The sequence below is a fragment of the Vibrio sp. S457-15 genome (genome assembly GCF_000960545.1).
Classification (GTDB): Bacteria; Pseudomonadota; Gammaproteobacteria; order Enterobacterales; family Vibrionaceae; genus Vibrio; species Vibrio parahaemolyticus.
Genome location: NZ_JYOQ01000114.1, coordinates 1 through 57,671, shown reverse-complemented (window position 1 = coordinate 57,671; position 57,671 = coordinate 1). Strand labels below are relative to the sequence as shown.

General features: G+C 46.6%; 57 protein-coding genes (1 of these 57 running past the window's edge). 7 read left to right on the top strand and 50 right to left on the bottom strand.

Annotation, left to right across the window (positions count from 1 at the left end; translation table 11 throughout):
- Positions 1–27, bottom strand: the 5' portion of a protein-coding gene (prmB, locus tag UF05_RS09240; RefSeq protein ID WP_031778542.1) for a 50S ribosomal protein L3 N(5)-glutamine methyltransferase. It extends 906 nt beyond the left edge of the window; only the first 27 of its 933 coding nucleotides appear in the window; its start codon is at positions 25–27; the stop codon falls past the left edge of the window.
- A gap of 62 nt (positions 28–89) precedes the next feature.
- Between prmB and smrB the strand changes: the two genes are divergently transcribed.
- A complete protein-coding gene (smrB, locus tag UF05_RS09235; protein WP_005457721.1) occupies positions 90–620 on the top strand; it encodes an endonuclease SmrB in 531 nt (176 codons plus the stop codon).
- A 135-nt stretch (positions 621–755) separates the two neighbouring features.
- Here smrB and sixA read toward each other — a convergent pair whose 3' ends face one another.
- The gene (gene sixA, locus UF05_RS09230) at positions 756–1,220 is read right to left on the bottom strand and encodes a phosphohistidine phosphatase SixA (RefSeq protein ID WP_005457775.1); all 465 of its coding nucleotides are present in this window, start codon (positions 1,218–1,220) and stop codon (positions 756–758) included.
- Between the two features lie 375 nt (positions 1,221–1,595).
- On the opposite strand from sixA, the gene UF05_RS09225 reads away from it, so the two are divergent.
- Positions 1,596–4,373: an insulinase family protein gene (locus UF05_RS09225; protein WP_045545695.1), complete on the top strand. Its 2,778-nt coding sequence runs from the start codon at positions 1,596–1,598 to the stop codon at positions 4,371–4,373.
- Positions 4,374–4,538: 165 nt separating this feature from the next.
- Positions 4,539–4,793 (top strand): hypothetical protein, encoded by a 255-nt coding sequence (locus UF05_RS09220; protein ID WP_005457697.1) that lies wholly within the window; start codon positions 4,539–4,541, stop codon positions 4,791–4,793.
- A gap of 64 nt (positions 4,794–4,857) precedes the next feature.
- On the opposite strand, the gene fadJ is transcribed toward UF05_RS09220, so the two are convergent.
- Together fadJ and fadI are read right to left on the bottom strand one after the other, a co-directional pair.
- On the bottom strand, positions 4,858–6,969 hold the full coding sequence (gene fadJ / locus UF05_RS09215; protein ID WP_025631560.1) for a fatty acid oxidation complex subunit alpha FadJ: 2,112 nt from the start codon (positions 6,967–6,969) through the stop codon (positions 4,858–4,860).
- Positions 6,969–8,276, bottom strand: coding sequence for an acetyl-CoA C-acyltransferase FadI (fadI, locus tag UF05_RS09210; protein ID WP_025631559.1), 1,308 nt, complete (start codon positions 8,274–8,276; stop codon positions 6,969–6,971). Before fadI ends, fadJ begins: the two co-directional genes overlap by 1 nt.
- Positions 8,277–8,992: 716 nt before the next feature.
- Here fadI and UF05_RS09205 point away from each other — a divergent pair.
- From UF05_RS09205 to UF05_RS09190, 4 genes are all read left to right on the top strand, one after another.
- The gene (locus UF05_RS09205) at positions 8,993–9,568 is read left to right on the top strand and encodes a sigma-70 family RNA polymerase sigma factor (protein WP_005479482.1); all 576 of its coding nucleotides are present in this window, start codon (positions 8,993–8,995) and stop codon (positions 9,566–9,568) included.
- Entirely contained in the window at positions 9,561–10,289 is a 729-nt protein-coding gene (locus UF05_RS09200; protein ID WP_005494391.1) for a DUF3379 domain-containing protein, read from the top strand. Before UF05_RS09205 ends, UF05_RS09200 begins: the two co-directional genes overlap by 8 nt.
- A 296-nt stretch (positions 10,290–10,585) precedes the next feature.
- Positions 10,586–11,836, top strand: coding sequence for an outer membrane protein transport protein (locus UF05_RS09195; RefSeq protein ID WP_045545694.1), 1,251 nt, complete (start codon positions 10,586–10,588; stop codon positions 11,834–11,836).
- 309 nt (positions 11,837–12,145) lie between these two features.
- Positions 12,146–13,465, top strand: a complete 1,320-nt coding sequence (locus UF05_RS09190) for an outer membrane protein transport protein (RefSeq protein WP_045545693.1) — start codon at positions 12,146–12,148, stop codon at positions 13,463–13,465.
- 87 nt (positions 13,466–13,552) lie between these two features.
- Here UF05_RS09190 and UF05_RS09185 read toward each other — a convergent pair whose 3' ends face one another.
- The 46 genes from UF05_RS09185 to UF05_RS24460 all read right to left on the bottom strand — a co-directional run.
- Entirely contained in the window at positions 13,553–14,329 is a 777-nt protein-coding gene (locus UF05_RS09185) for an MlaA family lipoprotein (protein ID WP_082063999.1), read from the bottom strand.
- A 249-nt stretch (positions 14,330–14,578) separates the two neighbouring features.
- On the bottom strand, positions 14,579–15,796 hold the full coding sequence (gene ccmI / locus UF05_RS09180) for a c-type cytochrome biogenesis protein CcmI (RefSeq protein ID WP_045545691.1): 1,218 nt from the start codon (positions 15,794–15,796) through the stop codon (positions 14,579–14,581).
- The gene (locus UF05_RS09175) at positions 15,796–16,281 is read right to left on the bottom strand and encodes a cytochrome c-type biogenesis protein (protein ID WP_005457737.1); all 486 of its coding nucleotides are present in this window, start codon (positions 16,279–16,281) and stop codon (positions 15,796–15,798) included. Before UF05_RS09175 ends, ccmI begins: the two co-directional genes overlap by 1 nt.
- Complete coding sequence (locus UF05_RS09170; protein ID WP_005457723.1) at positions 16,278–16,832, bottom strand: DsbE family thiol:disulfide interchange protein; 555 nt, start codon at positions 16,830–16,832, stop codon at positions 16,278–16,280. The genes UF05_RS09175 and UF05_RS09170 overlap by 4 nt, the downstream gene beginning before the upstream one ends.
- 1 nt (position 16,833) lies before the next feature.
- Positions 16,834–18,810 carry a heme lyase CcmF/NrfE family subunit gene (locus UF05_RS09165; protein WP_005484508.1) on the bottom strand — a complete coding sequence of 659 codons (1,977 nt, stop codon included), beginning with the start codon at positions 18,808–18,810 and terminating at the stop codon, positions 16,834–16,836.
- The gene (gene ccmE / locus UF05_RS09160) at positions 18,807–19,292 is read right to left on the bottom strand and encodes a cytochrome c maturation protein CcmE (protein WP_005457727.1); all 486 of its coding nucleotides are present in this window, start codon (positions 19,290–19,292) and stop codon (positions 18,807–18,809) included. Before ccmE ends, UF05_RS09165 begins: the two co-directional genes overlap by 4 nt.
- A complete protein-coding gene (gene ccmD / locus UF05_RS09155; RefSeq protein WP_005457743.1) occupies positions 19,289–19,495 on the bottom strand; it encodes a heme exporter protein CcmD in 207 nt (68 codons plus the stop codon). Before ccmD ends, ccmE begins: the two co-directional genes overlap by 4 nt.
- 11 nt (positions 19,496–19,506) lie before the next feature.
- Entirely contained in the window at positions 19,507–20,250 is a 744-nt protein-coding gene (locus tag UF05_RS09150) for a heme ABC transporter permease (protein ID WP_005494383.1), read from the bottom strand.
- Positions 20,251–20,359: 109 nt separating this feature from the next.
- Positions 20,360–21,028, bottom strand: a complete 669-nt coding sequence (gene ccmB / locus UF05_RS09145) for a heme exporter protein CcmB (RefSeq protein WP_005457672.1) — start codon at positions 21,026–21,028, stop codon at positions 20,360–20,362.
- 1 nt (position 21,029) lies between these two features.
- Positions 21,030–21,647 (bottom strand): cytochrome c biogenesis heme-transporting ATPase CcmA, encoded by a 618-nt coding sequence (gene ccmA / locus UF05_RS09140; protein WP_005457758.1) that lies wholly within the window; start codon positions 21,645–21,647, stop codon positions 21,030–21,032.
- A 199-nt stretch (positions 21,648–21,846) separates the two neighbouring features.
- Entirely contained in the window at positions 21,847–22,338 is a 492-nt protein-coding gene (locus tag UF05_RS09135; protein ID WP_045545783.1) for a DUF2802 domain-containing protein, read from the bottom strand.
- A gap of 14 nt (positions 22,339–22,352) precedes the next feature.
- A complete protein-coding gene (locus tag UF05_RS09130) occupies positions 22,353–22,847 on the bottom strand; it encodes a chemotaxis protein CheW (protein ID WP_005438733.1) in 495 nt (164 codons plus the stop codon).
- 35 nt (positions 22,848–22,882) lie between these two features.
- Complete coding sequence (locus UF05_RS09125; protein WP_048852451.1) at positions 22,883–23,953, bottom strand: chemotaxis protein CheW; 1,071 nt, start codon at positions 23,951–23,953, stop codon at positions 22,883–22,885.
- Positions 23,943–24,722, bottom strand: coding sequence for a ParA family protein (locus UF05_RS09120; RefSeq protein WP_045545689.1), 780 nt, complete (start codon positions 24,720–24,722; stop codon positions 23,943–23,945). The genes UF05_RS09125 and UF05_RS09120 overlap by 11 nt, the downstream gene beginning before the upstream one ends.
- A gap of 8 nt (positions 24,723–24,730) precedes the next feature.
- Positions 24,731–25,840, bottom strand: coding sequence for a protein-glutamate methylesterase/protein-glutamine glutaminase (locus UF05_RS09115; protein ID WP_023623284.1), 1,110 nt, complete (start codon positions 25,838–25,840; stop codon positions 24,731–24,733).
- A 24-nt stretch (positions 25,841–25,864) separates the two neighbouring features.
- Positions 25,865–28,099 carry a chemotaxis protein CheA gene (locus tag UF05_RS09110; RefSeq protein ID WP_045545688.1) on the bottom strand — a complete coding sequence of 745 codons (2,235 nt, stop codon included), beginning with the start codon at positions 28,097–28,099 and terminating at the stop codon, positions 25,865–25,867.
- 9 nt (positions 28,100–28,108) lie between these two features.
- Positions 28,109–28,849, bottom strand: coding sequence for a protein phosphatase CheZ (locus UF05_RS09105; RefSeq protein WP_005457755.1), 741 nt, complete (start codon positions 28,847–28,849; stop codon positions 28,109–28,111).
- 130 nt (positions 28,850–28,979) lie between these two features.
- A complete protein-coding gene (gene cheY, locus UF05_RS09100) occupies positions 28,980–29,348 on the bottom strand; it encodes a chemotaxis response regulator CheY (protein WP_021451399.1) in 369 nt (122 codons plus the stop codon).
- Positions 29,349–29,393: 45 nt separating this feature from the next.
- Positions 29,394–30,128: an RNA polymerase sigma factor FliA gene (locus tag UF05_RS09095; protein ID WP_005457739.1), complete on the bottom strand. Its 735-nt coding sequence runs from the start codon at positions 30,126–30,128 to the stop codon at positions 29,394–29,396.
- Positions 30,121–31,008: a MinD/ParA family protein gene (locus tag UF05_RS09090; protein WP_005457698.1), complete on the bottom strand. Its 888-nt coding sequence runs from the start codon at positions 31,006–31,008 to the stop codon at positions 30,121–30,123. Before UF05_RS09090 ends, UF05_RS09095 begins: the two co-directional genes overlap by 8 nt.
- A 14-nt stretch (positions 31,009–31,022) precedes the next feature.
- Positions 31,023–32,534 carry a flagellar biosynthesis protein FlhF gene (gene flhF, locus UF05_RS09085; RefSeq protein ID WP_005457694.1) on the bottom strand — a complete coding sequence of 504 codons (1,512 nt, stop codon included), beginning with the start codon at positions 32,532–32,534 and terminating at the stop codon, positions 31,023–31,025.
- Positions 32,535–32,562: 28 nt separating this feature from the next.
- Positions 32,563–34,662 (bottom strand): flagellar biosynthesis protein FlhA, encoded by a 2,100-nt coding sequence (flhA, locus tag UF05_RS09080; RefSeq protein WP_005457662.1) that lies wholly within the window; start codon positions 34,660–34,662, stop codon positions 32,563–32,565.
- A 229-nt stretch (positions 34,663–34,891) separates the two neighbouring features.
- On the bottom strand, positions 34,892–36,022 hold the full coding sequence (gene flhB / locus UF05_RS09075) for a flagellar biosynthesis protein FlhB (RefSeq protein ID WP_005457645.1): 1,131 nt from the start codon (positions 36,020–36,022) through the stop codon (positions 34,892–34,894).
- Between the two features lie 9 nt (positions 36,023–36,031).
- A complete protein-coding gene (gene fliR / locus UF05_RS09070) occupies positions 36,032–36,814 on the bottom strand; it encodes a flagellar biosynthetic protein FliR (RefSeq protein WP_005481059.1) in 783 nt (260 codons plus the stop codon).
- 8 nt (positions 36,815–36,822) lie between these two features.
- Positions 36,823–37,092, bottom strand: a complete 270-nt coding sequence (gene fliQ / locus UF05_RS09065) for a flagellar biosynthesis protein FliQ (RefSeq protein ID WP_005457784.1) — start codon at positions 37,090–37,092, stop codon at positions 36,823–36,825.
- Positions 37,093–37,118: 26 nt separating this feature from the next.
- A complete protein-coding gene (fliP, locus tag UF05_RS09060; RefSeq protein WP_025587919.1) occupies positions 37,119–37,988 on the bottom strand; it encodes a flagellar type III secretion system pore protein FliP in 870 nt (289 codons plus the stop codon).
- A complete protein-coding gene (gene fliO, locus UF05_RS09055) occupies positions 37,975–38,388 on the bottom strand; it encodes a flagellar biosynthetic protein FliO (RefSeq protein WP_005457659.1) in 414 nt (137 codons plus the stop codon). The genes fliP and fliO overlap by 14 nt, the downstream gene beginning before the upstream one ends.
- 1 nt (position 38,389) lies before the next feature.
- Positions 38,390–38,800, bottom strand: coding sequence for a flagellar motor switch protein FliN (gene fliN, locus UF05_RS09050; RefSeq protein ID WP_005457660.1), 411 nt, complete (start codon positions 38,798–38,800; stop codon positions 38,390–38,392).
- A 51-nt stretch (positions 38,801–38,851) separates the two neighbouring features.
- A complete protein-coding gene (gene fliM, locus UF05_RS09045) occupies positions 38,852–39,898 on the bottom strand; it encodes a flagellar motor switch protein FliM (protein ID WP_005457756.1) in 1,047 nt (348 codons plus the stop codon).
- Between the two features lie 7 nt (positions 39,899–39,905).
- Positions 39,906–40,409 carry a flagellar basal body-associated protein FliL gene (fliL, locus tag UF05_RS09040; RefSeq protein WP_045545687.1) on the bottom strand — a complete coding sequence of 168 codons (504 nt, stop codon included), beginning with the start codon at positions 40,407–40,409 and terminating at the stop codon, positions 39,906–39,908.
- A gap of 49 nt (positions 40,410–40,458) precedes the next feature.
- On the bottom strand, positions 40,459–42,390 hold the full coding sequence (locus tag UF05_RS09035) for a flagellar hook-length control protein FliK (RefSeq protein ID WP_045545686.1): 1,932 nt from the start codon (positions 42,388–42,390) through the stop codon (positions 40,459–40,461).
- Between the two features lie 174 nt (positions 42,391–42,564).
- Entirely contained in the window at positions 42,565–43,008 is a 444-nt protein-coding gene (fliJ, locus tag UF05_RS09030; protein WP_005457733.1) for a flagellar export protein FliJ, read from the bottom strand.
- Between the two features lie 6 nt (positions 43,009–43,014).
- Positions 43,015–44,334 carry a flagellar protein export ATPase FliI gene (fliI, locus tag UF05_RS09025; protein WP_005457757.1) on the bottom strand — a complete coding sequence of 440 codons (1,320 nt, stop codon included), beginning with the start codon at positions 44,332–44,334 and terminating at the stop codon, positions 43,015–43,017.
- A 3-nt stretch (positions 44,335–44,337) separates the two neighbouring features.
- The gene (gene fliH / locus UF05_RS09020) at positions 44,338–45,138 is read right to left on the bottom strand and encodes a flagellar assembly protein FliH (RefSeq protein ID WP_045545685.1); all 801 of its coding nucleotides are present in this window, start codon (positions 45,136–45,138) and stop codon (positions 44,338–44,340) included.
- Positions 45,139–45,208: 70 nt separating this feature from the next.
- Positions 45,209–46,264 (bottom strand): flagellar motor switch protein FliG, encoded by a 1,056-nt coding sequence (gene fliG, locus UF05_RS09015; RefSeq protein WP_005457745.1) that lies wholly within the window; start codon positions 46,262–46,264, stop codon positions 45,209–45,211.
- A complete protein-coding gene (gene fliF, locus UF05_RS09010; protein ID WP_082063998.1) occupies positions 46,257–47,999 on the bottom strand; it encodes a flagellar basal-body MS-ring/collar protein FliF in 1,743 nt (580 codons plus the stop codon). Before fliF ends, fliG begins: the two co-directional genes overlap by 8 nt.
- 14 nt (positions 48,000–48,013) lie before the next feature.
- Positions 48,014–48,325 (bottom strand): flagellar hook-basal body complex protein FliE, encoded by a 312-nt coding sequence (gene fliE, locus UF05_RS09005; RefSeq protein ID WP_005457685.1) that lies wholly within the window; start codon positions 48,323–48,325, stop codon positions 48,014–48,016.
- A gap of 126 nt (positions 48,326–48,451) precedes the next feature.
- Positions 48,452–49,861: a sigma-54-dependent transcriptional regulator gene (locus UF05_RS09000; RefSeq protein ID WP_005457658.1), complete on the bottom strand. Its 1,410-nt coding sequence runs from the start codon at positions 49,859–49,861 to the stop codon at positions 48,452–48,454.
- A gap of 36 nt (positions 49,862–49,897) precedes the next feature.
- A complete protein-coding gene (locus tag UF05_RS08995; RefSeq protein WP_005457625.1) occupies positions 49,898–50,929 on the bottom strand; it encodes a sensor histidine kinase in 1,032 nt (343 codons plus the stop codon).
- Between the two features lie 176 nt (positions 50,930–51,105).
- On the bottom strand, positions 51,106–52,572 hold the full coding sequence (locus UF05_RS08990; RefSeq protein WP_005481102.1) for a sigma-54 dependent transcriptional regulator: 1,467 nt from the start codon (positions 52,570–52,572) through the stop codon (positions 51,106–51,108).
- Positions 52,573–52,860: 288 nt separating this feature from the next.
- Positions 52,861–53,271 (bottom strand): flagellar export chaperone FliS, encoded by a 411-nt coding sequence (fliS, locus tag UF05_RS08985; RefSeq protein ID WP_005433081.1) that lies wholly within the window; start codon positions 53,269–53,271, stop codon positions 52,861–52,863.
- Positions 53,272–53,283: 12 nt separating this feature from the next.
- Entirely contained in the window at positions 53,284–53,589 is a 306-nt protein-coding gene (locus UF05_RS08980) for a flagellar protein FliT (protein ID WP_005457717.1), read from the bottom strand.
- A gap of 3 nt (positions 53,590–53,592) precedes the next feature.
- The gene (gene fliD / locus UF05_RS08975) at positions 53,593–55,593 is read right to left on the bottom strand and encodes a flagellar filament capping protein FliD (protein ID WP_029833712.1); all 2,001 of its coding nucleotides are present in this window, start codon (positions 55,591–55,593) and stop codon (positions 53,593–53,595) included.
- Positions 55,594–55,613: 20 nt separating this feature from the next.
- Entirely contained in the window at positions 55,614–56,048 is a 435-nt protein-coding gene (flaG, locus tag UF05_RS08970; protein ID WP_005457768.1) for a flagellar protein FlaG, read from the bottom strand.
- A gap of 80 nt (positions 56,049–56,128) precedes the next feature.
- Entirely contained in the window at positions 56,129–57,259 is a 1,131-nt protein-coding gene (locus UF05_RS08965) for a flagellin (protein ID WP_005457770.1), read from the bottom strand.
- A 286-nt stretch (positions 57,260–57,545) separates the two neighbouring features.
- A partial coding sequence (locus UF05_RS24460) for a flagellin (RefSeq protein WP_253254355.1) occupies positions 57,546–57,671 on the bottom strand: 126 nt, incomplete at its 5' end.

Here is a 57,671-nt window from a genome sequence, read left to right as displayed (position 1 = left end):
CGCCTCTTCTACAAAAATCTTATCCAAAATTGCCTCCGAAAAGCGCTACAATACTGCCAATAAAGTTTATTAATGAAATTGTTTACCTAATGAGCAAAAAAGACACCGAACATGATGACGATTTCGCCTTGTTTAAGGAAGCAGTACAGGGCGTAAAAAAGTTGCGACAGGATACCATAATCCAGCAACCAAAAAAAAATACTAAGCAAAAAGAAATCAAACGCTCAAACCGAGAAGCGAGTGATTCTGAGTTTTACTTTTCCGATGAGTTTGTGCCTCGATTAAACGAAGAAGGCCCAACTCGCTATGCTCGTGATGATGTTTCTACTTATGAAGTGAAACGTCTGCGTCGCGGTGTCTACGTCCCTGACGTTTTCCTCGATATGCACGGCATGACACAACAAGAAGCTAAACGCGAACTTGGTGCCATGATCGCCTATTGCGTAAAAAACGAAATTCACTGTGCGTGCGTTCAACACGGTATTGGTAAACACATTCTGAAGCAAAAAGCCCCACTTTGGCTGGCTCAGCACCCTGATGTGATGGCCTTCCACCAAGCACCGTTAGAATTTGGCGGTGACGGCGCGCTGCTGGTTTTACTCTCTATTCCAGAGAAGTAACACATACACTCTAAGAATAAGAAAGGCAGGATATTCCTGCCTTTTGTTTATCTATATCTAATTTTTAAATGCTCATTTTAGATGTCTGTCTATTTAAGAGATCGATTTATCTTTAGATAACGATGACTTAGACGCTTAAGGCGTAATATGCCAAAGCACCTCACCACGCTGTGTTTGTGGTTCGTATTCGATGCACACTAAACCAGAGGTTGGGAACATTGGAGGCGTCATCTCTTTCACAAACTCAGACGTCAAATAACCAACTAACGGTAAATGAGAAACAAACAATAGAGACTCTAGTTTCTCGACTTCAATGAGCGCGTTCGCAAAATCAAACACGCAATCCGATTGACCGTATGGTGTGATGTCGTCACTGGTCTCGATGCTTTTTGTCGAGAAAAACGTACTGATTTCTTGCCAGGTTTGCTGAGCACGGATGTAGGGGCTCACCAACACTTTGTCAAATTGAGCAAAACCTTGCTCAGCACAAGCTCGTGCAACAGCCTCTGACTCAGTTCTGCCTCTTTGGGTCAGTTCTCTTGCTGCGTCTGAATCTGCGAAATGCTCAGCTTCGCCATGACGCATGATGAATATTTTCATGTTATTTCCTAGGGATAGCTAACGCTACCAAAAGGTTGACTGCTATCTTTATAGATAACCGGGGCTAATTTTAATAATGACGAAACAAAAATACTGATATAATTATCTGTTCATTATACCAATTCGCTTGCTAAAGATAGCGACTTTCTTAACAATCTATTAAAAAGAATATACTCAGTTCATCACATTCTACGATGAAGTCATGAACTCAGTGCATTCCTTCAAACAGCTCTACCCCATACGCAAAAGCGATGGGCCCAATGCAGTACTCTTACGAATAACAAAAATGCGGCAAGCAGTATTTGTCGAACGCAACATTTGCGCTACCCCCTTTGGGGTTCATAATTAATGTAATGCGAAATCTGGAGACGCATCGTGCACCTAAGTCCAAACGATTCAAACCAATACCGCTACCTTACTTTGAGTAATGGCTTGCGCGTATTGCTGATTCATTCTGATACAGCTCAACAGTCGGCAGCCGCCCTAGCTGTGAACGTTGGACACTTCGACGACCCAGTTGATCGTCAAGGTCTGGCTCACTATCTAGAACACATGCTTTTTTTGGGTACGGAAAAATACCCTAAAGTGGGCGAGTTTCAAAGTTATATTAGCCAACATGGTGGAACGAATAACGCGTGGACAGGAACGGAGCACACCTGCTTCTTTTTCGATGTCACTCCAAGTGCATTTGAAAACGCACTGGATCGCTTTAGCCAATTCTTTACCGCGCCACTGTTTAACGAAGAAGCATTAGATAAAGAGCGCCAAGCGGTCGACTCTGAGTACAAGCTGAAATTGAATGACGACTCGCGTCGCTTGTATCAAGTCAACAAAGAAGTCATCAATCCAGAACATCCATTTTCAAAATTTTCTGTCGGCAATTTAGATACGCTTGGCGACCGAGATGGTCAGTCTATTCGTGATGAAATTGTCGAGTTTCATCATTCTCAATATTCAGCCGATCTTATGACGCTGACGTTGTTTGGGCCTCAATCTCTTGATGAGCAGCAAGCTTGGGTAGAAGCCATGTTCGCTGACATCCCTAATCATCAATTAAGTGGTAAATCGATTAACGTACCGATTGGGACTGAAGACAGCACCGGAATTTTGGTTCAAATTGAGCCCATCAAAGAGTTTCGCAAACTCATTCTCACCTTCCCTATGCCGGGAATGGATAAACACTACGGCGTGAAGCCTCTCTCTTATTTCGCTCATTTGTTAGGTTACGAAGGCGAAGGGAGCTTGATGCTTCAACTGAAAAGCAAAGGCTGGATCACTTCCCTGTCAGCCGGCGGCGGGGCAAGTGGCAGCAACTATCGTGATTTTACGGTCAGTTGTACACTCACACCAGAAGGGTTAGATCACGTAGATGACATCATTCAAGCTGTGTTCCAATATCTAACCATGATCAAACAAGACGGAATGAATGAGTGGCGCTACCTAGAGAAGCAAGCAGTATTGGAGTCTGCGTTCCGCTTTCAAGAACCTTCACGCCCTCTCGATTTAGTTAGTCATTTAGTAATCAATATGCAGCATTATCAGCCGCACGATATTATCTATGGCGACTACAAAATGTCGGGCTATGATGAAGATCTGCAACGTTCTCTGCTGCAATATTTATCTGTCGACAATGTCCGCGTTACGCTGATCGCCAAAGGACTTGAGTACAATCGCACTGCGGAGTGGTATTTCACCCCCTACTCCGTCACTCCATTCAGTAGCGAGCAAAAACGCTTCTTCCAACAAATTGATCCGCGTTGGCAATTTGTTCTGCCAGAGAAGAACCCGTACATTTGTTACGACCTCGACCCAATGCCCTTTGAAAACGGGGGCTCACTACCGGAGTTGATTGAAGATCTCGAAGGTTTTCGCCTGTGGCATTTGCAAGATGATGAGTTCCGAGTGCCGAAAGGCGTAGTGTACGTTGCGATCGACAGTTCTCACGCGGTCGCGTCGCCTAAGAATATTGTGAAAACACGTCTTTGTGTCGAAATGTTTTTGGACTCATTAGCTAAAGAAACCTACCAAGCTGAAATCGCGGGAATGGGCTACAACATGTATGCGCACCAAGGTGGTGTAACTTTGACGTTGTCGGGCTTCAGCCAAAAACTGCCGCAACTGCTTGAGATGATTTTACGCCGTTTCGCCGCGAGAGACTTCAACCCGACTCGGTTCGAAACCATCAAACAACAGTTATTACGTAACTGGCGAAATTCATCTCAAGATCGCCCAATTTCTCAACTTTTTAACGCATTAACAGGTTTGTTGCAGCCCAACAATCCTCCTTTCGCGACACTTGCAGAAGCGCTGGAAGAGATTGAAGTCGATGAGCTGTCGACATTCGTCGAGTCGATTTTGGCGGAACTCCACGTAGAAATGTTCGTTTATGGCGACTGGCAACGTCAACAAGCGCATGATATGGCAACAACCTTGAAAGATGCCTTGCGCGTAAAAGAACAGCGCTACGAAGAAGCACTGCGTCCGTTAATTATGCTCGGTCAAAATGGCAGTTTTCAGCGCGAAGTACATTGTAATCAACAAGACTCTGCTGTGGTAATTTACCACCAGTGTGAAGACATCGAACCGCGCAGCATCGCACTTTATTCTTTGGCCAATCACCTCATGTCGGCAACCTTCTTTCATGAGATTCGCACCAAGCAGCAACTCGGCTACATGGTCGGCACTGGTAACATGCCACTGAACCGTCATCCGGGGATTGTGCTTTATGTGCAATCACCAAACGCAGCTCCTGCGGAATTGGTCACCTCTATCGATGAATTTTTAAATGCATTTTACATGGTGCTTTTGGAGCTCAACGACTACCAATGGCACAGCAGTAAGCGTGGCCTTTGGAACCAAATCGCAACCCCAGACACGACTTTACGTGGACGAGCGCAACGCTTGTGGGTAGCCATAGGCAACAAAGATACCGAGTTTAATCAACGCGAAAAAGTACTAGCCGAGCTCAAAAAGCTAACAAGAGCAGACATGATTCGCTTTGTCGTTAACGAACTGAAACCGAGAACAGCAAACCGGTTAGTCATGCACTCGCAAGGCCAAGCACATGTCGACGCACCTCGAATTCACTTAGGGCAAGAAATTGGTTCTATCGAAGAATTTCAGTTACGACCAAAAGATTGCGGTCTGGGCTAAGACCATCACCGTAATGGATAAAATGGGCGGAAGTCGAGCTGTAAAATATGTGAGAAACCCATCAATTTACTAATACGACTTGGATAGTCTTAACAGAAAATTGAAATTACGCGATTGCCGCTTATGCTCTAATTACCGCACAAAAAACATGTAGATGAGGCACTCATGAAGAAACTATTACTACTTGCTGCAGTATTATTACCATTCGCATCCGCTCATGCAGAAATCACAGTAAAAGGTGACGATTTTGAGTTGAGCAAAGATTGTGTTCGCCTAAGCGGTGACAATATTTCCGTCAAATCCGACGATTGCTCTTCTAAAAACTGGGATGATAAAGACAAAAAAGGAAACGCTAGCGTGCATGGCGATGACAACCCAGGTAAAGGGCATAACAAAGATAAAAAAGACAAGAAGAAATAAACACTTCTGTTCGAAAAAAGGCTTGCGCGATGCAAGCCTTTTTAATGTTCAGCGTTTCAAGCACTTAGTAGAAGGTACGACCTTCACCCGCTCTAGTCAGCAGTCCGTCGCATGGCGCATAACGATCGCCATATTTCGATGCAAATTCGTTCATTTTCTCAACCAGTTCTTTCAAACCGAATTGATCCATATAACGGAATGGCCCGCCAAGGAATGGAGGGAAGCCAATACCAAAAATCGCACCAATATCGCCATCGCGCGGAGAGCGAATAATACCGTCGTCCAAGCATCGTACTGCTTCATTAAGCATTGGCAGTACACAGCGCAACGCAATATCGTTATCGCTGAGCTTCGATTCTGGCGTCAGTTTGAGTAGCTTGTAGATGGATTTATCGACTTCTTTCTTCTTACCTTTGTAAGTGTAGAAACCTTTCCCGCTCTTGCGTCCTTTGCGACCGTCATTCAATAAGATATCGAATACATCAGGACCTTTGAATCGCTCGCCCAACTCATTGACCAGAATCGGCATGATCTTCGCGCCAATATCAACACCAACTTCATCAAGTAACGTGATTGGCCCAACAGGGAAGCCGAAATCCAACAGCGCACCATCTAACTTCTCAATCGGCTCATTTGCCAGCAAGATATGCGCAGCTTCATTCATGTAAGGCGCAAGAATGCGGTTTACGTAAAAGCCAGCTTTGTCCTTCACAACGATTGGGGTTTTACCCTGCTTCTTAGCCAATGCGACAACTGTCGAAATGGTTTCATCAGACGTTGTTTCATGCGGAATCACTTCCACCAGAGGCATTTTTTCTACTGGGCTAAAGTAATGTAAACCGACGATGTTTTCTGGTCTCTCTGCCTTTTCTGCAATCTTGTGGATTGGTAACGAAGACGTGTTCGTAGCAAAAATAGTTTCAGATTTTGCGTTTGCTTCAATGTCCGCAACCATCTGTTGTTTTAGATCCAAGTCTTCGAAAACCGCTTCGATCACAACATCAATGTGGTTGTAACTTGTAAAGTCTACGCCACCTGACAGTTGCAACATCTTTGCCTGTAAATCGGCTTTCGACAGGATGCGACGTTTACGCTGCTTCTCAAACAACTTGTAGTTGTAGTTAAGCGCATTCAACACACCGTCATTGCTCACATCTTTGATTCGAACAGGCACTTTTGCTTTTGCTACCGTTACATGACTGATCCCAGCGCCCATTAAGCCGCCACCAAGAACACCCACTTTTTTCACCGCTGCAGGCTGTGCATCCGTGCCGTGTTCCTTCTTCATTTCAGTTGTCGCGAAGAAGATAGAGCGCAATGCCTTCGATTCGGAGCTCATCACAAGCTCACCAAATCGTTTCGCTTCAAGCTCTTGCCCTTGTGCAAAGCCTTTTTCCAGACCGTGTTGAATCACTTCAAGAATCGCGACCGTTGCTGGATAGTTGCCACGGGTCTTCTGGTTGGTTTTCTTCGCAGCTTGTTCGAAAACAAGCTTACGACCTAACCCACTGCCCGACATCAACTTCTCTTTCGTCGATTGCTTTTTCTTGCCCTTGTTCTTGCCTTTGTCGATAAACTGTTTTGCCACGTCGAGCAAAATTGTGTCTGGGACACACGCGTCCACAACGCCCAGTTTTTTGGCTTTCTTCGCGCGAAGCTGTTTACCGGTCAGGATCAAGTCCAATGACGGTAACAAGCCAATCAAACGTGGCAAACGCTGAGTACCGCCAGAACCCGGTAATAGACCGAGTTGAACTTCTGGTAAGCCTAAGCGTGTCTTATCGGAATCCGTACAAACACGGTAATCACATGCAAGCGCAAGTTCTAAACCGCCACCCAAACATGGGCCGTGAATAGCCGCAACCACAGGGTAAGGTAAGTCAGACAGTTGTAGGAACAACTCTTGACCTTGTTTTGCCAATGCTTGTGCTTCATTCGCTGTGGTACATGCCTCCAACATACGAACATCGGCACCTGCCACAAAATTATCCGGTTTTAAGGAGTGAATGATCATCCCTTTGATGCCACTGGAGTCTTTTAGCTGAGCAAAAATTTCTTTCATTTCGTCAGCAAAAGCCGCCTGTAGCGTGTTCATCTTTTCATTCGGTACGTCGATCGCTAACCATGCAATATTCTGCTCATCAACGTTAAGACTAAATGCTTTTTGCTCGCTCATTACTCAACCTCCAGAATCATTGCTGCGCCAAGACCACCCGCAGCACAAGCGGTATTCAATGCAATACCACCACCACGACGTTTCAGTTCACGTAGAGTTTGCGTCATCATACGCGCACCCGTCGCCGCGAATGGATGACCGTAAGCAATTGAGCCACCGAGCACGTTGAATTTATCCATGTCGATTTCACCGATCGCTTTCGAACGACCTAGGTTTTCTTGAGCAAACTTATCTGAGGCAAACATTTTCACGTTTGCCAATGCTTGAGCAGCAAACGCTTCATGCATATCGATCAGCGTCAGATCCGACAGTTCCAAGCCTGTGTTTTCGAGCACTTTCGCAGTCGCGTAGGTCGGTCCCATCAGCATGTCTTTTTCCACACCAATCGCTGAGAATGCGTAGCCACGGATGTAGCCAAGAATTTCCATGCCCAACTCTTTCGCTTTACCTTCGCGCATCAGCATCACTGCCGCGCCGCCATCAGTCAGCGGCGTACTGTTTGCTGCGGTAACACTGCCGTACTGGCGGTCAAATGCAGGACGTAACTTTTCATAGCCCTCTAACGTCGAGTCGTGACGAACGTTGTTGTCTTCAGAAATCCACTTTTTGTAAGGTTCAGGGAAAGCGGTCATCACCTCACCTTGGATTTTGCCTTCTTTCCAAGCTTGGGATGCCAATGTATGAGAGCGATGAGCTAGCGCATCTTGTTCTGCGCGTGAGATACCGTGCGTCTTCGCCATTTGCTCTGCCGTTTGTCCCATCGACAAACCCGTCGAGTATTCCGCGACGGCTGGCGGAACAGGCATGAGATCTTTAAAACTCAGACTCTTGAGAATATTGAGCTTTTGCCCCAATGTTTTGGTTTTGCTTAGAGCCAACAGGTTAGCAGCAAGTTTTTTGGACACACCGATAGGAAGTACAGAAGATGAATCCGCACCACCAGCGATACCAATTTCAATGGTGCCAGCCATGATGCTCTCTGCTACGTTTACCGCCGCTTGGAAGCTCGTCGCACACGCACGCGTCACGCTGTAAGCGTCGGTATGGATGTTCATCCCCGTGCCCAATACGATTTCTCGTGCGATGTTTGGTGCTTCAGGCATTTGAACCACTTGTCCAAACACCACTTGTTCAATTAATTTCGGATCAATATCTGTTCGAGCAAGCATTTCGCTTACTACCATTTTCCCTAAATCGACCGCTGGCACTTGGCTAAATTCCGTGCTTTGACGAGCAAAGGGAGTTCGAAGCCCCGCGACAATAGCAACACGCTCACCATTGCGTGTTTTTACTTCCTGCTTGCCCATTGTTTCTCCTTAAATACAAGAGGTCTGACCTGATGCATTGTAATCAATTTGTTAAATTTATCAAACGTGCGTTTAAATAAACGTGAAGCAAGTAGATCAATTGCTCTAGTTCGTTGATTATATTGAATAACTATAGAAGCTAAAAACGGCAGAAAGTGTGTGGCAGGTAAAATTGAAGCAAAAAAAAACCACACATAACTGTGTGGTCGGAATATCTATAAAACAATTAACTTACGCCAATTGAAAATTAATCAGTTTCCTGATTAGGAGAAAGTAAAGTCAGCCTTCAAAAGGAAGTGTCATCTTGCTCAACATGTTAGTCACAAGGACTAACGAGATGACAAGATGTACTATAACCCCTTCACTGCTTGAGATTTTGAAATAGATCAATTTTATGGTGATTTTACGATCTTCGAACGCATCTAAATGCCTCCTCTATTCAAGTCCATTCACAAGCTTGCTACTCAAAATACGCATCAGATACATAAATCCAATGCATTTAACCAAGTCATTGATAACTAAATGATGATATTGTTAACAAGCAAAACTGCATCACTAGGGATAATATCGGTTATTTGTGTATACACTTTTATATACCGACTTAGCTTGTAACGAATCGATTTATCACTCGATACTGGCTTAGATTGGCTTAGCCATAAGTGATGGAATAGAAGTAAAGTCATGCTCAAAATGTATAAGAAATACACAGAGCGAGGATGGAGGCTCCTGTGGCCATATTAAAAATGTTTGGAAAGAAAAATTCCAACAGTCCGGTCAACTCTGATATGGACAAACAAAGAAAATATGAAGCGCTCGTCCGGGGCTATCACCGCGATTTGTACCGTTATGCATACTGGCTGTGTAAGGACAAAGCAATTGCGGAAGATTTAGTGCAAGAGACCTGCTTACGTGCATGGAAGTCTCTCGATAGTCTTCAAGATGAAAAAGCTGCGAAATCTTGGCTTATTACTATATTAAGGCGAGAAAACGCGCGTCGCTTCGAACGCAAACAATTTGATTTAGTTGATATCGATGACTACGGCAATGATGCTAAGGTCAGCGACGATCCTCATCATCAACAAGAATGGCTTCAAGCACAGATCATGAGGTTGGATGTGGAATATCGTGAACCTCTGTTTCTTCAGGTTATTGGCGGTTTCAGTGGAGAAGAAATCGGCGACATTCTTGATTTAAATAAGAACACAGTAATGACTCGACTTTTCCGAGCTCGAAATCAACTTAAAGAGATGTTGGATTCTCAAGATACTAAGAGAGGACAAAAAAATGGATGATTTAGAATTTCGTCGTCGTATTTTGTCGGATCCAAAACAGAAGGATGAAGAGATTCTGCAAGCGTTGGCCGCTAGCGATGCCAACAGTAAGTTTGTTGATGACGTTTTGGATCTCGACGCGAAAATTAAGCAGGCCATGAATGTGGATGTGCCAGAGGATCTTGCTGATAAAATCTTGTTTAGCCAAACCTCTAGCGCGCTTGACGAAAAAGTCGTCAAACCCAACTTTGTCCGCAAAGCCATGGCGCTTGCAGCTTCTGTTGCCTTTACCGCAGGTTTACTGGTGGGGCAAATCAACTGGGGCAACATTCTGGTGCCACCTGCGCAAGCCAGTCTCGCAGATACGGCTATTAAACATGTCATTCATGAAGAGGCATTTGTACGCCATTTAGATGAAAACGTGCCGAGTTCCCAGATCAATGCGAAGATGTCGCCATTTCATTATCAGTTTAGTGACAACTTCCCGTACCACGTTTACTACCTAAACCACTGTGGATTTGGTGAAGCTAATGCTTTACACATGGTTTTTCAGGGTGTAAAGGGCAAAGTAACGCTCTTTATTACGGGAATTTCTAGCCAACAAACGGCAGATTTTGAAAAAGATGGTATGACAGGTATCGTCCAACCCGTTGGTTCAACCAGCATGATTTTAGTCGGCGAACAAGGTGAAGACATTGACGCTATCGCCACTAAACTGGCGCCTATGCTAAAACCAATGTAACAACTTCACCAACTTTAGCTTAGAAACATTGAAATGCCGTCAAACGCTCTCATTTGGCGGCATTTTTGTATTAATCGCTCACAAAACATTCACCACGTCGATTGCATTTAGAGCTTAAACTCTAAATTATGCAATTTAAGTGCAATTTCCCGTCTTTTAGACATCATTTCCGCAATTTTTATTCAATTTTATCTAATGGTCGGATTTGTCTAGCCCACTCTTGATACTACTATCTGCGCCACTGAGCAAAAGCTCAATTTATCGTCCAGAGAGACGAATCTAATAAGGAAAAACAAATGACTCAGAATACGCGTCTGTTTAAAAAGACTCTCCTAGCAGTAACGGTAGCTTTTGCCTCAGGTCAATCGATGGCAGCAGGTTTCCAAATTAACGCTCAATCAGCAACTGGCATTGGCCGTGCATTTGCTGGTGATGCAGTCATCGCTGATAACGCGTCAGTAATGGCTCGTAACCCAGCGGCTATGGCTCTGTTTGATAAAATGGAGCTGTCGCTTGGTTTTGAAAGTATCACTTCAATAATTGAAGTAAAAGATGCTACTTACCGAATTAACAACAACGAAATCCCTGTGGCCAACACTGATGATGTTGGTGACACTTCTATTGCGCCAAATATTCACCTTATTGTACCAGTTAATGACAAATTTGCCTGGGGTGTAAACGCATACTCAAACTTCGGTACTAAAACTGAATTTTCAGATAGCTATGTAGCAACTGAATATGGCGGTCTTACTGACGTTAAGAGCGCAAACTTTGGTCTAGCAGGCTCTTACCGTCTCAATGAGCAATGGAGCTTTGGTGCTGGTCTAGACTTAATCTACGGTCAAGGTACGATGAAACGTACTGCTAGCGCAAACCTTCCTCTAGTTGGTGGTGCTAAACTTCTTGATGTAGATAAAGCAGACGGTTGGGCTGTAGGCTTTAATGTGGGTACTGTGTATGAGTTAGACGAAAACAACCGTTTTGGTTTATCTTACCGATACAGTCCTGAGTTTGAAGCGAAAGATGACAAAGGTCAGAAGATCACATTGCCTCTACCAGATATGGCTGAGTTCTCTGGCTACCATAAAATTACCGATACTAAGTTCGCAGTTCACTACTCTATCCAATACATCGGCTGGAGTGACTTCGATAAAATCGACTTCGACAACTTGAACCAAGGCTTGCTTGGCCCTACTTATTCGAAAGATTACCAATGGCAAGATGGTTGGCACTACGCTATCGGCGGTACTTACTACATGAACTCAGACTGGACTCTACGTGCTGGTTACATGTACGACACTAGTGCTCAAGACAACCTAACATCGATTTCAGTTCCTGACTCAGATCGCCAATGGTTCTCAGCAGGTTTCACATACCATATCGATACTAAATCTAATGTTGATTTCGGCTTCACTTACTTAATGGGTGATGACGTAAAAGTAAACGAAGAAACGCCAATTGCGCCACCTCTACTAACAACTGGTGTGAGTGCGACAACGCACGCAGACGCTATCCTGTTTGGCTTACAATACAGCCGTAGCTTCTAAGAAAATTCCTTACATTTAATGTAAGTAAACTCTATATAAAAGGCTGGATTTCCAGCCTTTTTTCTTATCTAACACTTATCGCCCGCTCAATTTGAGTGAACACGTGTATCTAAAAATCACAATTAGACCTCACAGGTGTTCGCTGAGTTTTTTTCATTCCACTATCATGGTTAGATTATAAAACCATAAACAAACAACAAATTAGAACAAAATACCAAATACATTCATGTTCCGGATTTTCATTTCTAAAGTAATAACTCTACCTTTAGACTTTTGCCCCACGTTATAATTAATTCAGCGAACATTAGAATGAAAACCAACAAGACTTTCCTATCAACAGCAGTAGCACTTAGCCTACTTGGCACTTCAGGCATGGCAAATGCAGCAGGCTTCCAATTAGCTGAATATTCTGCAACAGGTCTAGGTCGTGCTTACGCTGGTGAAGCAGCAATGGCTGACAACGCAAGTTCTCAATGGCGTAACCCAGCAATGCTTACTTACCTAGAGGGCACTCAAGTGTCTGTTGGTGCCATCTATGTAAATCCAAACATTGATATCAATGGTCAAACCACACTTAAGCATCCAGTAAATCAGAGTGTAATTAACTCCTCTTCAACCTCTTCAGATGACTTCGCACATGATGCGATCATTCCAAACTTCTACCTATCACACCAATACAACGAACAATTCGCAATCGGCCTAGCGTTCGGTACGAACTACGGTATGGAAACGGATCTAGGCAAAGGCTTTGCCGCCTCTCATTTTGGTAACGAAGCAAGCGTAACCACAATGGAAGCAAACCTAAACGCAGCATACAAAATTAATGATGCGGTAAGTATTGGTGGTGGTATTCGTTACATCATCGGTGAAGGAAGTTTTGGCGCTACGGCTCCTAAAGTAAACGTATTACAAAAACCTCAAGGAACGACTCTTAAGTACATGGAAGGTGACGATACGGCTTGGGGCTGGCAATTGGGTACAGCGTGGCAGATCAATGAAAACAACCGCATCGGTTTCACGTACAAATCTGAGGTTGAGCTGAAGCTTGAAGGTCATGCTGAGGGCCTTGGTTTTGGCTTCGGTACTCCTAAGCTTCCACAGCTACGTGACAATGGCTACATGTACCTAAACCTACCAGCAACGGCTGAACTAGCGAGCTTCCACCAAGTAACGGATCAACTTGCGCTACACGCAAGTTTCAACTGGACTGACTGGAGCTCTTTCGAGAAGCTAGAAGCTCACCTAGAAACCGCTGGTACACACATGGTGAAAGTGGAAAACTGGGAAGATAACTACCGCTTTGCTGTTGGTGCGACTTACCAACTTCAACCTAAGGTAGCCCTACGTACTGGTATTGCATACGATACGTCTGCTGTAAGTGATAAGAACCGCACGATCACTATTCCAGAAACAGACCGTACTTGGTTAAGCATCGGTGCAACTTATGACTGGACGAAAGACTTCAGCCTAGACGCTGGCTTCACTTACATTATCGCGAAAGACGCACCAATCGTTGAGTCTCGTGGCTACAAGTCAGACGATTCAGCTGAAGTAGTTGGCGGTCAATTCGTTGGTGAAACAACGGGTAACGTTTGGCTAATCGGTGTTCAAGCGAACTACCGTTTCTAATTACTCGTTAAAAAATCGAGAGACAAAAAAGGCTTAGCACTTGCTAAGCCTTTTTTATTGCGTTCATTTTATTTGAAATATCAACGATTAGAATTCATTTAGATATTCGTCTAACAACGCTTCCTCTTCCGGATTCACTTCTTCTACCGTGTCGATTTCTGCTTTAAAGTTTTGACGCTGAATGTAGACATCTCGAGTCAGTACATAAGGATCTGGAGAACTATCAAGCTGTGCTTCTTGCGGTACAAGCAACGCTCGTTTTTCCAAACCTTCTAATGCCCACTTCCCTAAACCAGCCCAAATATTCAAGTAAGATAATGGGAGATACATACCATCGACGGTATCTGTCACTTCTCGCAGAGTATAAGGACCATAACCAGGTATCATAAAGTATGGGCCATTCCCTACGCCATAATGACCAACAGCACTGCTGAACTCTTTATTGTCGTACTTGGTGATACCCGCCGCAGTTGCGATGTCAAATACACCGAGAATACCGAACGTAGAGTTAATCCAAAAACGGTTAAAGTGATCCACCGCTTTGCTACCGTTACCCATCAAAAGGTTGTTCACCATGCTTGATGGTTCATCAAGGTTTGACAAGAAGTTGGCGATACTGGAACGAATAGGCACAGGTGTGTATTCAACGTACGCGATCGACACAGGACGAACCAAATACGGATCTAAGTACTCGTAGTTGATTTCCCACATCGTGCGGTTAAAGCCTTCTAACGGATCATACACATCAGAAGTCGTTTGATTTGTCTCTCCTTCACTTGTTACTGCCTCCTCAGGCGCACTCGAACAGCCAACAAGACCAAGTGCTAACAGTAACATTAGGTAGGATTTACCCTTGTTATACATTCTATGTTCCATAACGACTATTAATATACTTAAGTAACCTCATTTAAAAATGTATGACCAACGCCAAAAAGCAAATGCAGGAACAACCAACAAGCTCAATGTTAGCGATAAATACATTTTAGAAGTCACTTGAGTATATAAACAAAGGCCAGCAAATGCTGGCCTTGGTCATTTTACTTGATAGTTTAGAGTCATACCACTAAATGGACCGACATTGACTAAGTGTCATATATCAGAGACAACAACTAACTATTGATACTGTTTATTGATGGTCACTGCAACCGGTTGACCGAATTCAACCACATCGCTTTCGCCATGCCAATCTTGGTCGCGCGTTGCAACGTTGCCATCAGAATCAGCACGTACACGCACGATAAGTTTTTCTAACGATGATAGTTTTTGCCCTTGCATCATCGCGTTACCGTCATCTAGCACCACTGTTCGTGGGAACGAACCAAGTGGATAGCGAGCGGCTGCAACCGGCATTGGTGAACCATCGGCACGATGAATTGAGACAATTAATACCGCGTTAGGATCAAGTTGTGCTTCAGGTGCGACATTAATCGTTACTGCCACGCTTTTATCCGGAGAAACCACTTCACCCATTTGTTTGCGTGCATGGTCGATACTGCGTGAAAGGCTTTCGTATCGGCTATCGTCAGGACCGATCATCTGCTGCATAATGCCCCAGTATTTAATTGCTGCGGGGTAATCTTTACGTTCAAATGCATCAAATGCGAGCAATGAGAACACGCGTAAATCCACGTAATCTTGTTGCATGAGCTTACCAAGTAAAGAGCGAGCCGTTGCTTGGTCCATCTCGTCTTGAGAAAGCATTAACGCCTGAGCGTAACCTAACATAACGTCAGGATCTTTTGGCTCAAGAGCATACGATTTTTTCATAGAATCGATGGCTGTCGTCACATCGCGGTTAGCTAATGCAATACGACCGAGTAGCAACCAACCGGTTGAATCTTCTGGTTGATAATGCAGGCGCGTGCGCAGTGCCAACGTTAAATCAGCCATTTCATCATCGCTCAGAGGTTCAGAAGACGACGACATCAGCTTCTTAGAAAGCTCTGGCAAGTTAGACGTAACCTCTTGCCATTTCACAACATCTTGAGATGCGCCAAACTTGTAATAAAGCCCGTAACTTAACGCAACCGTAAGAATCACAGAAGGAATAAGCACTGCCATCGGCGAGACTTTGGTTCCCTGACTCATTTTCTGTGCAGGAATATCATCCAAAAGTGACTGCTTAAGATCAGAAATCAGATCTTCTTGACTCTCGACAAGACCTTCTTCTGTTTCTTCTTGAAGCTCAGAAAGACGATCTTTATAAAAAGCTTTGTTCAACTCATCACGTAAGATGTCGTCGTTGTTTGCTTTCTGCTTCAAAAGAGGCAGCGCAACTAACGCACAAGCAATCAACGTAAGAATAACGGTGGAAATCCAAAATAGAGTCATTACTTATTATCTCCGTTATTCTCTTCTTCAAGCAGCGCTTTTAAACGCGCTTCTTTTTGCTCGTCCCATTTCTCGTCGTTGTTTGCCGTGACTTTTGCTTTTGACTTTCGGCTACGAAGCACGATCAAACCAAAACCGCCCAAAACCACAGCCAGTGGACCAAGCCATAAAATCGCTGTCGACATAGTGAATGGCGGATTGTAAGTCACGAAGTTGCCGTAGCGCGCGATCATGTAATCGACGATCTCTTCTTTTGACTTGCCCTCTTTCGTCATTTCGTAGACCTTGTGGCGCAAGTCTTGAGCAAGTTCGGCATTCGAATCAGAGATGGTGTTGTTCTGACATTTAGGGCAGCGCAATGTGTGTCCTAGCTCTTTGAACTGTTGCTCCTGCTCTAAGTTGTCAAACTCATACACTTCAATTGCAGCATGTGCCGCCAACGAGAATGTTAGGGCTGCAAACACTGCTAAAATCACTTTTCTCATTGCTTCGCCTCCTCAACCAGCTGGTTGTACATCGGTGCTAACGTGTCAGCCCAATTTCGAGGGTTAACATCACCTACATGACGGTAACGAATGACACCATTCGCATCGATAATGAAGGTTTCTGGTGCGCCGTACACACCAAGATCCAGACCCAACATCCCGCTGCCATCGAACAGACTAATTAGGTATGGGTTACCTAAATCGTTCAACCAACCGATCGCTTTGTTTCGATCATCTTTGTAGTTCATACCGATGATCTTCACGCCTTTACCAGCAAGTTCGTTGAGATATTTATGCTCTGCGTAACAGGTAGGACACCATGTAGCCCACACATTTAACAGCAGAGGCTCACCTTTAAAAATCGACTGATCGTACTGTTTACCCGGTTCGGCCAAGTCTTCTAAGTGAAACTTAGGAACAGGTTTGCCAACTAAAACAGATTCCAGCTTTGTTGGGTCGTCCCCATCTTGGTTACGAACCAACTGTGTTGCGAAGATCCCCGCCAGAACTAAGAAAGCAACCAACGGGATAAACAAGATTTTCTTATTCATTTTATGCTACCTGCTCGTTTGACTTTGCGTTCTTTTTCGATGACTTACGGAAGCGGTAACGCTTATCAGAAATCGCTAGTGCGCCACCTAATGCCATGATCAAAGAGCCAGCCCAGATCCAACGTACGAACGGCTTGTAGTAAATGCGCACCGCCCAAGAACGGTTATCTTCCAAACGCTCCCCCATCGCGATGTAAAGGTCGCGAGTGATGCCACGATCAATGGCCGCTTCTGTCATCATCGACTTCGCGGTGCGGTAGAAACGCTTCTCGGCATGAAGTGTATTGATGTACTTACCATCGTGTGTGATTTCGAAATCAGCGATGTAACCATCGTAGTTCGGACCGTCTTTATCGCGAAGACCCGAGAAGTAGAAATCATAACCTTCGATTTGGAAGTGTTCACCTGGCGCTAAACGCACATCACGCTCAATGCTGTAGTTTTGTACCATAGCGATACCAATGATCGTCACAGCAAGACCGATATGACCAAACATCATCGCCCAGTGGCTACGTTGAAGCTTACGAACACCTTCAGCAAAACTGTGACGGTGCGTCGCACGCTCATGCAATTCGAACGCATGCATTGCCACGATCCAAATCGACATAACCCAGCCGATGTACGCCATCACTGAGAAGAAATCAGCAAATAGGAATACACAAACCGCCGCCAACGCCAGAGACACAGTGCCCGACACAAGCATAGGCTTCACAATCGAAGATAACTGGTCACGCTTCCAACGGATAAGAGGACCGATACCTAGCAAGAAGGCAAACGGCATCATGAGCCATGCAAATAGCATATCGAAGAATGGGGCACCGATAGAAACCGAGCCCAAACCGAGCTGCTTGTGAACCAATGGCAACAACGTACCAACTAAGACAACCACAAGAGCTGCAATTAGCAAGACGTTATTGGCAAGAAGCGCGTTTTCGCGCGACACTAAATCAAAGTTACCACGAACACGTACCGCCGCACCTTTCACCGCAAATAGCAGTAAAGAGCCACCGATAACGAAGACAAGGAAACCAAGGATAAACATACCGCGAGAAGGATCGGACGCGAACGCGTGTACCGACACCAAAATGCCCGAACGAACTAAGAAAGTACCTAACAAACTCAACGAGAATGCAGAGATCGCTAGCAATACTGTCCAAGCTTTAAATGTACCGCGTTTTTCCGTTACTGCTAGCGAGTGCATGAGTGCAGTGCCTGCTAGCCAAGGCATAAAGGATGCGTTTTCTACTGGATCCCAGAACCACCAGCCGCCCCAGCCAAGTTCGTAATAAGCCCACCAAGAACCTAGTGCGATACCCAAAGTTAGGAATACCCATGCCGCCGTTGTCCAAGGACGAGACCAGCGCGCCCATGCTGTATCAAGACGACCTGTCATTAGAGAGGCAATCGCGAACGAAAACGCAACAGAGAAACCGACGTAACCCATGTACAGCATAGGTGGATGCACAATCAGCCCTGGGTCTTGCAGAAGCGGGTTCAAATCTCGACCATCAACAGGGAAGAACGGTAACGTACGTAGGAATGGGTTTGACGTTAAGATAATAAACAGTAGGAAACCTACTGAGATCATACCCATTACGGCAAGTACACGTGCAACCGACTCTTGTGGCATACCGCGGCTGAATGTAGCAACCGCGACAGTCCAACCTGCTTGGATAAGCACCCAAAGCAATAGGGAACCTTCGTGTGCACCCCATACCGCTGTCAAACGGTAGTACCAAGGCAGTTGGCTGTTTGAGTTACTTGCTACGTATTGCAGAGTGAAATCGTTAGTATAAAAACCCCAACACAAAATCACGAACGAGAAAAACAGCATGATGAACATCGACCAAGACAGCGGTCGAGCGGTATTCATCAGCATCGTATTATTGTTTGATGCGCCCCATAGCGGCAGTACAGAAAGCAGTACCGCCATCGCTAAAGATAAAATGAGGGCAAAATGGCCGATTTCAGCAATCATTCGCCGCTTCCTTGTTTTTGTTCACTGCTGTATTGCAATGGTTCATGCGTTTTCTTCATGGCTTCTGCAATTTCAGGCGGCATGTATTCTTCGTCGTGTTTAGCGAGAACTTCAAACGCTTCAACTGTCGTTGCGTCTTTTAGAACACCTTGCGCAACGATGCCCTGCCCTTCACGGAACAAATCAGGAAGAATACCTTCGTAAGTGATCGTTACTTTGGGACCCACATCATGCAGATCAAAGCTCACTTTAAGAGAGTTAGGATCACGACGAACCGAGCCTACAACCACCATACCACCAATACGAAGACGCTGACCAACCTCAGGTTTAGTACCATCTGGCTTACCGTTGACCAGTTCAGTTGGCGTGTAGAAAAGGTCCATATTTTGGTTAAGCGCATATAGCATTAAACCGATGGTGGCACTGATACCGATAAAGATCGCCAGAACAATACCTAGCCTCTTTTTACGTCTCGGGTTCATAAGGTGTTCTCCATATTCTTCGCTGCGTCAATACGCGCTTGACGGTCAATTTTCGCTTTCACTTCTTTCATTAATGCATCACCGCGACGTAGGCTGGTGATTAGAAGGATAAGCATTGATAAAAAAGTAATGCCGAACGCGCTCCATACGTATGACGCATAGCCACCCATGGCAAAAAAGTCGCTCAGAGATTCAAAGTGCATCGTTAATTACCTCACTGAGTTTTGTCTGTTGCGAGCTCGCGAACCCAAGGGCGATGACTTTCTTTACTGATGATTTCGTTACGGAAACGCACCATAGTCACAGCACCAAAGAAGAACGCAAAACCAAAGATGTTCAGCAACAGTGGCCAAAGCATGTCGGATGAAATTGAAGGTTGTTCGAATTTCGTAATTGTTGCGCCTTGGTGAAGCGTGTTCCACCACTCAACAGAGAAGTGGATGATTGGCAGGTTCACTACGCCAACAATCGCCAAAATACCCGCTGCTTTTGCAGCCGTTTTTTGGTCATCAAACGCGTGGTAAAGTGCTATCACACCAAGGTAAAGGAATAGAAGAATAAGTTCAGAAGTAAGACGAGCATCCCATACCCACCAAGTGCCCCACATCGGTTTGCCCCAAACGGCACCGGTCAGAAGAGCAATAAAGGTGAATACTGCGCCGATCGGTGCCATCGCAAGAGCGGCCATATCTGATAAGCGAACTTGCCAAACCAAACCGATAAAGGCAGCAATCGCCATCGACATGTACACGCCCATAGACCAAATAGCAGATGGAACATGAATATAAATAATTCGGAAACTGTCACCTTGTTGGTAATCAGAAGGCGCAAACGCCAGTCCCCAAACGGTACCTACCGCTAGGCATACGAGGGCCAATACAGAAAACCAAGGTAAGAACTTACCACTCAAACGGTAAGCTGCTTCTGGCTTGGCATAAGGATGTAGCCATTTCCACATGTTTAGTTCTCACTCTTACTTCAGGGACACTGTCTAAGGGGTCGAGACCGTAGCAGTGCTTTAATAATAATTCTTTGATCAAGCGTCGTGTTAATGACACTTTATTGAGTTAGTTAACACTAACTCGCAACGCGGCGCTGATTGCAAATGGCGTGAGAGTTATCGCGCCCATTAACATTGCACCTAAAATCGCCAATTGACCGTTATACGCCATACCTAACGCAGCAGCATCAATCGCCGATGTTGCGAAAATCAGAATTGGGATATAGAGCGGAAGAATAAGCAAACTCAAAAGAACGCCGCCCTTTTGTAACCCAACTGTCAGCGCCACACCAATAGCACCGATAAAACTCAGTGTCGGGGTGCCAATCATTAACGTGAGCACCACAGACAACCAAGTGTTAAAATCCAGAGAAAGTAATACTGCCAATAGCGGGCTGATCAAAATCAGCGGTAATCCCGTTAGCACCCAATGAGCTATGACCTTAGATATCACTACAAGTTGCAAGGGAATTGGCATGAGCATCATTTGCTCTAACGCACCATCTTGAAAATCATCACGAAATAGACGTTCTAATGATAATAATGCCGATAGCAATGCGGCAACCCAAACAATGCCCGCTGCAATACGTGCTAACAAATTAGGTTCAGGCCCAATACTCAATGGAAACAAAGTAATAACAATAATAAAGAACCAAAGCGGGTTCAAAATGTCGGCTTGGCGACGAAATGCAATCAAGAGTTCGCGGCGAATAATAGTTGTCATGGCCGAAATCATATCAATCACCCAATTTTATTTTTCTAAGTTTAGGGCTGTCAGCAAACATATCTTGGTGCGTCGTTAACATTACAATGCCACCGTTATCGGCATGCTGAGCAAACAGAGCTTCAAGCACTTTGACACCTTGTTTGTCGATTGCTGTTAGTGGTTCATCCAAAATCCACAAAATCTGCTTACTTAGCCAAAGTCTAGCCAAAGCAACGCGACGCTGCTGACCCGCAGAAAGTTGTGCTACAGGTACATCTTCTCGCCCCGCAAGCCCCACTTGGGTTAAAGCAGTAAAGATTTCTTCATCGGAAGTGCTGTTATTTTGAATAGATTGGTAAAAACGTAAGTTTTCAAATGCGGTGAGTTCGCGCTTTACGCCAGTTTGATGGCCGAGAAATAGCAAGTCTTGGTGGAAGACATCACGAGATTTTTCAACCTCTTCACCTTTCCACTTGATCATTCCTTCTTCTCTATCGCCTAACCCTGTAATAATGCGCAGTAGCGTCGTTTTACCTGTGCCATTACGCCCTTCGATCTGGACTAACTCACCAGGCTTAATTTCAAATTGCAGGTTTTCAAACAGGACCCTTTCATCACGGATCGCAGTCAGGTTAGACACTTCTAACATAGGGCTTCAACTTCATAAGGAACGAAGGGCTATATTAACACAGCTTACTTGTGACAAAACAGGATAAGAAAGCAGGGATGTATGTAAGTTCATGTATTTTTGTTAACTTACTGTCACACTTTGATAAAATTAACCATAAGTGGCTATAAGTTTTTATTTTAGATATAAAAAAAGAAGCCGAAGCTTCTTTTTATTCTCTTTATCGTCGACGCCCACGTGGTGGGTAATTCGAATCATCGGAAGGTTGACTGCTTAATGGCGGGATCTTCTCTTTTCCAGCCAGTTTTTTCTGCAAAGAGAGCATCAACTCTGCTTCTGCTTTTGGCAGTTCACACTCTTCGATTAGCTCGTCGATATCAGCCCCTAACTGCACCATTTTGGTTGCTCTACTGTATAAGCGACCATCAGTATCAGCGTGTTCTAGTTCGCGAATCCGCTCATTAAGATGTTGGATGATATCTTGCTGCTCAGTTACTTTTTGGCCAAGACCAACCACAACCGAGCGTACCTCTAGTAGCTGCTTGTTCAGCTTCTGCACTTCTTTATCCGCGTGTCGTGCCTGCGCTCGCTGTTGGTCCATTTGCTTTTGCAAACTAGCACGAATGCGCAGCTGCAACACAACCAACACCAATACAATAAAAGCAATGCCACCCGCGAGGAATGGTACAGATAAAAAAGTCTCTTCAGCCATCATCATTCAGCCAATTATAGGTGAGCCATCTCGTCCCATTCGTCGTCAGTTAGCAGCTTGTTCAAATCAACAAGGATCAGAAGCTTACCGTCACGGTTGCTTACACCTTGGATGAATTTCGCGCTTTCGTCTGTACCTACAGAAGGCGTAGTGTCGATCTCAGAAGAACGTAGGTAAACTACCTCAGCAACGCTATCTACCAAGATGCCGATAACTTGACGCTCTGATTCGATCACGATGATACGTGTGTTATCAGTTACTTCGCCTTCCATCAAACCGAAGCGTGAACGTGTATCGATAACCGTTACAACGTTACCACGTAGGTTGATGATACCTAGTACGTAATCTGGCGCACCTGGAACTGGAGCAATTTCAGTGTAACGAAGAACTTCACGAACTTGCATTACATTGATGCCGTACGTTTCTTCTTCTAGTTGGAACGTCACCCACTGAAGAACTTCGTCATTCGATGTATCTTTCTTCACTTCTACTTCAAAAGCTTGAGACATAGTTAATCCTCGTTAATGTCGTTCCCGACTTAAATCTAATTCAGTGATTTTACATCTAAACCGGCGTTTAGCATGTCTATAAGTGCTTGGACATGAATTAAAGCACACATTTTTTCTTTCACCATGCCCGCTAGCCAAGGGCGTTTACCCGCTTGTTCTCGCCAACGAACATTGTCGCCATTTAGGGTTTCAGTACCCAATAGTTGGTTACTGGCCAAACCCCACATGCTTTCACCAAGCATGACAACGTATTGGTAATTATCTTTGTATTCATCCCCACGGAGTTTGTCTGCCATCACCCACTTTGCAGTGTCGACGACATCAAACTGCTGTTCGCGGTTCGTCTGTAAACCTAAGTACCAGGCTGGTCGACCAATAAGGTGGTTGAGCTCGGTAATGCGATGAATGCCACCCAATTCATCGAGCGGTACGGCAAATGTCACTTCGTTGACATCAAAGTAAAGCACTTGAAAATCTTCACTTCTTTGCGTGCCTTCCCACGTATTGGGGATCGCAGGGCTCGCCTCGGTTTCCAGTTTCGTTTCGGTTTGCTGTTCTATCGCGATGTCTTGTTCTATCTCAGGAACAACTTCTACCGCTTCGACTTGAGCTACCTCAGTTTGAATTACTTCAGAAACAGGCTCTTCTATCACCCATTCTTGAATTTCTTCAACCACTTCTATTGGTGACTCAACAGCTACTTCAACGTCTGGTTGTATCGACTTTGCGTGAATCGCAATATCGATGGTGTTCTGTTCCAAAATGTCGTCTATGTCTAACTCATCTACGACATTGGTCGATTCGAGTTGACTCAATAACCTTTGAACGTCTTCTAAATTCGGCGCTTCCAGTTGCGGTGCGTAGTTTTCGCTAAACTGGTAAGAGTCTGACTCTGCGTATTGCATCTGGAGCTCTGGCTCTGGCTCTGGCTCTGGCTCTGGCTCTGGCTCTGGCTCTGGCTCTGGCTCTGGCTCTGCAGAGGATAGCTCCTGAGCGAGCAAGTCAAGCTCATGTTCGAGATCAGTCACCTCAACTTCTTCACCGAGTAATGCACTGAAGTAATCATCAAGCGCCTGCTCGCTGGAAAGTACGCTGTTACTGCTCATCGAACGCTAACCTCTCCAAGTAAATCAATAGCTGTTTGTACGCAAACACACCACGGCTACCGGATGCAAAGTGCGACGCTGGTAAGTGTTTCAAACTTGCGTCTCGGAACTTGGTGTCAATCGGTACTGCGGAAGTCCACACTTGGTTCGGGTAGTCTTTTTTCAGTTGCGTCAAAGTCTGCAACGAAGCGCGAGTTCGCTTGTCGTACATGGTTGGTACGATGGTGACTTTGAACCCATCTGGACGTGATTTCTGCATGATCGTCAACGTACGAATCATACGTTCCAAGCCTTTCATCGCGAGGAACTCAGTCTGTACTGGGATCAAGATACGATCACTCGCCGCGAGTGCATTAACCATCATCACACCAAGGATTGGTGGACAATCGATCAACACGTAGTCGTAATCTTGCGAAACCGCTTGAAGTGCGCGCTTCAAAATCAACCCCATGCCACTGCGGTTACCCATTACGCGGTCTAGCGTAGCCAATGACATGTGCGCAGGAATGATGTCCATTCCTTCCAACTCGGTTTCTAAGATCAACGGCTTAATCGTATCGCGAGTGAACGTCTTTAGCTGAAACAGATCGAACAAGCTTGATGACACGGTATCTGAGTCGTAACCAAGATAAGTCGTCAGTGACGCATGAGGATCGGTGTCGACCATCAATACACGATGACCTTTCTGACTCAACAAACCTGCTAGTGTCACTGTTGATGTGGTTTTTCCTACCCCACCTTTTTGGTTAGCTACACTCCAAACGATCATGATTTATCCTACGCTAAACCCACTTCCACCAGCATGCGTTCTGCAATTCGGTCAAGAGGTAAATCTTCAGAAGAAATGCCCGCTTTAGCAACAGCTTGAGGCATACCGTAAACCACACAGCTTTCTTCATCTTGTGCCCAAATGGTTGAACCTGCCGATTTCAGCATACGTGCACCTTCTCGGCCATCTGCACCCATTCCGGTGAGCACCATAGAAAGCACTTTGTCGCCGTAAACTTTCGCCGCCGAGCCAAAGGTCACATCCACACACGGTTTGTAGTTCATGCGATCACCGCCATCAATGATGCGAAGGCGAGCAGCACCTGCACGACCATCAATCATCATTTGCTTGCCGCCTGGCGCTAGGTAAGCCACACCAGCTTGTAACACATCACCGTCTTGTGCTTCTTTCACTTGGATCTTACACAACGTGTTCAATCGACTTGCAAATGCCGCCGTAAATGTCGCAGGCATATGCTGAATCAGCACGATTGGATGTGGGTAGTTCATCGGCAGACGAGTAAGAATTTTTTGTAAAGCAACTGGGCCACCAGTGGATGTGCCAATCGCTGTTAACTGGTATTTCTTACCCGATGCGCGGAACTTGGTTGCTGCCGGCCGAGCCGGAGCCGATGCGGCAGGCGTAGCGGTTCTTGAAGCCAGTGGGCGCGCAGCACTAGTTGCAGCAGCTGGACGCGCTACAGGGCGGCGCATGAAAGCACGCTTAGAGGCAATTTGAATGACACGTTGCTGAAGCAGCGAAACCGCTTCATCGCGGTTACGTGCAATATCTTCAAACTTCTTCGGTAAGAAGTCCAGAGCACCAGCGTCCAACGCATCAAGAGTTGCTTTCGCCCCATCATGAGTCAGGGACGAAAACATCAGAATTGGCGTTGGAGATGCGGCCATGATTTCACGCACAGCCGTAATGCCATCCATAACTGGCATTTCAATATCCATGGTGATGACGTCCGGCTTGAGAGCTTTGGCTTTTTCGACCGCTTCTCTGCCATTTACCGCAACGTCAATCACTTCTAGGCGCGATTCTGAGTTGATGATTTCGCTTACGCGACGACGGAAAAAACTCGAATCATCAACGACTAGTACTTTAATCGCCATTTTGTTCCTTTTCTTTACGTCAGCTTAGATGCGCGAAGCTGCTGCGTATTGCTTCAATAGATCTGGCACATCAAGAATCAATGCAATGTGACCATCACTGGTAATCGTCGCACCAGCCATGCCTGGTGTACCTTGCAATAAGTTATCTAATGGCTTGATAACCACTTCTTCTTGACCGATAAGCGTGTCGACGACAAAACCAACGCGTTGGCTGCCGATCTGCACAATCACAACATGACCATGACCGATGCGTTGCTCCACGCGAGGAGACTTAGACGCCAACCAGTTTTGTAGGTAGAACAGTGGAATAGACTTATCGCGAACGATGATGGTTAACTGACCATCTACCACGTTGGTGCGGCTTAAATCTAAGTGGAAAATCTCGTTTACTGACGCAAGTGGTAGTGCAAACGGATGACCGCCAACACCCACCATTAAGGTCGGCAAAATCGCAAGAGTCAGTGGCACTTTGATGGTGATCTTCGTGCCCTTGCCTAGCTCTGAATCGATGTCGATAGAGCCGTTTAGGGTGTTGATCGCCGTCTTAACTACGTCCATACCCACACCGCGGCCTGAAATATCAGAGATTTTCTCTTTACTTGAGAAGCCAGGGGCGAAGATAAGGTTAAAACACTCTTTATCCGATAAACGCGCTGCTGCATCTTCGTCCATCATGCCGCGTTTTACCGCAATGCCACGAAGTTTGTTAGGATCCATACCGCCACCGTCATCAACGATAGCCAATTCGATATGGTCACCTTCTTGTGAAGCAGATAGGATGACTTTACCAGTGCGCGATTTACCCGCTTTTACGCGGTCTTCTGGCATTTCAATGCCGTGGTCAACCGAGTTGCGCACCAAGTGGATCAATGGATCCGCTAGCGCTTCTACTAGGTTTTTATCGAGATCGGTTTCTTCACCGCGCATTTCCAGCACGATGTCTTTATTTAGGTTACGCGCCAAGTCACGTACAACGCGAGGGAAACGGCCAAATACTTTCTTAATTGGCTGCATGCGCGTTTTCATTACTGCACCTTGAAGGTCTGCAGTAACAACGTCTAGGTTTGCCACAGCTTTCGACATTTCTTCATTGTCGCTGTTCAAACCAAGACTTAATAAGCGGTTACGTACCAACACGAGCTCACCCACCATGTTCATGATGGTATCTAGCGTTGATGTATCAACACGTACCGTCGCTTCTGCTTGTGGCTTTTTCACCGCTGGTGCAGACGCTTTTGACTCCTCTTTCACCGCCACAGGTTTTGCTGCCGGCTTTGGAGCAGAGGCTGGCGTTGAAACCGGAGCAGGCTGCGCAACAGGTGCTGGTTTTGGCGCTTCTGGTGCTAGAGCGGAAGCAGGCTTAGTTGCCATATCAAGCTCTTCAAGCGTTGGGCCTTTGCCCGCACCGTGTAGCTCGTCAAGCAGCTTCTCAAACTCTTCATCGGTCATCAGGTCGCTATCGCCTGAAGCAGCTGAAACCGCAGGAGCAACAGGTTCTGGTGCTTTAGGCGTCTCTACAGGAGCGGCTGTTGCAGCTGAAGGGCTCTGACCAACACCATGCAATTCATCGAGAAGACGTTCGAATTCGTCATCGGTGATATCGCCATTGTCCAGAACAGGCGCACTTGCTTGAACAGGTGCAGCCGCTGCTGGAGCTGGTGTCGATGCGCCTGGTGCAGCACCTTTACCGTGCAGCTCATCAAGAAGCTTTTCAAACTCGTCTTGAGTAATTTCGTCGACAGAACCTATAGAACCCGCCTCCGTTGTGTTGGCTGCAGGGGCAGCTGGCACTTCGTTAGCAGGTTCTGGGATAACTGGTTCTGGAGTAACGATAGGTTCTTCAACCACAGTAGCTACTTCGTCTTCAGACTCAGGCTTACATAGACGGTGCAGTTCATCCAGCAACGCAGGGTCTGCAGCTTCTAACGCTTCTCGATCTTGCACAGCTTGGAACTGGGTATTTACCGTATCCAACGCCTTCAACATGGTATCCATGAGGCTTGGCGTTACAGAACGTTGGCCATTTCGCAACACGTCGAACACGTTCTCTGCACCGTGGCAGGTGTCGACCAGTTCAGCTAAGGATAGGAAACCGGCACCACCTTTCACGGTATGGAAACCGCGGAAGATAGCATTAAGTAAGTCTTTGTCTTCTGGATTGTTTTCTAACTCAACCAGCTGCTCAGAAAGCAGCTCTAGGATTTCTCCGGCCTCAATTAGAAAGTCCTGAAGGATATCTTCGTCTAAATCGTAGCTCATACGTTACCTTTAAAATCCAAGACTGGACAACAAGTCATCGACTTCGTCCTGCGATGAAACCGCATCTTCTCTCAGTTCTGGATGAAGAATAGGGCCTTCGGCTTCGCTTGATTGTTTAATCTTTTTATCTGCCGGTTCTGACAAAACTTGAACCTGTTCTGCTGGTTTTTGGCCAGAGAATACGGTGAGGATTTCCACCAAACGGCCTTCTACTTCGTTTACCAGCGTAATTACGCGACGAATAATTTGACCCGTTAAGTCTTGGAAGTCTTGCGCCATAAGAATTTCGGTCAACTGACCGCGCAATTCAGTGCTATCACCTTCGACCTGAACAAGCAGTTTGTCGATACGGTGACACAGAGCTTTGAATTCGCTTAATTCAATGCGCCCGTACATGAGTTCATTCCATTGAGGACGAACTTGTTGAAGGCAATCATGCAGGTTATCGGCGATTGGAAGGCAGCAATCTACTGCATCCATCGTCTTGTTTGCTGCCAGTTCCGTTTTCTCGATCACATAGTGCAGACGATCCCGAGCATTCGGGATTTCATCTTTAGCTATTTCGGTCATGCGTTGATCGAGGTTGAACTGCTTTAGTGAATCATGAAGGTCTCGAGTCAGTGTTCCGATTTCTTGCAAAACCGGATTCTCTGTACCTTCATATAGCGAGGCAACAAGCATATTCGCTTGATCTTGTTCCCCGTTTTCTAGCATTTGAACGAGCGACTTCGCCTGCTCTAGTGAGATCATTCTGAATAGACCCTTTTACGTTTAGTTCTTCTTATCGCTTCGAAAACGTCAAACGAGTCATTTTATGTGTATGTATTATTTGGAATAAACGACTCGAATAACAAAGAGAAAGAGAAAGAGAAAGAGAGAGTTATAAACGTTCGAAAATTTTCTCTAATTTTTCTTTTAGTGTTGCAGCAGTAAATGGCTTAACAATGTAGCCGTTTACACCTGCTTGAGCAGCTTCGATGATCTGCTCACGCTTCGCTTCAGCCGTGATCATAAGTACAGGAAGGTGCTTAAGCTCTGCATCGGCACGGATGTGTTTAAGCAAATCGATACCTTGCATTCCTGGCATATTCCAGTCGGTTACAACAAAATCGAAGTCACCTTTTTTCAGCATTGGTAATGCAGTTAAACCGTCGTCGGCTTCTTGAGTGTTATTGAAACCCAAGTCACGAAGCAGGTTTTTAACAATACGGCGCATTGTTGAGAAATCATCAACAATAAGGATCTTCATGTTTTTATTCAAAATTGCCTCCACTGAATCGTAAAATCAGTGTTTTTAGTCATTTTGTGTCCACGCACTGAGCTTGGTGCGTAAACGTTGCATCGCTTGGCTTAGTATTTGGCTTACACGAGATTCGCTTACACCTAATACATCACCAATTTCTTTCAAATTGAGTTCTTCGTCATAATAAAGCGAAAGTACTAAAGCTTCACGCTCTGGAAGCTGTTTTATTGATTCAACCAGTGCTTTTCTGAACGATTCATCTGCTACCCCCTTAAATGGGTTGCTGTCATCAGTTTCATCTGCTGGTGAAATCACATCATCAGAAACGCCTAAATCTTCAATACCAACTAATCTTGAGCAGTTTATATCGGTCAGAGCACTATGATATTGATCCAGTGACATCCCGAGATGTGCTGCTACTTCAGAATCTGTCGGATCACGATTTAACACGCCTTCCAGCTCTGCGACCGCTTGATTAATTTCGCGATTATTCTTATGAACAGAACGCGGTACCCAGTCACCTTTGCGCATGTCATCTAACATGGCGCCACGAATGCGGATACCAGCATAAGTTTCAAAGCTCGCACCTTTAGAACCATCATAATTCTGCTGAGCTTCGATAAGACCGATCATGCCGGCCTGAATTAAATCCTCTACCTGAACACTCGGCGGTAAACGGCCTAACAGGTGGTGAGCAATACGCTTAACCAACACAGAGTAGCGCTCAATGAACGCTTGCTGACTATTAAACTTGCCATGCTGGTCATAGGTTATCGCTTTATTCACCAAAAGGGTCCTCTGCGAATTCGGTACGATTTAGCAACCTTTCCACAAAAAATTCCAAGTGTCCACTTGGTGTTTTCGGTAGTGGCCACATCAGCGCTTTGTTTGCCAATGAGCTGATAGCTAAAGCCGCAGGAGAGCGAGGGAACGCATCAACGACAATTTTTTGTCTTTTTACGGCTTGTCGTACTTTATCATCTAATGGAATACATGCTACGAGCTCAAGGCTTACATTCAAGAACCGCTCTGTGACTAGCGTCAACTTTGCAAACAATTCTCGACCTTCTCGGTAGCTTCTGACCATATTTGCAACAACTTTAAAGCGTTGGACTTGGTGTTCTTTGCTCAAAAGCTTAATTAGTGCATAAGCATCAGTGATAGAAGTCGGTTCGTCACAGACTACTACAACTACATCTTGAGCTGCACGAGAAAAACTAATAACCATATCAGAAATGCCAGCTGCTGTATCAATTAGCAGGATGTCCATTTCATCTTCAAGACTACCAAATGCGCGGATGAGTCCAGCATGTTGAGCATGAGAAAGCTCAGTCATGCTTTGTGTGCCAGAAGTTGCAGGGATTATCTTTATACCATAAGGCCCTTCAACAATCGCATCTTTTAGCTCACATTCACCCGCTAGCACATGTCCCAGGTTACGTTTTGAACGAATTCCGAGCATTACGTCAACATTAGCCAGACCTAGGTCAGCGTCGAGAACCATCACCTTTTTGCCTTGGCGAGCCATGCAGATCGCCAGACCCAGCGTTACGTTAGATTTCCCCACACCACCTTTGCCGCCAGTAACAGCAATCACTTTTGTCAACGATGGTTGTGTTAAGCGACGGAGGCCGCTTGCTTGATCGTGTATCATATTCTCAGTCATAGTAGTCCGCCGCCCTAGAGTCCTTCGTTGTCACTGTTCCAAAAGTGAGGTTCGTTCTCTGTCGACTTCTCTAACAGTTCGTTTGCTTTCGCAAGCATGTATTTTGGTTGTGCTATCACAATGTCTTCAGGCACGCGCTGACCATTTGCTATGTAAGCCACTGGCATTGCGTTTTGAATCACCACACTAATGAATTCTCCTAAGCTTAATGACTCATCAAGCTTAGTGAGAATACAACCCGACAGCGGAATGCGTCGGAAGTGATCCAGAGTTTCTTGTAGAACTCGACGTTGTGCGGTAGCTGGCAAAACAAGGTAGCTATGAATCACTTCACCACTCTCTTGCATTAGGGTATCGAGCTGCTCGGAAAGCCTCACATCTCTTTGTCCCATCCCTGCCGTATCGACCAAAATCAGTCTTCTGTTTCTTAGCTGATATATAACATCGGCTAATTCGTTAGAATCTTTAGCAACTCTTACAGGACAACCCATAATTCTCCCGTAAATGGAGAGTTGCTCATGCGCACCTATGCGATATGTGTCTGTTGTCACAAGGGCCACATTGTCGGCACCGTATTCCATGGCTGCGCGTGCAGCAAGCTTCGCAACAGTTGTCGTTTTTCCGACGCCTGTAGGGCCAAGCAATGCAACCACACCACCACGTTTTAAAATATCTTGTTTTGGTATGTTAATTTGATCCGCAACGAGTGACAGCAAAGCCTTCCACGCACGTGCAGGCTTGGTGTCTTCTGGGATGTAACATGCCATTTGGTCTGCAAGCTCAGGAGACACGCCCATACGCTCTAAGCGTTTGATAAGCATGGCTCTTAATGGCTCACGACGTTCCACTTCTTGCCACATTAAGCCGGAGACTTGATGTTCCAGCAGACGACGAATCGAGGTCATCTCTTCGCGCATGTTCTCCAGCTCTTTTGCTGACTCGTCACGCTCTTCAGAGGATGGGCGACGACGGTCATAGCGCGTAGGATCTAACTTCGGCGTTGGTCGCTCAAAACGGTTATCTTGAGCAATCAATTTCGCCAAAGGAGAGTCCGGCTGGTATGGCACGGGCTTTTCTTGGTTGTAGCTTTCGCGGTGCTTATTTTGGCGTTGCAATAGGGCTGATAACGAATCTTCGTTTTCCGCAACATGATCGTCAGATTCTGCTGCGCCACCACTGTATTGCTTCAGCATGTTCGCGAATCGCTGTGTCATCGAGCCTGATTTTTCTTTGCTGTTTTGTAGGCTAATTTTATCTTCATCTAAACTGCGATCTTGAAAACGATCGGCCGCTGATGACGACATTTGACGATGTTCGTTATAGCGATTCGATTGAGAAGCACCACGATTTGATTGCGAAGAAGCACTGGATGAAGACGGATTGGATTCATTATCCACTGCAGCAACAATCGCTACACCGCCTGCCACTTTCTTGTTTGACATGATCACCGCATCTGCACCCAACTCCTCTTTCACTTGGAGCAGCGCTGATCGCATGTCTTTGGCAAAAAATCGCTTTATTTTCAAACTATGAATCCATTAATGATGCGTGAGATTAATTACCCACGGCTTGCACAATTCTGATCTGTTTTTCATCCGGTATTTCTTGATAAGACAGTACCCGGAGATTAGGTATTGTGTTCTTCACAAACTTAGCCAGTGTGGATCGCAACACGCCAGACGTAAGTAGAACGGCAGGTTCGCCCTTCAACTCTTGCTCTTGCGTTGCATGGCTTAGTGAAGACTGCAAACGTTCAGCGAGTCCTGGCTCAATGCCAGCAGATTCGCCTCCCGAGGCTTGCATAGTTTGATGCAATATTTGTTCCAGCTCAGGAATCAAGGTAATCACTGGCAGTTCTGGCTCTATACCATTGATTTCCTGAACAATTAGACGTTTCAGACTGATTCGAACCGCCGCTGTTAATATGTCAGGTTCTTGACTCTTACTTGAGTACTCAGCCAAGGTTTGTACGATGGTACGAATGTCGCGAATTGGAATGGCTTCATTCAACAAGTTCTGCAACACTTTCACCACCACACCTAATGGGAGTTGATCCGGAACGAAGTTCTCCACCAATTTCGGTGCACTTCGGCCTAGCATCTCCAATAAATTCTGTACTTCTTCATGACCAATCAACTGCGATGCGTTGTTGGTTAATAACTGACTTAGATGCGTTGCCAATACCGTCGATGAATCCACCACGGTATAACCAAGAGCCTGAGCGTGCTCGCGCTGCTCTTCACGAATCCACACGGCTTCTAGGCCGAATGCCGGGTCCATAGTCGGTTCGCCATCAATCATGCCGTAAACCTGACCTGGGTTAATCGCCAGTTCTTGATCTGGGCGAATTTCCGCTTCACCCACCGCAACGCCCATCAGGGTAATTCTGTAGCTGTTTGGCGTCAGCTCAAGGTTGTCGCGAATGTGTACAGCTGGGATCAAGAAACCAAAATCTTGTGAGAGCTTTTTACGAACGCCTTTCACGCGCTCTAATAACTCTCCGCCTTGGTCACGATCCACCAGCGGGATTAATCGATACCCCACTTCTAAACCAATAATATCAACAGGTTGAACGTCATCCCACGATAACTCACGTTGAGAAATCGGCTCGCTGCCATCTTCTGCTTTCGCAGGTAATGCTGGTTCTTTTGCTTTCTGCTTCTGACGCTTGTCAATTAAGTAAGCACCCGCGCCAGCAGCAACTGCCAACGTTAAGAAAGCAAAATGCGGCATGCCCGGTACGATACCCATCACGCCTAAAATTGCCGCCGTGATCATCAACGCTTTCGGATTGTCGAACATTTGGAAAACCAACTGCTCGCCCATGTCTTCATCGGTGTTTTGGCGCGTTACCATCATCGCCGCTGCAATTGACAGCAATAGCGATGGAATTTGAGCAACCAGACCATCACCGATCGTTAGCAAGGTATAGATTTGGATCGCTTCACCAAAGCCTAACCCGTACTGCGCCATACCAATCGACAGACCGCCGATGATGTTGATAAACAGAATCAAAATACCGGCTATCGCATCGCCTTTTACAAACTTGGACGCACCATCCATTGAGCCGTAGAAATCTGCCTCTTTGGTCACTTCAAAACGACGCACGCGCGCTTGCTCTTGGTCGATAAGGCCTGCGTTTAAGTCCGCGTCAATCGCCATCTGTTTACCAGGCAACGCATCAAGGGTGAAACGAGCGCTCACCTCCGAAATACGCCCCGCACCTTTGGTCACAACCATAAAGTTAATGATCATCAAGATGAGGAAGACGACTAAACCGACTGCGTAGTTACCGCCAATTACAACGTTACCAAACGCCTCGATAACGTTACCCGCTGCATTGCCCCCTTCATGGCCGTGAAGTAACACGACACGGGTGGACGCAACGTTCAGCGCCAAACGCAACAACGTCGCGATCAGCAGCACCGTTGGGAACGCGGCGAAATCTAACGGACGGCGTGTATATACCGTCACCAACAACACCACCATGGCTAAGGCGATGTTAAAGGTGAAGAACATATCCAGTAGGAACGCGGGTATCGGTAATACCACCATCGCAAGGGTGGCCAAAACCATGACAGGCGCGCCAATAGCTGGCATCTCACGCTGACGAATTCGTGGCAATTTATCTGCAAACGGCAGGCTTAACTTCATACTGCGAGGTATCTCAATCGAATTGAAGCGTCACGCGAATACGCACTTTAATACGTATGTCTAATGTTTATACGCGACCACTTTCGCCTAAAAGTTTAGGTATAGTTGATAATTAGTCGACTTAAGCAATCTATGTACCAAAATCAACGCCAAAATAATGACTCAAAGCTAAATAACAGCACAATCCATTGATTGTTTTATATTTTTCTTAATTTTGCTTTTTGTACGATTAATGACGATGTTCCGGCGGGATTGGCAAGTCATAATCTTGAATTTTCGGTCGCTGACCACCACGTTTGCGGTACTGTTTTAACTGGAACACAAACGCCAGCACTTGCGCGACCGCGGTAAACAGACCGTCAGGAATTTCTTGTTCCAACTCAGTGGTATGGTAAAGCGCACGTGCAAGTGGTGGAGCAGGCACAATCGTAATGTCGTGCTCGCGTGCCACTTCTCGAATTTTCATCGCCATATGATCCGTACCTTTCGCAATCACGACTGGCGCACGATCTGTTTTCTGCTTATAACGCAGCGCCACTGAATAGTGCTCCGGGTTGGTGACAATAACGTCTGCTTGAGGTACATCGGCCATCATCCGGCGTTGTGCCGCCTCCCTTTGCAGCATACGAATACGACCTTTCACCTCTGGCTTACCTTCGGTTTCTTTGTATTCGTCTTTCACTTCTTGCTTGGTCATCTTCAACTGATCGGCATGCTGCCAAATCTGGAACGGTATATCGATGGCCACAACAATCAATAACGAGCAGCTGATCAACAAGATGAAGTTGAGCAAAATATCCAGCGCGTGGAAAATGTTCTGCGGGTAAACATCCATGCTAAGTTGGATCAAATCCGCTTGCGACGCTTGGATCAAATACATGGCAACGCCTGTCACCAACACCACTTTCAAGATCGATTTGATCAGTTCAACCCAACTTTGCATGCCCACCATGCGTTTTAAACCGCTCAGAGGGTTCATTTTGGACAGCTTAGGCATTGCCGCTTCGGCAGAAAAGCTAATGCCCCCAACCCCTGCAGCACCAATCGTCGCCGCCACAAACAACGTGATAAGGATGAGAAACAGTGGAAAAAGCAAATCTGTCATTGCGCCTAATGCGATATCAAACAGCTTTGTGGTATCAAAGATTTCGTCGCGTTTGAGGTCGAACAAACGACTCATAATGGAAAACAGCGAACGTGCGAGTGACTCGCCAAACCACATCAGAGCGATAGCACCCACAATCAGCACTGACGCCGATGCGAGCTCTTTTGAGCGTGCGACCTGCCCCTTTTCTCTGGCTTGTTGTAACCGTCGGGGCGTGGCTTCTTCGGTGCGTTCCTGACCGTCTGACTCTGCCAAACCAGCCTCCTAACAATCCAAGCGAATGAGGCTACAAATCTGCTCCTCACCCAATGCCCAGTACAATTCATAATGACTGTATAGACCAGCCAAGATGTACCAGCAAATCAATAGACCCACCATCAATGCAAACGCAAAGCCGAGCGAGAAAATGTTCAGCTGAGGCGCGGCACGCGTCATTACACCAAACGACAAGTTGATAGTAAGCAGCGCGATGATGCCTGATAGCGACATACTCAGAGCGGTTTTGAACATAATGCCAAGCCAACCCGCCATATCACGAAAATCCACCGCGGTAAGCGTGCCCGACCCTATCGGTAGGGTTTTAAAGCTGAAGACCACCAGTTGCAGCATTTTTAAGTGACCATCGGTTGCGAGGAAAAACATGGTGGTCAAGAACATGAACAATTGACCGAGCAATGGCGTGTTCTGACCATTGGCAGGATCGACCATCGACGCAAAACCCAAGCTCGATTGCATACCAAGGATTTGCCCGAGCAACACAAACGTTTGGATCATAAATTGCGTCACCATGCCCATCGCGACGCCAATGATCATCTGCTCTGCGATGGTCATAAAACCACGAAATGAGAGCAGTTGAATGTCTTGCGGAACAGCAGGAATAGCGGGCATCACGGCAAAAGTAATCGCAAGGCCGAGATACAAACGAATACGAGGAGAAACAAAGCGAGCGCCAGTAACGGTCATTACCATCAACATCGACGAGATACGAACGTACGGCCAAAAATAATTGGCTATCCAGTCTAAGATGATTTGAGTGGGATACTCCATACCAGCCTCTAGTACAGAACCTGAGGCAAGCGCTCAATCAAGCCGAAGAAATATTCCATCAGCATTTGGGTCATCCAGTGACCAAACAGCATCAAAGCTAACAAAGTCACGATCAAACGAGGTAAGAAGCTTAACGTCTGTTCGTTAATTGACGTCGCGGCTTGAAAAATCGCTACGACCAAACCGATGAGCAAACTGGGGATAATAATGGCACAGACCATGATCAACACCATCCACAGTGCTTCACGGAAAAGCTCGACAAACATTTCAGGAGTCATGTCTTACCTCTTTTCTCTGTGCCAATCTAAAGGGCAAAACTGCCGGCTAATGTCGACAATATCAAGTTCCAACCATCCACCAACACAAACAGCATTAACTTAAACGGCAGCGATACAATCATTGGCGATAGCATCATCATACCCATGGCCATCAAAACCGATGCCACCACCAAGTCGATGATCAAGAACGGCAGAAACAACATGAAACCGATTTGGAACGCCGTTTTCAGCTCCGAGGTGATAAAAGCGGGAATCAACACCGCCATCGACACATCTTCTGGATTGGTTACTTGCTCGCCCGACATATTTACGAAGGTTTCCAAATCCTTAATGCGCGTTTGCTTAAGCATGAAGGCCTTCATCGGCACTTGCGCTGCATCGAATGCTTCGCGCGCTGTCACTTGTTCGTTGAGGTATGGCTGGATAGCCGTGTCATTGATTTCGTTGAGCACAGGAGACATGACAAAGAAGGTCAAAAAAAGCGCGATGCCAATGATCACCTGATTCGATGGTGTTTGTTGTAAGCCCATCGCCTGACGCAGAATCGACATTACCACCACAATTCGGGTGAAAGACGTCATCAAAATCACCATTGCTGGCAAGAAGCCCAGCATGGTCATTAAGGCGAGAATTTGCAATGTCACGGAATAGTCTTCACTACCATCCGGATTGGTGGTCATGGTGAAAGCTGGAATACCAGCACCGTTGCCAACCGACATAGAGCGACTGGCTCCAGTATCGCTTTGCATGGCCTGAACCGTCACACTGCTCCCTTCTGCTAAATTCGCAGGCAGCGGTGATTCCTCTGCCTCAGCAAACGAAAATGAAGAAAACAGCACGCCAACCAGTAGCACCACAGTGCTAAAAAGCAGACGGATTGGATTACCCTTTGTCATTTTTCTTGATCAGTTGGCTGAACTGACTGGCAAAAGCATTGGTCGCCAACTCTTCCTCTTTCAATGGCTTTTCTAGCTTGGCTAAGGTTTGGATCGATTGACTGGTGATGCCCACCAAAAACTGCTCTTCTCCAACCTGAACCACAGCGATTCGCTCTTTGGTGCCGACAGGTAATTGGCTCACGATGCGTAAACCTTTTTGCTGCCCTAACGCCGGCACTTGCATGCGTTTAAGCAACCATGCCAACAGCAAAATGACACCAATAACCAGCACAAGTGAACCCAAGGTGGTCGCTAAATCGAGATTACTTGGTGCAGCCGCAAATGCATAAGGAGCACTCAGCATTAAACCGAGTGCTCCTGTGATTTGCTTCAATCTCTTTGTGATTGAACTTGTCATATTAACGCAGCTTTTTGATGCGTTCAGTTTGGCTGATCACATCAGTCAAACGGATACCAAACTTGTCGTTCACTACCACGACTTCACCGTGCGCAATCAACGTACCGTTAACCAAGACATCAAGCGATTCACCCGCTAGGCGGTCTAGCTCTACGACCGAACCTTGGTTCAATTGCAATAGGTTACGAATGCTGATTTGCGAACGTCCCACTTCCATCGAGATGGTAACGGGAATGTCCATGATGGTATCGAGTTTACGACGTTCATCGTCGGTAATTGGTCGAGAAGTATCTTTCAGCTCTTCCAGTGGCGCTGCCAATACTTCATCTACATCAATAGAAGGTGCAGACGGGTCTTCGCCAAGAGCGGCTGCCCATTCGTCTGCTAGCTTTTGATCGTCACTTGGTTCCATTTTTCTATCCTGTGTTAAGCCTTACTCAATCAAATCAACGAGTAAGGAGTCTTAATCATCTCTATCATCGTCATTCTCAAGCTCAGACATGATGTCTTTGCCCAAGAAGGCTAAATCAGTTTTCACTACGTGTGGGCGTTCAATCTCTTGAGAGACTTGCACGGCAAGCTTGTCTTCAGAGCGCCCCATTTTTACGCGGTAAGTCGGTAAATCTTCGATAAACATGGTAGCGTGCTCAGGCATTTCAATCGGAATAATGTCGCCTGGTTGCAGCTCCATCAAATCGCGCAACGATATATCTTTTTCCAGCAAGTTCACTCGGAAGTTTACCGGACAGTCCATGATCTCTTCGCGCAGCGCTGAACTCCAACGTACGTCAGTTTCCATCTTGTCCGACTGAACACCAGCATCGAGCAACTCGCGGATTGGCTCGACCATGGAATACGGCATTACGACATGGAAGTCACCGCCACCGCCATCCACTTCAATATGGAATGAGCTCACGACAATCACTTCGGTCGGGCTCACGATGTTTGCCATGCTTGGGTTTACTTCAGAATCGAGGTATTCGAACTCGACGCCCATGACTGGCGACCACGCTTCTTTGTAGTCTTCAAACACGATTTTCAGCAGTAGCTGAATAATGCGACGCTCAGTTGGCGTAAATTCACGGCCTTCGATTTTGGCGTGGAAGCGGCCATCACCACCAAAGAAGTTTTCTACCAGAATGAAGACGAGACGCGCTTCCATGGTAATCAATGCCGTACCTTTAAGAGGACGGAAGCGAACCATGTTCAAACTGGTGGGCACGTACAACGTATTTTGGTACTCGCCAAACTTCATCATCTGTACGCCGTTGATCGACACTTCGGCCGTTTTGCGCAGCATGTTAAACAGACTGATCCGCATGTGTCGTGCAAAACGCTCGTTAATCAGTTCGAGCGTTGGCATTCGACCACGGACAATCCTGTCTTGAGACGAGAAATCGAAACTGACGGCACCTTCCGTGTCGTTATCTAAGGGCTCATCAATGTCATCGACATCATCAACCCCGTGCAGTAGCGCATCAATTTCGTCTTGGCTTAATAGATCGGTCACGTTTTACCTATTGAATAACAAAATCTGTAAACAGTACTTTTTCAATCACTGGCTTGCCGACCGCAGCATTTAAAGCTGCTTTAATATCTTCGGAAGCTCGGTCTCGCAGTTCCACTCGACCCGTTGGAGAACGAAGCTGCTCTACCGTTGCCGATGCAAATGTTGATAACAAAGAGCTCTCAACCAACGGAGAATGGTAACGCGCCAACTGCTCATTCTCTGAGCCACGTACCATAAGCTGCGCTTTGATTTGCACCAGTCTATCGCGACGGTCACCCGTCACGTTAAAAATGAACGGTTGCGGAAGATTCACGTACGCAATTGGGTTAGCCGCTGCGGCCTGTGTTTGCTGTGACTCTGCCTCTGCGGCTTGAGCCGAATCATCCGATCCCATCAAAAAGAACGCCGCCGCGCCACCACCACCGAGCAGAACCACGACTGCAATAATGATGATCAGTAGCTTGCTTTTACCTTTTGGTGCATCGGTACCTTGTAGCTGTTCTTCTGCCATTGTTTTCTCTAATTATTTGTTCTTGTTCAAGATGGTTGAGGTTACGACATTAGGCGTAAAAACTAATTCCATCACGCTTTGAAACCACATTCAAATCAAGATTCACGTCGGCATCAAAGTTTTCGTCTGACTGGCCAGAAAAACCGCGTCCAGACGTGCCTTGGCCATTTTGTTCAGCCGCTGCGTAACCACTTTGCTGTTGTCCACTGCTTTGCTGCTGAACCGAGGAATCCGCCAGTTGCATCCCTTGTTGAGCCAACATTTCACGTAGACGAGGCAACGTTTGTTCAATAATGTCACGCGCTTGTGGGTTGGTAACCGTAAAATGCACGTTGGCCAAATCGTTGTTCATCGTCATGCGAATTTGCATACGGCCAAGCTCTGGTGGGTCAAGTCGGATGTCGAGGTTCTTCAAGTTCTTCGACATCATCATTTGTACTTTTTCCGCCACTTGCTCATTAGCGAGCTCTTTTGTTAATTGCAGAGGCAGTTGCGCTTGCTGAGCGGCTTCCGATCGGGTTTGCTGTTGGGCTGCTACACCTTGTTGACCTGCTGCCGCTTGCAGCTGTCCTGCTAATCCGTATTGCGACTCTGGCTTATCTTGCTGGCTCGCCGTAGCTTTCAACGCACCTGCACTTAACGCGGCATTGATCGCTTTGTGGCTCACTTCCCCATTAGCAGCCATTTGAACTGCTGGGTTGAAATTATTCGCCACCAGCGCATCAGGCATTGGTGCGGACGTAAGTTTATCGGCATGTTGAGCCATTGGCGCTTGCGCAGCGGCGTGCTTCATCTCTTGCGCGTTTACGTATTGTGCTTGTTGCCCGATCGCGACTGCAGCAGCTGTTCGTTCACTGCCGTTTCGTACATTGTTATGCTGCGTTGTATTTTGCTCCGCAAGAATGGCTTTCACGTCCGTTGGCAGCGCAACCAACTGGGCTAGCTCTTGCTCAGGAATATCCGCGACGACGTCACCCGTTCTCAAACCTTCAATGACATTGATTTCTTGTTCGCTCAGAGGTTTGCCTTGCGCCAACTTGGTATCAATGACTTCCAGCTCATCAATTGAAACCAGCTGAACCGCCTTACCTTCAAAGCCGAGCATCTCAGGGTCAAGTGACACCGAACCATCCAATGCACCTGAGGTGTTCGCCTGAGCTTGTTGCATTGCTGAAGCATCCATTACAGGAGGCGCAGTCAGGTTTTGCCATTCAGTTGATTGAGACTGTAGCTTCTCAATATCAATCGGCTTTCCATTGGCATCTAAGATTGGTTCCAGTTGCTGCTCGGCCGCCAAATTCACTTGCTCAACAGAAGGCGTCGATTGCAACGCTGCTAGCGCTTTTGCGTCATCTGTTTCGACCAGTTTCGACACTGGAGCAGAGAAAGAGGTTGCTTGCGTCGCCTGTAGAGGCAAACCCTTGCCGCTATCAACAAAAGAATCATTGGTTTGCAATGCTTGATTCGCTTGTTCAATACGACCGAGTAGTTGCTGACCTTCTCCCATCGCACTGGCCACCGCTATCTTATCTTGCGAGTCTGTGTTCTGAGCGCTTTGTTTTGAATCCAGCAGAGCCTCTGACTCCATTGGCGACAAAGCTTGCTTCGCTACGACGGGGGCTTTACCTTCTTCTTGAAGTGATTCCGAAGTTTGCTCGGATTCGTCAGCAACGGCTTTTACGCCTTCATGCTCTAGCAATGCATCAGCCGCTTTTCCGTCGACACTCTCACGGTTCGCGACTGATTCTTGGCTCTCGCCATTCTTCTCGACCGTTTCACCTTCTGTGGCGCTAACGTCGGTCTTTGCATCTGTACTTGCTGTTTGAGTGACCGCTTTTTCTGCTTTTTGTGAACCTGTAAAAACTCCCGCTAAGGTTTCAAAAAAACCTTTGCTTTCAGAGCTTTCTGTAGGTGCTTGTGCGGAAGACTCAGAAGTTGAGGTCTTGCTAGTCGCAGAAACATTAGACAAATTCACATTCATAAAAACTTTCTCGTTTTTAGCTACGCCTTTTTATGGCGTGACCAGATTGCCCATCAGAGGCAAAATTAGATAATTAAACCATGAATTTGCAAAAATCACGCCAACGCATAAGGCTATTTTCCTGACGGACAACGCACACGAAAAGAGTGGAAGCGAGATCAACTTCAACAAAAATTAGAACGGCTTGGCCTTACGGCTAAACAACAACGTGGAAAACTCATCCATCTGCTTTTGCTCACGTTTGGCTTCCGCGATTTGCTTTTCTTTCGCTTTCTTTTCGATCATCCACTCGTAAGACATGCGTTCTTGGCGCATCTTGAGCCAGTAGTCTTTGCAGTTTTCGACTTGTTCTTTGAAGTGATGCTCTGCTTGCTTTTGCTTTGATAGTGTCTCGTCAAGCTGACATAAGAATCGGTTGAGATGCCCGTATTGGCTGGCGGTTAAACCCGCTTGACCACGATCCACCAACTGCTGGCAGTAATCGAGACGATATTTCTCGATTTGCTCAACCTGACGGTAATAGTCTTCAAGCTCAGAGCGCGCTTTGTTCAGCGCAAGCACGGCTTGGTCTTCGCGCTCTTTGGTCTGCTCAAGTAGGAATTCCATCGCATTATTCATACGCTATTACCCACCCAAAATATTTCTGAGCATATTGACGCACATATCGTATGGCACCGATTCTTTCATACGCTGCTGCAAGTATTCGTCTAGCTTTGGCTTTAATGTAAATGCGCCATCGATAGCCGGATCGGTGCCCGGCTTGTAAGCACCAATCGACACCAAATCTTGATTTTTGCGACAAATAGACAAGACCTGACGTACCGCTTTCGACATCAACACATGTTCTTCGGTGGTGATCTGAGGCATCACACGGCTGACCGATTTCTCGACATCAATCGCAGGGTAATGACCCGCGTCTGCCATTTCACGCGACAAAACAATGTGACCATCGAGAATGGCACGAGACGCATCGGCGATCGGGTCTTGCAGATCGTCACCTTCGGTTAAAACGGTAAAGAAAGCGGTGATCGAGCCTTGCTCTGGGCTGCCATTACCCGCACGTTCCACCAGCGCAGGCAACTTGGCAAATACCGAAGGCGGATAACCTTTGGTGGCTGGCGGTTCACCAACCGACAAGGCAATCTCACGCTGCGCTTGAGCAAAACGGGTCAGTGAATCCATCAGCAACAGCACATCCAAACCTTGGTCGCGGAAGTACTCGGCAATCGTAAGCGCCGTTTGACACCCCTTCAAACGCATCAACGGAGATGCATCAGCTGGAGCAGCCACCACAACAGAGCGACGACGTCCGTCTTCGCCCAAAATCTCTTCAATAAATTCTTTAACTTCGCGTCCACGTTCGCCAATCAGACCTACCACCACCACTTGCGCCGTGGTGCCTCGTGTCATCATGCCTAGCGTGACCGATTTACCCACACCAGAACCCGCAAACAAGCCAATACGCTGGCCTTTGCCTACCGTCAACAAACCGTTGATCGCTTTTAAGCCAACATCGAGTGGTTCAGATATCGGTTTTCGTGCCAGTGGGTTGATGGGTTCCGCATTAAATGACGCACGGTGCTCAGTGTAAATCGGACCAAGTCCATCCAGCGGATTGCCCACGCCATCAATAACGCGACCAAGCAATTCCATACCAACAGGCAAACCTGCTTCGCTGGTTAATGGCGTCACTTTTGCACCGGGCAAAATACCGGTGATTTGCTCACTCGGCATCAAATACAAGTTATCACCAGAAAAACCAACCACTTCGGCTTCCATGTGACCAGACATGGTTTCAACCAAACATAGACTGCCGATCGGCGCACGACAGCCCGTTGCTTCTAAGGTCAAACCAACAACGCGCACCAATTTGCCAGAAGCGACCGGGCGCGTGGTTAAGCCTTCGACTTTGTAGTTTTTGAGACGATCGGCCAAAGCTTGCATGGATTACTCACCCTCTTGGTGACGGTTCGCGCCACAAAAGCTGTGCAGCACACTCTTGATGCGCTCTTCCATGCGGTAGTTAATGCTCGATTCGCCTGCTTCGATTTGCACATCGCCACGATTAAGTGATGGCTCAGAAACCAGTGTCCAGTTACGGCAATCTAAATCTTCTTCACCATACGCAGAGCGAATGATGGCAACATCTTCCGGGTTGAGATGCAATGTGATTGGATGGCCAGAAATCGGCAGCGCTTCTACCGACTGCTTAACCGTATCGAGAATAATTTGTGGATTGGTTTGAACCTCGACATGCACCACTTCTTTGACTAAGCACAGCACCATGTCCACCAGTTGCTTCTCTACCTGAGCATTCATCAGCTCCAAAGGTTGAGCAAACTGGTTGGCGAGATTCATAAACACTTCAACCTGCTGTTGAATAAACTCTTGGCCAGCAGAAACGCCTTCTGCTTTACCCAGCTCTAAGCCCTCAGCATGGCCTGCTTGCAAGCCTTCTTCTTTGCCTTTGTCGTACCCTTGCTTAAAGCCAGCTTCTTGACCTTGGTACAAACCTTCTTGATAAGCGCCTTGCTTGATCAGTTCGATCTCTTCTTCTGTCAGTTCAAGAGCTTGCTCTTCTTCTGGCTCGTCAAAGTTTGGCACCCAGCTAGGATCGTAGTTAAACGCAGTCTGTTTGGCTTTTTTTTCCTTTGAATCGCCATAGTCGGGCAAACCCCAACGCTGCGGTTCAATCAGCGCATCATCTTCATCAGGACGGATAAATCCACGTTTTCTATCGCCAGCCATGGGTTACCTACTGTGTATTAGATTTGAAGTGAAGCTGCCCCGCAACAAGAAGGTCGCAGGGCTATAGAGATTATAAGAACTCGTCTGCGCCGCCAGAAAGCATGATTTCGCCAGCGTCGGCCATACGACGAGCAATCGCCAGGATTTCTTTCTGCGCCGCTTCTACGTCTGCCACACGCACTGGTGGCATCGCTTCGATGTCGTCACGCATCATCTCAGCGGCACGCTTAGACATGTTCTTGAAGACTTTCTCACGTAGAGAATCATCGGCACCTTTGAGTGCTTTTTGTAGAACGTCTTGCGGTACATCACGCAGCAATTTCTGAATACCTTGGTCGTCCACTTCGACCAAGTTCTCGAAGACGAACATAAGATCTTGGATTTGCGTCGCCATGTCTTCGTCTTGGTCGCGGATTTGTTCCATCAAGATACCTTCGACGTTGTTGTCTAGGTAGTTCATGATCTCGGCTGCTGCCTTCAGGCCGCCAATTTTGGCTGCTTGTGCACCCGCTTGACCCGCGAACTGCTTCTCCATGATCTCGTTTAGCTCTGCCAATGCTGATGGCTGAACCTCTTCAAGGTTGGCAATACGCATCATCAGATCCAAACGCACACGCTCTGGGAACTGAGAAAGAATTTCCGCCGATTGATCCGCTTCCAAGTACGACAATACGATGGTTTGAATTTGCGGGTGTTCGTTGACGATAATGCTTGCCACTTGGCGTGGGTCCATCCATTTCAATGAATCCAGACCTTTCGAACCGGTACCCAGCAAAATTTGATCAACCAAGTTGTTCGCTTTGTCTTCACCCAGCGCGGCCACCAAGGCATTACGCATAAAGTCTTCGCTGCCCATACCAATGTTGGTGTATTTCTGGATATCTTCCAAAAACGTACGGTGCACCGCCGATACTTTCTCTTGGCTTAAATCTTTTGCACGCGCCATTGCACTACCAACGCGCTGTACTTGTTTCGGTTCTAAATGACGGATGATGCCAGCCGCATCTTGCTCATTCAGACTTAATAACAAAATGGCCGCTTTCTCTTCACCAGTAATGGTGGAGGCATCAAACTCAACTGGCATGCCTGCGCCGTTTTCATCTTGAGGTACGATATCGTTAGCCATTTTCGTTCATCCAGTTTTTCACAACTTGAGCCGCTAGCTCTGGTTCGTTCGCTACAAGTGCACGAACCGCTTTCAGTACGTCTTCATCTTTATGAAGGTTAGGCAGATCGATACTTGAACCAAATTCAAACAGCTCACTGCTTTCAATGTCGCTACCAATTAGGCTGGTTTCGCCATCGGCACCAATTGGCAAACCGTCTGGGCCGTACATTTCATCGTCGTCATCACCAGCTGGGTTAAGCAGTTTCTTCATTGCAGGGCGAACCAGTACAAGCACAACCACGATGATAACTAAAGCGCTGGCGAACCAACGAACCCAATCGTTGAAGTTCGGGTGTTCCCAAATTGGTTGGTCAACAAGCTGCTCGGTTTCTGGCTCGGCAAACTTGACGCTCAATACGTTAAGTAAATCACCACGAGATTGATCAAAGCCGACGGTGCCAATCAACACCTGACGAATCGCGTTGATTTCACCTTCCGACATAGGTGTGTAAGTCACTTCACCTGTCTCTGGATTAACTTGGCGACGGTCTTTGATGGCCACTGAAACAGTCTGGCGCGCCACGGTGCCCGTTTGCTTACGCTCATGGCTAATCGTGGTATCTAGCTCGAAGTTGCGGGTCGATTCTTTACGTACAGAGCCTTGCCCCATTACCGAGCCGTCTTTCATTTGCGCGACGTCTTGCGGAATAGAAGCATCCGCCGGAGGCTGATTACTAAGCGCACCCGGAATGCCTGCTACCATGTTGCCGTTGTTGTAATCTTCTAACGCGTACTCGCTGCGGGTCGATGGCGTATTTGGGTCGAAACGTTTACGAGTTTGCTCAACCGCACTGAAATCCATTTGGATATCCACTTGCGCGGTGTAGTTACCAAAACCAAGAATAGGCAACAGAACAGAGTCGATTTTTTCACGCAATGCTTGTTCTTGGCTGCGTTCTAACTCTTGCTCTTTACGACGCGCGGCAGACGCCGGATCTTGCGAACCAGAGCTCAACAAACGGCCATGCTGATCCGTGACGGTAATGCGCGATGTCTTCATGCCTGGAACGGCGCTCGCGACCATATCGACAATCGAGTCCACTTCTTGCTGCTTGAGGTTGGCGCCTGTCGATAGCGTCAAAAATACTGAGGCGGAAGCTTCTTGGTTATGACGCACAAACACACTGTGTTTCGGCAACGCCAACAACACTCGCGCTTTGCGAACCTGCTTCATTTCTTCTATGGCTTGAGCTAGCTGACGCTCACGGCTGAGCTTAAGACGTTCTTGCTCTAGGCGCTGAGAAACACCAAAGCCCATGTCTTGCAGCAGAATGTCATCGCCCGCTTCGGTCGCTTGATTGACGCCCGAACGCACCATGCCTAATTTGATTGAGTTGTACTCGCTCGACTCCACCGAAACGGTATTACCATCGAGTTTGTAATTGATTTTTTGCTGGTCAAGGTAATCCAGAACAGGGATCAGTTCTTCAGTGTCGTAAGCGCCAAGCGGACGCATTTCTGGTTCTTTTACCCAGAAGAACAACATCACGATTAACGCAACACAGATAGAGATCGATAGCACAAGCACGACCTGTCGAAGCAAATCGAGGTCGCCCACGGCCATATCGAATTTTGATGCACTGCGCTCTTCTAAATCTGGATTTTGGCTTTCCACATCCATATCGGAGCTAGAAACCAGTGCGCCATCTGAGCCGCCATCAGTGACGGTTAAATCTGTAGACTTGTCTGCCACACTTATTACCTAAATTACACTGGCATGTTCATGAGGTCTTTGTAGGCCTCAACGAGCTTATTGCGGATTTGAACAGTGGCTTCAAAAGCAACACTGGATTTGTTACGAGCAATCATGACGTCAGATAAGGAAACATCGGCATCACCACGATCAAAACGCGTTTGTAGATCGCCAGATGATTTTTGAAGTGAGTTTACGTTATTGATGGCTTTGGTTAGGAGATCATTGAAATCTGCACCCACTTTCGCACCCGTTCCTGTCGGAGTGGTGTTGGTCGCTTCAACCATCATGGCGCGCATTTCGGCCTGAATACCATCAACTTTCATTATCACCTCTGAGCCAAAAGTTTGACTATCTATTTAAACTAAATATTGACACAGCAATTTATGTGCCATAAGACGCCAGCAGTATAGTTTACTCACACTTTTGTCTTATGGCTACGCGTGTGAAACCTAACTCGGAATATCTATACCCGCGTCACGCATTTTGGCAAGTTTGTAGCGCAGAGTACGTGGGCTTATGCCCAATTTCTCTGCCATTTCTTTGCGTCGACCATTACATTCCACCAAGGTTTCTAGAATGATCGCATACTCTTGATCGCGTAGCTCGCCACCCAACCCCTCGCCGCCAGTGTTAACGCGGTTGACGGATTCAGCTTGAGCAACAGGCTTGACATCAGGAACCAACGTTTCTGCACTTTGGACAACGTATTGCAAGCTGTTGGCATCTTGCCAATCCACGCCTTCTAGCAAGATGTGCTCTGCACCGATATCGCCGTTTTCACTCAAAATCAGCGCGCGTTGTACAACGTTATCCAGCTCTCGAACATTACCTGGCCATGGGTACTGCAATAGTTTTTCCACTGCAACTGGCGAGAACTGAGGAACAGGCATACCCATTTTGCTACAGTGACGCTCGGCAAGATGCTTCGCAAGTGGCGCAATGTCCCCTTTACGCTCATTCAGCGCTGGCCATGCGATTGGGAACACATTCAGGCGGTAGTACAAGTCTTCACGGAAATTACCTTCCGACACATACTGTTTGAGATCACGGTTACTGGTCGCTAGCACACGAACATCTAGCTTGATGCTCTTACGGCTGCCTAAGCGCTCTACTTCGCGCTCTTGTAGAACACGCAATAACTTCGCTTGCAGGTTTAAGTCCATCTCGCTGATTTCATCAAGTAAGATTGTGCCGCCTTGCGCTTGCTCAAACTTACCCGGACACGCCTGAACAGCACCAGTGAATGCACCTTTTTCATAACCGAATAGCGTCGCTTCCAGCATGTTGTCAGGAATCGCCGCACAGTTAATCGCAACGAATGGACCGTCTTTACGGTTTGATGCTTTGTGAATGTAACGCGACATCACTTCTTTACCCGAACCGCTTGGGCCTAAGATCATCACGTTCGCATCAGTGCGAGCTACTTTATCAGCCAAAGCAAGTAAGCGCAGACTCTTTTCATCAGCAACGACAGCATCACCGTTGTCATCACTTTTGATAGGAGCATAGCGGCTTACCATATTAAGCAGCACTTCTGGTGCAAATGGTTTCGCCATGTAATCAATCGCGCCATCTTTCATTGCAGAAACGGCATCTTCGATATTGGCGTAAGCCGTCATTAGCAGCACTGGCAAGTTCGGCCAATTTTGTTTGATGTTACGCAGCAGCGCTAAGCCACCCATACCTGCCATTTGCACGTCAGATACCACGATATCAACCGCATTTGATTTCAGTTTTACTAATGCGTCTTCTGCACTATCGGCTTCTAACCATTCATACCCTGCCAGAGCCAGAGTATCCACGAGGGCTTCACGAAGACCTTCGTCGTCTTCTACGATCAGCACTTTGCTTTGCGCCATTCTGATTCTCCAGTAATTGTTATTACCAGAAGCCGCTTATTGCGCTTCTGATTGCACTCGCTCCAGCGGAATGCACATGGTAAAGCAGGCTCCATCACCCTGCTCTGAAATAAGTTCCAATCGACCGTCATGGGCACGGCAAACCATTTGAACGACAGCCAGCCCTAACCCGGTTCCTTGAGAACGCGTGGTAAAAAATGGCTCCATAATTTTGGCCTGTAGTTCTTGTGGTACACCCGGGCCGCTGTCTTGCACAGAAATGCGCAGTTCACCGTTCACCGGGCGGAAAAAGATGTCGATTTGCGACTCTTTGCCTGACATTTGAATCGCGTTCATCACCAAGTTACTCAGTGCAGAGGCGATAGCATTCGCGTTGCCAAGCAATTCGGTCTGTTCTTCTTCTACTTCGAGGAAGTAATCAATGTTGTTGTTTTTAAGAGCGGTTTCGACCATTGGTTGGTATTCAGCAACCAATTGAGCAATCGTAAATGGCTTAATGACTTTATTATCACCACCTTTGGCAAAAAGCAGCATATCATTAACCTGCTTCTCCAAATCGTGCAGTCGATCCATTAATTTACTTTGGAAGCGCTCTCTCGTCGCTGGCGGAAGATTAGGCGCGCCCAAATTAGAGGCGTACAACATTGCGCTCGACAGCGGCGTTCTCACTTGATGCGCTAGCGATGCAACCATACGCCCTAATGAAGAAAGACGTTGTAAATCACTCACACGAGCTTGCAGTAAACGGGTTTCGGTTAAGTCGGTGATGAGGATCAACTGCCCTGTAGCGGAAGCAGAAATCGCCAAACGCACTTTGCGACCATTACGCAATGACACTTCGTGGCCATCATCTTCACGCGGATCAAAAGCCGCTTGAATGATGTTGAACCATTTCTCGTTAACCAGTGGGATTTCTAGAATTCGGTGCGCCTCGGGGTTGGCTTCTCGCACAACACCATACGTATCGAGCAAAATAACCCCTGCGGGCATCACATCCAATACCTGCTTATAGCGCTCAACTTGGTTTTCTACTGAGTCTAAATGGGATTGGTTGGTGTTATTGTCCATTCACTGCCTGTCGAAATATCGCCACTAAAAAGTAAAATAGCTTGGTAAGCAATTAGCGTACCAAGCTATTTTTTATATTTATCATGACGTTATGTTATCGACAATAAGTTGACACCGAGAAATGTCTGATTTTAATGTCAGAAAAGATAACTTTTGTGATTGAACTGAAGCTCGATCTAACGCTGTAAATTATACTTGCGCATTTTCTCAACCAACGTTGTACGGCGCATACCCAGCATATCAGCAGCTCTTGCAACGACCCCACCTTGCGCTTCTAACGCTTGGCTGATCATATTGACTTCCAAATCTGCTAATAGCTCTTTTAGATTCACCCCTTCTGGTGGCAACGCCTGAGGAGCATTCATGTTGTGATCCAGATCGCTTTGCTCGTCAAAGCTGAAATCTTCCGAGAAGATGTCTTGGAACACATCGCGCTCTTGCTCTTCAATCGAAGTGAACGGATTACCTTCAGGTTGGAACTCTGGAATATCACTGTAGCGATATTTCGTCGGAAGATGGTTCACATCAACCAGACTGTTTGGGTACAAAATGATCATGCGCTCAACAAGGTTAGCTAACTCGCGCACGTTACCCGGCCAGTGGTGTTCCATCAAAGAGTTGATCGCACGCGGCGTGAAACAGATTGGCTGGCCGCCTTCGGCTTCCAGACGTGTCATCAGCTCTTGCAATAACAATGGGATATCTTGCTTACGCTCTTTTAGCGCTGGCATTTCGATTGGGAAAACGTTCAAACGATAGAACAAATCTTCACGGAACGTGCCCTCTTCGATCATGCTTTCCAGATTACGGTGTGTCGCAGCGACCACGCGCACATTGACTTTGATTGTCGAGTTTCCGCCAACTCGCTCAAAACAACGTTCTTGAAGTACACGCAATAACTTCACTTGCATCGACATTGGCATATCACCAATTTCATCAAGGAAGATCGTGCCACCGTCTGCTAATTCGAATCGACCTTTACGCGCCGTTAACGCACCAGTAAACGCGCCTTTTTCGTGGCCAAACAATTCGCTTTCGAGTAGCTCCGGTGGGATTGCACCACAGTTAATTGGCACAAACGCACCATTGCGGTATGACGAATGGTAGTGAATGTTACGCGCTACCACTTCTTTACCCGTACCCGATTCACCAAGGATCAAGACATTGGCTTCTGTACCCGATACTTGCTCAATAAGATGACGCACTTCTTGAATACCGCGACTCTGCCCTACTAAGCTACGAAACAGCGTGTTTTTACGCGCACTAGCAACAACATTGACCCCTTTACGGCCAAGAAAATCTTTGCAGTGACGTAACGCTTCACTAAGCTGTGGGTAATTTAGCGGTTGCTCTAATTCGCCAACAAAGTTTGGGAGATCGTCCACAGGCAAAGGAAAGCTGCCCAAGACAAGAAGTGGGATATGGTATGCATCGTTGAGACGAGCCATCACGGCAGTTGCCGCTCGACCCGCTGAGATATTGCCAACGATACAGCCTGACCATACGCTAGACCAATCAACATCGCCTAGCTGTTCAGAACCAACAGCTTCGCAACTTTCTCCAACAAATTCCAATATATTGCTTAAATTCAAACGACTTGATGCGTCATCATCAATTACAAGCAGCTTTGCCAAACCTTGCATAAGTAAGAATGATTGCCTTTATTTTAGGTGCGTTGCGGCCAAACCTGGATTTGCGCAATTGGGTGTTAAAGAAGGCGGAAACACCACACTCAATTTACGATCGACAAAATAGGAAAATCAGCAACAAAAAAAGCCATTAGGGCTACTAATGGCTTCTATTTTATTTGAATATGAAAATAAGGCAACCAAGCAATATAGAGGTGTGAGCTCGATTGTAACTTTCATGCGCAACTTGTTGCTAATGCAGTCTTAATGTTTTAAGTCGATCCTAAAGCATTGTTTTGATTATTAAATGCCGACTTCTGCTGCCGTCAAGTTGTGGAACTCTGTTGGGATCTGATCCCAAGCGGATTTAATCTCACGAATAATGTCAATAACGTCGTCGATCGGCTGTGGATCATTCTGGTGGTTTGCCGCAGAAATCTGCGTGATCATAAACTCATACAATGAATCTAAGTTTGAAGCGATGTCACCACCATCTTCCATCGACAAACAGCTGCGTAGCGCAATAATAATGTCGAGTGCTTTACCTAAACGCTCGCCTTTTGCTGGGATATTGCCTGCTTGCATGGCTGCTTTGCCTTGAATAAGGCGCTCAATTGCACCAGCCATAAGCATTTGAATGACTTTGTGCGGAGAAGCCGCGCTCAGCTGGCTGTCGACTGATACTTTTTTGTATGCTTGCAAAGAACCGCGCATAGTAATCCTCTTTTAAATAAATTTTTTGTACTGCTGAAGCGAACGTTGGCCATAACGGAATTTGTGAAGCTCTTTTCCGACCTTTGACGTTTCTGATTGCATCAGCTCGACAATTCTTTTGGTACGAGTCAGCAAGTCTTGCCACTCTGCATCCTGCTTTACCAAGGGATTTTGTTGAATAATTGGTAACAGGTTTTGCAATAACCGTTCCCTGATATCGACCAAGCGAAGAATTTCTTCAGTATTAAAGTCAACTTTTTCCAGCTCTTGCGTAATTAGTTGATCTATATCACTAATTTCTATGAGTTCATTTTGCATTTATTAACCTAACGCACTCATAAGAGCCCCAAGTTGCCCCTGCATCTTACCTGTCGCGTCTTGCATCGCGGTAAATTTCGCATGGGTACGCTTTTCCAGCCCTTCCATGCGGCGATCTAATGCCGCTTGGTCATCATTCAAACGGTAGTTTTGTTCTGTGAGACTTTTCTCTCGCGTACGAATGCTGCCCGTAATACCGGTGATGCCGTGAATCGCATCTTCGATACGCTTCGCAAAACCAGTGTTACCACCGAAGAATTTTTCTAACTCGTTGAAGTTATTGTTCAACTGACGGTCAAGCATGTCATAGTTGATTTCAAGCGTGCCTTGACGTGTCGTGGTAATGCCAAATTCTGTCAATGATTTCAGATTTTCTGGTGCTTGATCGATTCGGCTTGAAAAGACGGCTTTCAATCGTGAATCGGCACTTCGCACCGTGCTGTCACCAGCTAGCGGCCCTTTTTGGCCGGTAGTTGGGTCCACACTCGAGAGTGCTTGCGAAGTTTGGTAAAACGAGTTGTACGCCGAAACAAAGTTTTCGATGTCGTTGCGTACACTTTGACGGTCGTACTCGACACCGATTTCTGCAGGCGGCTTGTTTGGTTCTGACTTGCCTTTAAGTGTCAAATCTACGCCTTCAATGGCGTCTTCAATTACGTTGTTATGGCTTGAAAGTTTTGCCACGCCATCAAGCAGCACTTCAGAATCTTGCCCTGCTTGTACCTCTGTCATACCAAGGTATTCTTCGAATGAGGATTGCGCTTTTGCGATTTTGGCTTCTGCTTCGTCGATTTTTTCTAGACGTTCACGCTCTTGAGGATCAAGTTTCGCACGATGAATTTGCTTGGCTTGCTCTTCGGAAAGCTCACCACGTTCGACTTTTGCGTCGAGTTCTTGCTTTTCATCCGCAATTTTCTGCTCGATTTCTGCTTTTTCTTGTTCTAGGAGCTGCTTAGCTTCTTTGGTCGTAACGTAAGAATCCGTCAATGTGCCTGAGGCGGCATTGTTCCAACCTGGAACATCCGGCGCTTTCTCTATCGCCTTTTCGTCCAGTTCCAGTTCTGGCTCTTCGTATGAATCCAGCAAGGTGCCTGACGCAGTTTCTGTCCAACCGGGAATGCGCTCTTCAGGTCGCAAGCTCGAACGTTGATTGGCCTTATCAATGGCTTCTTGTCCGGCTTTAGCAGCCTCTGCACCAGCAGCAGAGATCGGCTCTTGCGATGCATCATCTTGTGCATTATCTGCCGCTTTTTGCGCTTCTGGAGGTAGAGGGTTGCCGTTCTCATCCAGAATTTCTGGTTGATCCGGTTGTTGCGGAGCTTGTAGTGGCCCTAACACTTCTTCTGCCGCAGCACGTGCTTCTTCAAGCGCGTTAACTCGGTCTTCAAGTGTTTGGTATTCGAAATATTTCAGAGGGTTGCCTCTTTCGGCTTCCACGCTGACTTTGATTTGATGATCCTTACCAGAGAGGTTTGAGGCAAGGATGAGACGCGGTCCTTCGACATCATTAATGACGGAAGCACGAACGCCAGGGTTGTCTTTAGCGCCATTGATGCCGCGTACGACATCGATGAGCTTAGATCGAGAACGAACCTCGATATTAAAACGGTCATCACCAAGCGAAATCTGCAGCTTACCAGGACCAAATTTTGCGTCTTCTGGCAATACGTCAGAAGCGACTTTGTGGCTCTGTGCAAGCTGCAACACATCGATAGCATACTTACCGGCTATAGCGTCAGTGGTTGCGGTGGCCGATACGATATTGTCGTCCGTGGTTTCAACCGTGCGGACGGCAAACGCTTTCTCCTGACGAAAGTTCGCCATGAGATTTTTCATCGTATCCAACGATTCTCTGAGTCGCCCATAGGCACTGATACTGGCATTGATTGTCGTGCGATCGTTGTCGATGCGTTGCTGCTTAGGCACACGTTCCGCATCCACAATTTTGCTGACCATGGAATTAATATCCATGCCGCCAGACATCCCAACAGGGCCTAAACTCATTAAATCACCTCAAAAACGACTTACACTTTTTCAACTAACAAACCGCTGTTAGCTGTGTGCTCAGCTAGGCGACGCAATACCACTAGCAGTTCTTCATCAGGAAATTGACGAATCACATCACCAGTATTGGTTTCGTAAATCGTCACAACGTCTCTGCCGGATTCTTCATCCACACGAAACGCTACTCCTTTGTTGATGGACGAGACAAACTCATTCATTTGTTCGACCATTTTTTCACGTTCTTCTCTGTTTAGCTCCTGACGGCTTTCCGCCATCTCGATTGCCGCTTGAACAGAGAAGTCGTGCTCGGTGCCTTTCGCTTTTTGCGGCGAAACGTCACCGGTTGAACTTGCTGTGCTAGGCGTACCTATGCCGTTGCCATTTTTATTTGCAACATTTGTGCCATTCGGTGTGCCGTAAGGCTGGATGTTCGATGCGTAGGAGGATATTTCCATTACAATCTCCCTTCCACCTTATGAGCTAACGATAGGATCTATCGTTTTGGTGACCTAAGCACTAGGCTGGGTCGACCTTGTTAGCCCAACAAGCTTAGCGCTGCAGATGGTGACTGCTTCGCTTGAGCCAGGATTGAAGTACTTGCTTGCTGAAGAATTTGCGACTTAGTCATCGCTGTTGTTTCTTTCGCGTAATCAGTATCTTTAATACGGCTGTTAGATGCATTAACGTTTTCGTTAATGTTGTCTAGGTTGCTGATTGCGTGGTTGAAACGGTTCTGGAAAGCACCTAGTGACGCACGTTGGCTGTCTACTGATTTAAGTGCACCGTCGATAACTGCTACAGCTTCTTGAGAGCCTGCAACCGTTGTTACGTCGATGTCTTTAACCGTTACGTCTTTCGCATCACCAAAACCGATCTCGCCAGCTAGGTTGCCAGAGAACTCAACTTCACCATTTACTTTCTGAGTAGAAGCAAATACTTGTAGCTTGCCGTCTTCACCAACAGACGCTTTAACATCTTCGCTTTGACCGTTGATGTAAGTTGCTAGCTGCTCGATGTCGTCGCCTTGCTTAGCCTTGATGGTAAGTTCTTTCTCTTCACCTTGTTTGTTGGTGTAGCTCATTTTAAGCTCAGTTTTATCACCAACTGTCCAAGATGCATCTTTACCTTCTTCTGCTGAGTAGCTCTTACCACCCATTGCTGAAGTATCAGAACGTAAGCTGCCCATAGAAAGCATTACTGCTTCGCCAGAGTCCGCACCGATTTGGAAAGATTGAGTACCGTACGTACCGTTAAGCAGTTTGTTACCACCGAAAGAGGTTGTTTCAGCGATACGGTTTAGTTCGTCGTTTAGCGCTGTTACTTCTTCTTGGATCGCTACACGTTCTGCTTTTGAGTTAGAACCGTTCGCAGATTGAAGCGATAGGTCACGCATACGTTGTAGGATGTTGGTAGATTCATTCATTGCACCTTCAGCAACCTGTGCAATGGAGATACCGTCGTTCGCGTTTTTCACAGCCATGTCTAGGCCACGGCTTTGAGCGTTCAAACGGTTTGAAATCTGTAGACCTGCAGCATCATCTTTCGCGCTATTGATTTTATAACCCGAAGACAAACGCTCCATTGATTTTTGTTGACCTTCAGCCGCGTGGTTTAGGTAACGCTGTGCGGTCATCGCAGAAACGTTAGTATTAACGTTAATCGCCATAATTGATCTCCTTAAGGCTTAGTGAATGTACCATCGTGTCTCTCACCTCACTTAGGCACATCTCATTTCTCTCAGTCCCTTTAACGGCGACGTATGCATATCCTTTAGGAGAAATTTTCAATTTTTTGCGATTATTTTCTTTGGCTTACTGAAGTGTGATGAAGCTCTAATATTGTCTTTGATGAATACCTTCGCTCTTTTAAAGGCAGAAAAAACCCAGCCGAAGCTGGGTTTACTCGCTCATCTCTCACCACGAGCCAATGAGGTTCTCGTCTTAGGTTTAAAATTAACCTAGAAGACTTAGCGCTGAGTTTGGCGCTTGTTTCGCTTGCGCAAGGATTGAGCTTGACGCTTGCGATAGAATTTGTGACTTGGTCATTGCCGTCGTTTCTTTCGCGAAGTCGGTATCTTT

Excerpts from the sequence above, each read along its gene's own strand:
- smrB (WP_005457721.1), top strand. The coding sequence starts at position 90 with ATGAGCAAAAAAGACACCGAACATGATGACGATTTCGCCTTGTTTAAG.
- sixA (WP_005457775.1), bottom strand. The coding sequence starts at position 1,220 with ATGAAAATATTCATCATGCGTCATGGCGAAGCTGAGCATTTCGCAGAT.
- UF05_RS09220 (WP_005457697.1), top strand. The coding sequence starts at position 4,539 with ATGAAGAAACTATTACTACTTGCTGCAGTATTATTACCATTCGCATCC.
- fadJ (WP_025631560.1), bottom strand. The coding sequence starts at position 6,969 with ATGAGCGAGCAAAAAGCATTTAGTCTTAACGTTGATGAGCAGAATATT.
- fadI (WP_025631559.1), bottom strand. The coding sequence starts at position 8,276 with ATGGGCAAGCAGGAAGTAAAAACACGCAATGGTGAGCGTGTTGCTATT.
- UF05_RS09205 (WP_005479482.1), top strand. The coding sequence starts at position 8,993 with ATGGAGGCTCCTGTGGCCATATTAAAAATGTTTGGAAAGAAAAATTCC.
- UF05_RS09200 (WP_005494391.1), top strand. The coding sequence starts at position 9,561 with ATGGATGATTTAGAATTTCGTCGTCGTATTTTGTCGGATCCAAAACAG.
- UF05_RS09195 (WP_045545694.1), top strand. The coding sequence starts at position 10,586 with ATGACTCAGAATACGCGTCTGTTTAAAAAGACTCTCCTAGCAGTAACG.
- UF05_RS09190 (WP_045545693.1), top strand. The coding sequence starts at position 12,146 with ATGAAAACCAACAAGACTTTCCTATCAACAGCAGTAGCACTTAGCCTA.
- UF05_RS09185 (WP_082063999.1), bottom strand. The coding sequence starts at position 14,329 with ATGTATAACAAGGGTAAATCCTACCTAATGTTACTGTTAGCACTTGGT.
- ccmI (WP_045545691.1), bottom strand. The coding sequence starts at position 15,796 with ATGACTCTATTTTGGATTTCCACCGTTATTCTTACGTTGATTGCTTGT.
- UF05_RS09175 (WP_005457737.1), bottom strand. The coding sequence starts at position 16,281 with ATGAGAAAAGTGATTTTAGCAGTGTTTGCAGCCCTAACATTCTCGTTG.
- UF05_RS09170 (WP_005457723.1), bottom strand. The coding sequence starts at position 16,832 with ATGAATAAGAAAATCTTGTTTATCCCGTTGGTTGCTTTCTTAGTTCTG.
- UF05_RS09165 (WP_005484508.1), bottom strand. The coding sequence starts at position 18,810 with ATGATTGCTGAAATCGGCCATTTTGCCCTCATTTTATCTTTAGCGATG.
- ccmE (WP_005457727.1), bottom strand. The coding sequence starts at position 19,292 with ATGAACCCGAGACGTAAAAAGAGGCTAGGTATTGTTCTGGCGATCTTT.
- ccmD (WP_005457743.1), bottom strand. The coding sequence starts at position 19,495 with ATGCACTTTGAATCTCTGAGCGACTTTTTTGCCATGGGTGGCTATGCG.
- UF05_RS09150 (WP_005494383.1), bottom strand. The coding sequence starts at position 20,250 with ATGTGGAAATGGCTACATCCTTATGCCAAGCCAGAAGCAGCTTACCGT.
- ccmB (WP_005457672.1), bottom strand. The coding sequence starts at position 21,028 with ATGATTTCGGCCATGACAACTATTATTCGCCGCGAACTCTTGATTGCA.
- ccmA (WP_005457758.1), bottom strand. The coding sequence starts at position 21,647 with ATGTTAGAAGTGTCTAACCTGACTGCGATCCGTGATGAAAGGGTCCTG.
- UF05_RS09135 (WP_045545783.1), bottom strand. The coding sequence starts at position 22,338 with ATGGCTGAAGAGACTTTTTTATCTGTACCATTCCTCGCGGGTGGCATT.
- UF05_RS09130 (WP_005438733.1), bottom strand. The coding sequence starts at position 22,847 with ATGTCTCAAGCTTTTGAAGTAGAAGTGAAGAAAGATACATCGAATGAC.
- UF05_RS09125 (WP_048852451.1), bottom strand. The coding sequence starts at position 23,953 with ATGAGCAGTAACAGCGTACTTTCCAGCGAGCAGGCGCTTGATGATTAC.
- UF05_RS09120 (WP_045545689.1), bottom strand. The coding sequence starts at position 24,722 with ATGATCGTTTGGAGTGTAGCTAACCAAAAAGGTGGGGTAGGAAAAACC.
- UF05_RS09115 (WP_023623284.1), bottom strand. The coding sequence starts at position 25,840 with ATGGCGATTAAAGTACTAGTCGTTGATGATTCGAGTTTTTTCCGTCGT.
- UF05_RS09110 (WP_045545688.1), bottom strand. The coding sequence starts at position 28,099 with ATGAGCTACGATTTAGACGAAGATATCCTTCAGGACTTTCTAATTGAG.
- UF05_RS09105 (WP_005457755.1), bottom strand. The coding sequence starts at position 28,849 with ATGATCTCACTAGAGCAGGCGAAGTCGCTCGTTCAAATGCTAGAAAAC.
- cheY (WP_021451399.1), bottom strand. The coding sequence starts at position 29,348 with ATGAAGATCCTTATTGTTGATGATTTCTCAACAATGCGCCGTATTGTT.
- UF05_RS09090 (WP_005457698.1), bottom strand. The coding sequence starts at position 31,008 with ATGACTGAGAATATGATACACGATCAAGCAAGCGGCCTCCGTCGCTTA.
- flhA (WP_005457662.1), bottom strand. The coding sequence starts at position 34,662 with ATGAAGTTAAGCCTGCCGTTTGCAGATAAATTGCCACGAATTCGTCAG.
- fliR (WP_005481059.1), bottom strand. The coding sequence starts at position 36,814 with ATGGAGTATCCCACTCAAATCATCTTAGACTGGATAGCCAATTATTTT.
- fliQ (WP_005457784.1), bottom strand. The coding sequence starts at position 37,092 with ATGACTCCTGAAATGTTTGTCGAGCTTTTCCGTGAAGCACTGTGGATG.
- fliP (WP_025587919.1), bottom strand. The coding sequence starts at position 37,988 with ATGACAAAGGGTAATCCAATCCGTCTGCTTTTTAGCACTGTGGTGCTA.
- fliO (WP_005457659.1), bottom strand. The coding sequence starts at position 38,388 with ATGACAAGTTCAATCACAAAGAGATTGAAGCAAATCACAGGAGCACTC.
- fliN (WP_005457660.1), bottom strand. The coding sequence starts at position 38,800 with ATGGAACCAAGTGACGATCAAAAGCTAGCAGACGAATGGGCAGCCGCT.
- fliL (WP_045545687.1), bottom strand. The coding sequence starts at position 40,409 with ATGGCAGAAGAACAGCTACAAGGTACCGATGCACCAAAAGGTAAAAGC.
- UF05_RS09035 (WP_045545686.1), bottom strand. The coding sequence starts at position 42,390 with ATGAATGTGAATTTGTCTAATGTTTCTGCGACTAGCAAGACCTCAACT.
- fliJ (WP_005457733.1), bottom strand. The coding sequence starts at position 43,008 with ATGAATAATGCGATGGAATTCCTACTTGAGCAGACCAAAGAGCGCGAA.
- fliI (WP_005457757.1), bottom strand. The coding sequence starts at position 44,334 with ATGCAAGCTTTGGCCGATCGTCTCAAAAACTACAAAGTCGAAGGCTTA.
- fliH (WP_045545685.1), bottom strand. The coding sequence starts at position 45,138 with ATGGCTGGCGATAGAAAACGTGGATTTATCCGTCCTGATGAAGATGAT.
- fliG (WP_005457745.1), bottom strand. The coding sequence starts at position 46,264 with ATGGCTAACGATATCGTACCTCAAGATGAAAACGGCGCAGGCATGCCA.
- fliE (WP_005457685.1), bottom strand. The coding sequence starts at position 48,325 with ATGAAAGTTGATGGTATTCAGGCCGAAATGCGCGCCATGATGGTTGAA.
- UF05_RS09000 (WP_005457658.1), bottom strand. The coding sequence starts at position 49,861 with ATGGCGCAAAGCAAAGTGCTGATCGTAGAAGACGACGAAGGTCTTCGT.
- UF05_RS08995 (WP_005457625.1), bottom strand. The coding sequence starts at position 50,929 with ATGGACAATAACACCAACCAATCCCATTTAGACTCAGTAGAAAACCAA.
- UF05_RS08990 (WP_005481102.1), bottom strand. The coding sequence starts at position 52,572 with ATGCAAGGTTTGGCAAAGCTGCTTGTAATTGATGATGACGCATCAAGT.
- fliS (WP_005433081.1), bottom strand. The coding sequence starts at position 53,271 with ATGCGCGGTTCTTTGCAAGCATACAAAAAAGTATCAGTCGACAGCCAG.
- UF05_RS08980 (WP_005457717.1), bottom strand. The coding sequence starts at position 53,589 with ATGCAAAATGAACTCATAGAAATTAGTGATATAGATCAACTAATTACG.
- fliD (WP_029833712.1), bottom strand. The coding sequence starts at position 55,593 with ATGAGTTTAGGCCCTGTTGGGATGTCTGGCGGCATGGATATTAATTCC.
- flaG (WP_005457768.1), bottom strand. The coding sequence starts at position 56,048 with ATGGAAATATCCTCCTACGCATCGAACATCCAGCCTTACGGCACACCG.
- UF05_RS08965 (WP_005457770.1), bottom strand. The coding sequence starts at position 57,259 with ATGGCGATTAACGTTAATACTAACGTTTCTGCGATGACCGCACAGCGT.